A 57,671-nucleotide genomic window follows, 5' to 3' on the forward strand; every position below is an offset into this window, starting at 1 on the left:
TCCGACATTCCCCTTTTTACTCGGACCTCTGGTTTGGTCACTCGGTATATTATTCTTCTCCAGCCATTGGAATAGCTCGCCCCAACCTTCCACTCGGGTGTAATGGTTTTTGTTGGTCGTTACGTGATCCAAAACTGTCGCTTGCTTCATCCAGCTGACTTGTCGATCAAACTCCGCTTCGTCCCAGAAACCATTATCCTTCTCCAACGAATTATAATGGAAGGCAAGTTCATGATCGGCTTTCTTCACTTCATCATAGATATGAGCACTGTAACCAGGTTCAATCATGCACCAGGTTGTCTGAATTTGGCATTCCTCTAGGAGCTTAAGCGTCGCCACTGCGTGCTCATCCTGATTGGAATCACTGTCATGTGAAATCATCGCAATGTGCTTGATACCAGCTGGCCAATAGCCTGTGAATGGCAATGTCATGTCCTTATCAAGTGCACATTGCAGCACATGTCTGATCAGCGCTTCTCTCCAATAATCCGCATATGGCCATGGAAAATATGGAATGCCTGTTTCCGTTAGCACACGGTCGTAATCCCAATCCAGCGCAATGCGATCATCTGCTTTCAAAATATCCTCATTGACGTTCGCACTGCCATCCACAGCCGGAACACCATCATCTAGAACAGGTCCCGTGCCTTGTTGCATGTGAACAATTGACAATGGTATGTTGACTGTCCAACGATGAATGCTTCCTTGCCCAACATTAAATGTTTGAAGTGCTGCGCCTTTATCAGGACCATTAGGACTCCCCTGCTTAATCGTCCCTGAAGTTCGACAAGGTGCTTGCGTAACACCTTCCGGTGTCGCCTCACCCGCTCCTATCCAAGGGTTAGCGGATAAAAACCGCAATTGGCTCGGTTGTCCAGACTGAGTCGGCTCTATTTCTGCATAGCCAACGCCAAGCTCACCCGACTGGACATAGCCAAGGTAGAGAGCCAATGCATTAATACCGGCATATGAAATAAGCGTGCCGCCTTGTTCCACATACGACCACAACAGGGAAGCCTTTACCCCATTCTCTTGGGAAGAAGCAACGATGAGGATGTCGAATGGTTGCAAGCTCGCAGCGTCTAGCTTGGTTATTGCTGTAAACGAAATGCCAACATGCTGTAAAATTTCTTCTACATATTTTTCAAACACGTTCAAACCATACTTCCATTTGCGTGCAGCTGCCTCATGCTCAACGAGCACGCCGACTTTGGCCATCTTCATTTCATTTCCTCCATCCGCTGTCGGCTACACGACTTCCAAGCCCGACTCCCTATAATGAGCAGCCACCTTGCGAATGCCTGCAATGATCTCATTGATATCTTGTTCACTGAAGAATTCGTTGACGGGTACTCGAATCGCATGCTTCAGAATATGTTCAGCTGTGGGGCAAAGCCCTTCGCCATACGTAATATCAGATAGTTCAAATGGGTAATGACTGCCTGTATACGCTTCCCTATTTAGAAATAGGGGCTGCATATACACCGGTTGAGGGATATAGCCCGCCGAACAGTCAATTCCCTCCGCTTGCAGCGCCTCGGAAAATTCATCTCGCGTACAAGTGAGTGTGGTAGGATCAACCGTAAACATGTAAAACCAATATGTGCATCTTCCGTCAATCGTCACTTTATGCGGAATGATGCCGGGTAAGTCCGTAATGCCCGTCGTTATGGCGTCACCGTACTGGCTGCGCTTGTCACATATGGATGTTAATTTCGATAACTGTGCAATACCAACCGCACCTTGAAGCTCCGTCATCCGGTAATTTGGCGCAAGCAGCCGCATCTCTCGCTGCACCTGATTGCCAAATCGGCTATAATTTTTGTCTGCAAAAGCATGTGTCCGTTGATAATCTCCCTCGGATTGTGAGTTGACGACAACGATGCCCCCATCTCCCGTTGAAATGTGTTTGTAATCATTCGTACTAAAACAACCATAATCCCCCATTGTCCCAACAAGACGGCCTTTATAGTAGGTCATATAGCTTTGGGCACAATCCTCAATCACGATTAACCCTTGTTCACGCGCTAGCTCAAGAATCGGATCCATGTCCGCTGGATTGCCTGCTAAATGCACGACGATAATCGCTTTCGTCTTCGGCGTTATTCGTGCTTTAATCGTTTCTGCCGTCATGTTGTACGTATGTGGATCCAAATCAGCAAATACCGGTATTGCATTCTGATACAAAATGCCAATAATGGAGCCCGCATCCGTGATTGGGCTTGTGATGACCTCGTCTCCGGCGCTTATTCCTGCTGCACAGATAGCAACATGCAGTGCAGCTGTGCCTGATGAGGTGGCGACACTGTAAGTAAGACCATAAAGTGCATTAAATCGTTCTAAAAATTGCTTTACTTTACGTCCAGAATGATAAAACAACGTATTTTGTTCGAGTGCTTCAACGAGCTCTTTGACTTCTTCCTCACCAAATCGCTTACCAGTGCCATAAGGAGTCGTTTTGATCTTGGATCCACCGAGAATGGCTAACTGTTCTTTCATCATGCCAAACCTTCTCTCGTGTTGAAATAGGAGAAATAAATATATTTCAATAGGATTAATCAGATTTAGATTTACAGCACGCCCCCCGTGCTTCGCCTGGATAACACGGGAGTCGTGTGCGAACAGCAGAAAATATGACGGTTTCTTGTTATTACGGATTCTCAGACTTAAAGACAACAGGTGTTTTAAACACTTGCGATATGGTCTTCGCATAATTATCGAAAATCTCTTTACCATGATACGTGGTCATCAGTTCTTTCCGATATTTCGGCCAGTTGCTTGCATCCTTCTCTTCGAAGAGTATCTTCACCATATACGCACGCATTTGTGTACGGAATGCGCCGATATCAAAGCCTGGAGGAGGAGCGACGTTCGTGCCGAGTACAGGATATTTATAGGTTTTCAGCTTGTCGATGATAGCTCGGTCATGATCGGTTTCGCGTGGATCGATAATGGTCAGACCAATTGGGCTCGGATCTTGAACACCATAAGCGAAGATAGAGCTATACACATCGAAGAAATTGCCGTTAGCTGTGTTATCTTTCGTTATCGCATCAGGAATTAAGGTTATGGTGTTGCCATTTTTGGTGTAATTGGTGCCCTCTTTTCCAAAATGCGACAGCAAGTAACCTTCAGGACTTGCCAACCAATCCATGATTTCAATGCTTTTCTTGATTTTTTCTGGAGGCGTCTTCGCGCCAAACAAGAATGGAACACCCGGTAACGCCGCATAGTTAACAGCATTCGGCATAATGTGGAACGGAACGAAGTCCGCCGTTTTAACGCCGCTGATATCAATTGTCTTTTTCTTCACGCTTGTAGCTACGTTATCAAATGCAGCTGTACGCAGCAGGCTTTGGAAAATCCCTGCTTTCCCTGCTTCTACTTTCTCCAGCTCTTGCCCTGGTTTAGCTAGGAACCAGTCAGGATCCACTATTTTTTGTGCTATTGTTGCGCGAATATCATCGAGCACTTTCCCCGCCCGAATATCAGATTGCGGATCAACATATTCACCATTCGCTTGATCATACCAGAGATCAATTCCAAGTCCATTTTTGTACCATTCTGGAAATTGTTTCGAAACGCCGATCCCATTTCCAAATGTGGTGAAACCGTACGTATCATTTTTACCATTGCCATCAGGGTCGTTGAAAGTGAAAGCTTTCATGACATTGATCATTTCATCATAATTGGTCGGCACCTTCAATCCTAACTTATCCAGCCAGTCTTTGCGCACATAATACGATTGGTAAAGCTGTTTTTCATAAGGGACAGGAGCACGCATAAAGACTTCTTGGACTTGGTAGCGTTGTATGATTTCAGGGGTTACCCACTTGTAGTAGTTGGGCATCGTTTGCGGGTTCACGTAGGGGGTCAGATCGGCGACAGCTTTATCAATAATAAATTGATTCGTCTGCGCGCCGTCGGCTTGGAACATATCAGGGGTTGCACCAGATGAAATTTTCAAATTAATTTTGGTCTTATGATCTTCACCTGGGACGCCGTATTCCATATTTAGTTTGACGTTGAACTTCTGCTCAATGGCTTGGCGAATGTAGTCCTTATCAGGCGAAGGCAATGATACATCGTTGGTTGGAACGAAAGTTAACCAGTTCAAAGTCATTGGCGGTGCTTTCGTAGCTGCCGCTGTTTCAGGTGCGGCTGAAGTGCTTGTAGATGCAGATGGTGTAGCCGTTGAGTCGTCTTTTGAACAACCGCTTAACACAACTAAGCTGGCGATTACGCCGAATGCTACCTGTTTACGCAATTTCATGCAAACGACCTCCCATTTGTACTCGAATTCATTCACAAGTCTGCTCTGGTTGCGTGTGTGACTGAAACGAAGCAAAACAAGGCATCACTCCCTTCAAGCTCATAAGTTAGCGTTGCTTAACGGTTACCCTTTGATGGAACCGACAAGCATACCCTTTATGAAATATTTCTGAATAAACGGATAGATGGCCAGTAGAGGCAATGTTGTCACGACAACCGTTGCCATTCGGATTGTGTCCGGCGGCAGTGTTTGAATCACCGAAGGATTCGTGTTCAACTCTTGGCTCACGCTAGATGTAACAATCATATTGCGTAGAATGACCTGAATCGGATACAAAGATCGATCTGACAGATACAAGATAGCATTAAAGTAAGAATTCCATTGAATCACGCCATAGAATAAACCAATCGTGACAATAATCGGCATAGATAAGGGGATAACGAGCTGGAATAACGTTCGAACATCCCCACAGCCATCTACTTTCGCCGACTCTTCTATCTCCGTAGGGAAATTGATAAAGTAGGTGCGCATGATAAACATGTAGAACGGTGAGACGAGTGTAGGGATAATGAGTGCCCAAATTGAATTAATCAACCCCATGCCCTTCACGACGAGATAGGTTGGTACAATGCCACCGCTAAAGAGCATCGTGAACACGATCGCTAGTAGAAAAAATCTACCTCCCGGCACATCCTTCTTCGAAAGTGGATAGGCTAGACAAATCGTGACTAGAAGACTTAAGAATGTGCCAATAACCGTAATCACAACGGATATCTTAAGCGCATCCGGCACAAGCTTGCTGCCGAAGATTGCTCGATACGCCTGCAGCGTCACTTGCTCCGGGAATAAGACGAATCCTCCATTTCGAATCAGTTCTTTATAGGGAGTAATCGACTCAATGAAAACAAAGTACAGTGGGAACACCGCAGTTAAACAACAGAGCGTAAGAAAGATGTAAATAATTACATCGATTACGCGATCAGATTTGGTCTTATGTACCGCATATGACACAGGTTCCACCACCTATCAATAGATTCCCGAACCACCAAATTTCTTCGCGATTCGGTTAGCGGCAATCACGAGCACGAACCCAATGACTGATTTAAATACCCCCATTGCTGCAGGAACGCTAAAATCGCTCTGCTCAATGATTCGGCGGAATATCCACGTATCTAGAATATCTCCAACATTCGTTACACGCGCATTGAGGAATACATAAATTTGATCGAAGCCTGCATCAAGAATCGAGCCAAGCCGCAGGATCAGCAATAAGATGAACACCTCGCGGACACCAGGCAGTGTAATATGCCAAATTTGCTTCCATCGACCTGCTCCATCCACGACAGCAGCTTCATAGAGCTCAGGATTAATTGTCGCAAGTGCTGCGAGGAAGAAAATAGCGCCAAATCCGGTATTTCTCCATACATCGGTAAGAATGATGAGAGGCCGGAACAAGTCAGAATTTGCGAGTACGTTCAGCTCCCCCCACCCCATATTCTGATAGAACGTCGTGACGAGTCCTGTGCCGGGTGAAAAAAACGAATACACCAAACCATATACGATGACCCATGATAAAAAGTAAGGTCCGTAAGTGATCGTTTGCACGATCTTTTTAAACCAAGTAACACGGATTTCATTGAGAAGCAAGGCGAGAATTAAATCAGGAAGTAGATTAAAGACGAGTCGGTAAACGCTGATGAGGAGAGTGTTGGTCATGAGTCGGAGAAAATCAGGTGAATCAAAGATCGTTTTGAAGTTGCGCCAACCAACCCAGGGACTTTCCCAAATACCTTTGGTGACGCTATAATCCTTGAACGCAACGAGCAAGCCAGCCATGGGGACGTAACGGAAGATGAGAAAGTACAACAGGCCTGGAGCCATTAACAGATAGAACCATCGGTATCGATACACTTTTCGAAAAATACGATTTGACTTTGTACTGGCGATGGAAGCCATGTGGTCACCCCCTGTTTACAATCCCATTATAATTTATATACACAAAAAAATACAAGTGCTATACATGTTTAATTCATGTCTTTAAATTGACTAAAACCCTTGATACGTCTCATTTTTTTCTGTTGTATATTTTCCAAATATTGTTTAGAATACATACAACTGCGCAAATAGGTGGCGATTCTGATTATGAGAAAAAAAGACCAATATTGCTATTCTTCTTTGACCGATATCCTCCGGGAGCAAATTCTTTCTGGCTTTATCAAGAAGGATGAGTTCCTCATGTCCGAGAACGAACTAAGCAAATATTACGAACTCAGTCGCAGCTCCGTTCGTAAATCGCTTGATCTCCTGTTGAAGGAAGGCCTTGTTGTGAAAAAGGCCGGACTCGGAACCTTCGTTTCCCCTGACGTCACTGTGCGGAAATCGAAGCGGAAAGTACTGCGCATTTTGACGATTACGCCCTCCTACTTTGTCGATCACTGCTTACCGTTCATTTGCGAAACGTTCGAACAACAGCACCTCGACGTTGACATTAAATTGCTCAGCTTTCCTATTTCGCAATTCTGGGAATCACTTCATAAGTGCATCGAAATGGGCATTCAACCTGATATATGCATCATTACAGACACACTCTTCCAAGAACATAAAGCGATGGACGAATTCGTAAGTTTAGATCGGATTATGGACGATGATCTGAGTCAGATGTATCCTAAGCTATTGGATGGGTTTCGCAAGGATGGCAACATCAAAGCTATACCTGTCACATTTTCGGGTATTTGCCTCGCCTATAATCCCCGAATGTTCGACAAATACAATATCGAGGCACCACGTCATGGATGGAACAAGGAAGATTTTATTGAGACAACTGGTCGTTTGACATTTGATACGAATCAAGATGGCATCATCGATAATTATGGTTTTTCACTGCCATCGACGCTTAACCGCTGGAATGTGATCGCCATGCAGAATGGCTTCGACTTTAATAAGCCAAACAAAAAAGCGCTTCTAGACACATTGACGTTTATGCACGATATGATCTATCGGAAACGAAGCGCGTTGGTTTCCCATATGCAACTGCATCGTGTTGCTTTCCAAAGTGAGCAAGTCGCCATGATGCTGACGACGACAATTGAGCTTGCCGGGTTTGGCGACAAACTGCCCTTCGAACCCAAATTCGCACCGATGCCGTTCGGTGATTCACCGAAGACACTGCTCATTGCGAATGCGCTAATGGTTCATTCCGCAAGTACCGAGCGTGAGCTGGCGATCCAATTTCTTCAGACAGCCTGTCATCCCGATGTGCAAGCCAAATTTGGCAAATCGCGCTTTCTCTCTGTACTTCACAACATTAATCAACAATATTGGGATCAGCTTGATCTGGAGTCCCTTCATATTTCCGATGGACAATTACATGACGCCTTCTATCAACATGAAACCATCTCCGACACCCAATTGATGCAAGAAGTTAACAATGAGATGATGCTTTATTGGGAAGGCATGGAGTCGGCAGAACAATGTGCGAAGCGGCTACAAAAGATACTTGCCCCTCGCAAGAAAGCGGCCAGCAGATAAAACATCAAAAAACGTAAGCCTATGCTAACTTAGGCTTGCGTTTTTTGTCATGCTATTGCACTTCAAACATAACCGCATCTGCGCGAAGGTATTTGCCCCCTGACAATTCTCTATAAAAATGTGTGCCTTCCTCATTTCATCGAAGCTGGATGCTACATATGCTAGTAATAGTTGGACAACCTGATTGCGGGAGGCGATACACGTGTTAAGCCCAGAAGATGCTAATACAATTATTGAGACCTTTTTGAGTCCGATGTGGTATTTCGTCACCTCACAAGAGGACAAGGATGAAATTCACCGACTTGCCAATGAATTACGATTAGCTTCAGGCCAGTCTCAGAATTAACAAACTTCAGATATTGGTGTAAAGGGGGACGTTGTGGGTGCTGCATGTGAATGATGCTGTCAAAATAATAGAATCATTTCTTCAACCGCGATTGAAGCTCCTCAAATCCCAAATAGAAAAAGATGAAATTCACCGTCTAGCTGACGAACTTAGAAAAGCTGTTGGTAATTCCCCTCTGCTAAGTTTTTCTGTTGTCAGTGATATTCACATCCAATACTGGGATACGCAAGCTCAGAGTAAATTAGGTGCTGCTTTAGACGATCTAAATCAATTGATCCCGAGTCTAGAGGCTTTAGTAATTAACGGAGACCTAGGCGATGGACGTTCCAATGACTATGCGATGTTGACTTCCATTTTGCAGAAGCATCCGCTTCCGAAACAAATCTGCTATACAATCGGCAATCACGATTATTACAAAGCTTATTACAACGCTTCTGGGAATTGGTCCCCAAGCACATTTCCCAATGGAGAATCGGACAGTGCCTCGATGGGACGTTTTCTATCCTTTACAAAAATGCCTCGCGTTTATTACGATCGTTGGATTCATGGCTATCATTTTATTTTTTTAGGTTCCGAACAATATCGGCAATCTAATCCAACCAATAATGAAGATGCCTGGTTATCACCAGCGCAATTAAGCTGGTTGCAAAGCAAGCTTCAAGAAAACTATATCCAACACAAGCCGTTGTTCGTGTTTCTGCATCAGCCTCTGCAAGGGACTGTTTCTGGCAGTCTACCACGAGGTATTGTACAACAGAATGAATTGAAACAGTTGTTATCCCAATATCCGGAAGTCATATTTTTCACAGGACATACGCACTGGGAATTGCGATTGACTTCTACGCTAATTAGGGATGTATTCACCATGGTCAATAGCTCTTCCGTGAGTTACCCCTATGACAGTAATGACCAATTAATTCAAGGAAATCGTTCGGAAGGCTTGATTATTGATGTGTACGAGGATCGAATTCATATTCGGGGGCGAGATTTTTATAATCAAGCATGGATCCCAGAGGCAGATTTTATCGTAAAGCTATAAGAAAATCGAACGAAAATAGACCGGCCACGTTCATGTGACAGGTCCTTTTCAATTTATATGGCTTCGATTATAATTGTAACCGCTTTAGACCAATCAAGATCAGGGACTAATTTCACTTCAACTTGCCCACGGCCAACTAGTTTAAACGCTTCTTTGTATGCTTCTAAATACTCAATAATCGTGGAGTGATCATGCATTCCATCTATAAATCCTAGCTCCTTAACGTCATTGGAGTCGGTTCTGACCAATTGCACGATGGTTCCTACTGGAGCTGTAAATTGGTTCTTCTTCATTTTCATACGACCATCTGGAAGAATGGCATATTCAATTCGAAGTGCTCCAGGTATCTTAGGAATCGTATAAGGAATCAAAGAAAATTGTTTCCTTTTTTGCACCCATTCCCTATATTGGCTTGAAGTTTTCTCAAATAGCCTGCCATTTTCCAAGAAAATGTCTCCTCTATAAACATCCTCTTTGTTAACCAATTCAACAATCTTACCATTCTTCAAACCTAGTACGGTATACGTTAAATAGCCTCCACTTCCCCTCCAGCAGCTAAGAAGGACGACATGTTGTTTTGCAGCCTTGAAATAACCAGAAGTAATTCGGTAATCGATTGGTCCGATTTTCGATTTGGTGTACTCGGTTATCCATTTACCTGTTTGCTCATCCTTGCGTTGGACGATCAAGTCTTTTTCAGTTTGTACGACTCGTTCCTCCCTATTGTCTCCACCCAAATGAATCTTCGTTATTTTCTCATCGGGCCGAGCGCTGCTTAAAGATGCAGGTATAACTATACGAATCGTTCGTTTATTGTTTGATGGATTCTTACTATCCAAATCAACTCCTCCTTCAAGCATCCACGAAATAGTGACCTTACATCCTATTCGAGGCTGGCTTAATTGGAGTCTATAGCTGTGTGTTAATTATCTATCCATGATATCTTTAAATAATTGATCTCTTTCATCAGCGTTGTCCTTATACACATCAAGGTAATCAAATATCTCAAAAGAGAAATCTACAAACGCGCGACCACCTGCCGTTATGACATGACCATCTCTAAACAATCTTCCCCATGAATGGCACCTCAAAGTGTAAAATTAGAAAAAGCCTGCCATAAAGCAAGCCTTTTCACTATAATTTATCATATGAGTATACTACCATATATTTGTAAAACGAGTGATATCTTCTTGTGATAGCTCATTCCCCAACAAGACTTCCATGAATTCAAGATTAGTAACTGCCTTGATGCCATGCTTGATGCCCGCGGGAATTTGCATAACATCGCCTGCTAATAGTCTATACAGTTTGTCCCCCATAAGAATTTCCGCGATGCCTGATAGTATCGTTAAACTTTCATGCCGATCCCCATGCAGGTGATAACTAGTCTGTTTCCCCTGGGAAATTTTCACAATTTTAATCATACCTTCTTTCCCTTGTTCGTCATCCCTCCATAATCTCAAAATTTGATAAGTGCCCCATCTTTTCTCACCCTGCATTGGAATCTGGGGAACTGGTGTGAGCCTTTCCTTGATTAGATGGGCTTTCTCCTTGTTCGCAATTAAGATACCATCTGAATTCGCCGCGACAATGAGATCCGATACACCTATGACTTCAATAGGATAAGGAAGTTCGTTTATGAGATGTGTGTTTACGGAATCATCCGAGATTCTCCCTGGTCCAATGACGCTATCCTCACAATGAGGAGTTAGCGCTTTCCATGTGCCCACATCATGCCATAAACCATCATACCTAACAACCACAGCGTGTTGATTGCACTCAACGACTTCACGATCAAAGCTTATATTAGCAAGTTGTTCGTAATTAGACAGCCATGTCTCAACTAGACTTGGCTCCGCTTTGTCCTGCAAATAGTTCAGCATGAACCCTAAGGGAAATGCGAATATACCGCAGTTCCATAAAGCATGCTGCTCAATTAATAGAGCAGCAGCTTCCTCATTAGGCTTTTCGATGAAGTGACGAATATAAGCAAACTCATCGTTTTCTTTTGGCAGTACTGGCATAATATAGCCGAATTGATCGGAGGGCATCGTTGGATTCGTACCGAGAAGAGCCAGATCAGCCTTTGATCGTGAAATGACTTCAGGAAATCGATGAAGTAACTGGAAAAACGCGGAATCTGCATAACTGTCCACTGGGAGAATACATATTGTTTCGTCATAATCAACTTGCATTTTTTCATGCAAATATGTGACAGCTAAGGCGATGGCTGCATAAGTTCCTCTTTTAAAAGGTTCACTGATGATCGGGATGTGTTCGCCAACATAAGTACGCGTTATCTCCACTTGACTGTGATGTGTGACAATACAGGTGGATTGCAGTAAGCCTACCTCATCCAATTGTCTGCATATTCGCCCAATCATCGATTCATTAATCCCATTATTGGATTTCAAAAGCTTAAGAAACACCTTGGAGCGAATCTCGTTGGATAAAGGCCACAGCCTTTTTCCTGATCCCCCGCACAAAAGTACAATACGCAAGCCAAATACTCCTTTCCTGGGGAACAACATGCTTCACCCTTATTTCTTCGATTGAATTACTTTTTCAACCGCGTGTTTCATCAGCGTTCCCGCACGTCCCCAGGTTAAAGGAAGGACATCTAATCTTCCCTGTCTTCCTTTTCGCTTACATAACTCCGGGTTCTCGTAAGCTTTCCTCATGTTCATTCGCAAACTAGACAGATCCGGTTCCGCCCAAAGTTGCCCTTTCTCTGCAAACAAGTAACTGAATGACCTTGAAATTGCATGTGGAAACTTCATACTAACGGTTGGGTTCTTCAACTGATATGGAATAAGAAAAGAGTTATTGTGCGTTAGGAAATCCATCTGCCCTCCCCATGCAGTTGTGATGACAGGAATGCCGCTGGCCAAGGCTTCTAGAAACGGGAGTCCAACCCCCTCGCCTCGTGTCGGAAGGACGAAAGCATCACCAAGCGTATATAAACCTTTCAGCTGTCTTTCACTAAGTCGTCTGCCTATAATGACAACAGGGGCCGTATCCTTGTATATACCCAACCTCTTTTTATATTGCCATATCTGTCGTTGAATCCATTTTTCATTCTCATAGGGCTCATAGCCGTTCGTTTTGATCACAAGAATAACGTTATCTTTGGAGGAAAACTCTTCCCAATACGCACGCAGCAAGCCTTCTGGATTTTTACGGTGCTGAAAGCCAAATACAGATACGAAAGTAAACTTGCCTGCCGCACGAGGCAAAACAAATTTCTTGTTATTTGGATGAAACAACTTCGTATCTACACCATGTGGAACAATGTAAATGGGAATAGTAACCCCGCTATTCTGCAGCGCCCGCTTATTATGTTGCGTGGGTACACATATTGCATCAAATTTGTTCATATGAGAAAGCCATTCATTTGGCGTTTTACTTGTTTCCCAAACGGTATTTAGAATGATCGGATCATATAAGCTTCGCACACTACTCCACTGAATATGGCTCGGAACATCGTGATAGATAAGCACTCTTTTGCCTAGAGAAGGTCTTTTACCAACTCTCAAATGACCAAGCCTTACATCAACGCCTTTCCGTCTAAGTGAAGCAGCATATGTTCGGCTTGCATGACCCAAACCACTCGCTTTGTGTACAGGTCCCTTCCAGACTACAACATAGCGACTCATTGAAACATCATCTTGAGTGATTTTACATATCCCTTTCGTTTGTGAAGAGATATTGACCTATATCTTTTGGCGAAGGATGACATCCTTGAAGGTGTAATTTGGGAATTGCTCAGATGTAAGCTCTTATTCAGCGCAGGCTTCAAAATCATCTTGTTCGCCGATGACGAATACAGGAAATTGCCATATGTTTCGAATTCTGAAAAAGCAAACTGCTTGGATTTATTCATACTTTTCATAATTGCTGAATACCAAGAACTCTTATGTTTGGACTCAATGACTTGTTTCAACTGCTTGACTTTTGATTTCTCGAACAGCATGTAATGGGTAACGAAGGACAATCGAGCTGATCGATTTCTACCCATCAATTTCCGATACGTATTAAAATATTCGCCCTGGCTCCAGTTCCGACAATAAAATACCGTCTTGTCGCCAACTTTGAAGACATGCGGTCTTATGAGCACAGTATCCGCATCAATGACCATATAATACTTGGATGTGCACAAGGTATCTCCGTTCAATTTAAGTAACTGTTGATACAGCCATCCAGTCCGATCCCATGTTTTGGATTGATAGTGGATGTCCTTTTTTGTAATAGGGAGAACGGTATCTTCATGAACGAATCGACATCCTTTTCTCTCACATAGATCGAGAATACTTTGTTTCGATGGAGCTACAATGATGATTTCACCTATCGGATGCTTGACATATTTTCTTACCGCGTCAATGACAAGGGGGAGAGTCCCCAGATCTTTCTCAATCGCTGGGATTAGCACATCAATTTGGGGTGTCTTGCTAACCTGTTCTCTAATTTGCATGAACATTAACTCATCTCCAATATTTAAACGTTTGGATTATCATATGTCAGGAGATTGAAATGGCATGGGTTATGAGGCAGGATGACTCCATAAAAAAAGCTGCCAAGGATTAGATCCCTGACAGCTTGTCCAATTTTTTTCGTTATTCCAAAAGTCCGCCTAGCTCGGACGCTTTTAGTTCTGCATTCGTTTTATTGCCAGGCGTCAAGCCAAGTCGTTGCGTCATTTGCTGGCTAATGTTGCCAAGACGTTGGGTGTGTTCGGTTGCCGATTGAATGATTGTCCGATTCGACTGCTCGAAGAGATCCAATGCAGCGAATAGATCGGTCATTCCTCTTTCAATCGAGTCCATTTGCAAGCCTGGTTTACCAAGCAGCTCATTCGTCCTTTGCGTCGTTTCTTTCAACAAACGCGAATTATCTTCAAACATTTTATTCAGTGTCGAGTTCGCCGAATTTACTGCTTCAATCGTTTGAACTTGATCCTCAATCGCCATGGAGATCATAGCGGACACTGTAAGTAGATTCTGTGTTTTATCAATTGTCGCATCCACTGCATCAATGAGCTTGTCGTTATTGTCGTTGATGATATCTGTACCTGCTATCGCTTGTTGATACAGAATGACCATCTCTTGAAAGGACTGAATGCGCGTCACAACCTTACGAAGCCCTCTCTCCAAATGTGTTTTACGATGTTCATTCTCAGGCTTAGCAATTTCAACCTCGAAAAGCTGCTTTAAATTCTCCCCCATCGCAATACGCATTTGCAAATTGTAGACAGATTCAATTGAATTTTTCTTCAAGGTCTTCATATACGCCATGTTCTCTTCCAGCGTTTCTTTCCCATTACGAAGGGATTGAACAATGGCATTTACGTTTGTTTTCACGGACTGATACTTGTAAATATAGTTCTTAAGTGGCGTCTTCTTCATCATTTTCTCAAAAAAGCCAAGCTGCTTGCTCTTACTCAAGGAATCAATTTCGCCGCGCAGCTTTAGGATATTGTTTTGGACCTCTGAGCGTTTGCCTGACATCAATTCATTCACCGGGCGTTCTAGCATCGCCAGTGATTGGCCAGCCTGCTCCATCGTTTTGGAACCCATACGTCCGATTGAATCCATTAATGTTTCTAATTCCATCGTATCTGTCGAAGAAACTTTCTCAAGCAGTTGTTTGGCTTCTTGCTCAACTTTCTGCAAATCTGTCGACTTTAATTGCACCAATTGGGTTGTCAAGGTCAATTCCTCCTTTAGTCTGTTGAACGATAGCGCTGTTGGATTAATTCCATGCGGGTCTGCAATTCAATTAAGTCTTTTTGTTCGATCGTTTCTACATAATCAGTGAGCTTAGAGTTAATATCCTTGATTCCAGTAAGAAGAAGTCGACGATTTAGGCGTTTCGCTTCCCCTCCCAGCTTCAGAAATGGATTAATCGCTCCATTTAAATCCTTAAAGATCAATCTTTGTATATTATGATTCATATTTGCATCGTTAAGCTCTTTCAACTGTGGAATTAATCGGCCTACCCTAGAGAGTAAGCTAAGCGTCTTCTCCACGATTTCATCATCTAGCGTATTCTTCTGCCCCTCAGAAATCATCGTCTCTTCGATCACATGAATATACTCGGCAATAGGGCCCCAGAAGGGATCATTCTCCGCTTGGATTTCATTTTCCGTTGTTGGATTGGAACTACGCGCAGGAGGCGTATTAAGGATAGGCTCGCTAACTGGTGCAGGAACCGTTGTCCCATTTAAGGCTTTGGAAGATCGATTTAGTACAAGAATACTTCCTATCGATAATGCAGTTGGCACTAATAAATTAATGGATTCCGGCAAGAACCCAGCTGTTATAAGACTGACGACATATCCTGCAATTGAGATGCCTGCAGCGACTTTGAATTGTTTTTGCATGTACTTTCACACCCCTGTTCCATCTTGTTACCCATTAAAATCATATATGCACTAGCGATTGATGTCAATTTATAGCAGAACATTGGCACACTGGAAAGAGACGTCGGATGGTGTCCATGGTTAAATACGATCCCATCCGACAGCTACCTCAATCAAGTTGTCTCCACCTATCGCAACTGTTTTCTCGCCAAGTAATTGGCCCCCTACGGATTTGTAAAATGCAAGAGAGGGATTGTCTTGGAGAACCCATAACATCATGGAGGAGTATGAACTTTTTAAGAATGACGTTTTAACTGCATGGAAGAGCGAAGTACCTAACCCTAATCGCTGAAAATCCTGAAGTAAATAAATAGCATAAAGTTCGCCATCATGATGAAATTCCTGATTCCGATTTCTCCCGCCATTTGCAAAACCGACGATCTCCCCTGCATCGTTTTCTGCCACGAATATGTATTCATGTTCATTAAGATTATCAAAGTTCCAAATCCAATTCTTCGTTCGCTTCTCAACGGTAAGATTGGATAAGTAGGCTTCGGAAATAAGTCCTTTATACGTTGATTTCCAACTATTCACATGTACAAATGCAATTTTTTCTGCGTCATCCTTACTAGCCTCTCTAATTTTCATTGGGTTCCCTCTTCGCTCCTAATTTTACGTTCATATAAGTTAGCGCTCCAGCCGCGGCCATCGTATCTACCACGATGAATGAAACCAAGGCTGCGATAATAGTCATTCAGTGTTGGGTTATCTGCCATGCAGTCTAAACGAAGCCAGCTTTTCCCCTTATTCTTTATGTATGCTTCTGCCCAAGTAAGTAACCTGCTGCCGAAACCTTCTCCTTTGTATTTTCGCGTGACGACTAAACGGTGAACATAACCAGCATCATCATGGAACAAGTCTCCCCAAATCTCTTCGTACTGCCACTGGATCGAAAAACAGCCAATCATCTCACCGTTCTGACACGCGACAAATACTTCTTGATCATGAATAAAAGATGTTAAATAGGCATTGGTAAATGTATCTTCTCGCCACTGTGTGAACCCCTTCGACATTCGGATCCATTGTGCTGCTTCTATAAATAATTTCTGAATGTCATCTAAATCTGCTAACTGAGCTTTCCTTATGATAAATAAATCGTTTTGGTGCTGCTTTGCAGTAAACTCATCTTTGTGCCAATGATACTCAATCTTTGAAGCGGTAGCGAGGGCCCTCTCTTCGCCAAAAAGCCTTGCAACGACATAAAGCGCAGCATCGAATCCCGCGGTAACCCCAGCGGACATCACAATTTTTCCGTTATCGACATACCTTACATCCTCAACGATCGTTGCACTAGGCGGCGCAATTTCCCGTAATAATTCAAAAGCGTTGCGATTGGTCGTTACTCGTAAGCCATCCAGTAAGTTAGCTTTGGCCAACAAAAGTGCACCTGTGCAGACTGATAATACGAGTTCTGACTCAAGTGCAGTCGTTCTAATCCAAGTGATAACGGAGGTATTGTGTATTTCGGTTCGTGAGCCTAAACCACCAGGTACAATCAAAATATCGGCTTTTGGACAATTGATGAAGCTGTATTTGGGAGTAAGAGTAAGTCCACTGACTGTATGGACAGGTTTTTGTTCTTCTCCTACCGTGTACACTTTGAAATCTTGACCCCAATTACTCGATACGCCAAACACATCGAACGGACCTGCAATATCCAGTAGATCTACTCTTTCATAAATGAGGACTGCCACATTTCTAGCTCGTTCCATTGCATTCTCCTCCTCGAAATAAAAAAGTATTTGATCCATTGATCAAATACTTTGCCCAGGCGAACGGCTGTTATGGAATATGTGCTCCCCCGTAGTGATCTACGTTTCGCCAGTTACACATACCAAATATTCCCTTTATTATATTCGGACATAACGTTGAAAATCAAGAGAAATTCTTCAGCTATCTGTAATTTGGTTTAGATTAATTGTGTTAGTAAATACACCGCTGTTCCCCACATAATGAAGGCAGAAGCTTTATTGAGATAAGTGATAAATGTGCGAGATTTATCTAATTTCCCAACCTGTCTCCCCATTAGAGCAAGCCCGATAAACCAAATCCATGACACTACGATACATGCAATCGCAAATACTAGCTTTTCTGTCCCCGCATAGTGGATAGAGCTTGTCCCGATGACACCAATTGTGTCCAAGATCGCATGAGGATTCAATAAGGAAACGGATGCAGCAAAGGCAATTTGTCTCTTCGGGGAAAGTGCTGTTTCCTCAGTAGTGCTGGACGTCGGTTTACTTTTCCAAGTAAGGAACCCCATATACATAAGGAACATAATACCTAGTAAGAAAAGGATAGTCTTAATAGCTGGAACCGTTACGATAATAACCGATACGCCTAAAATGGCTAATGAAATGAGAACCGTATCGCAAAGTGCAGCTGTAATGACAACTGGTAGAGCCCGTATAAAGTTCGGTTGTGTCACGCCTTGATTAAATACGAATACATTTTGAACGCCTAATGGCAAAATCAGACCTGCTGATAAAAGAATTCCTTGGATTATGGCTGTAAGCATGATGTTTTTTTCTCCTATCTATAAATCAGAAATAGAGCGAGTATGCTCTAGGAAATGTCCGGCCCACGGAATAATGCTGCTCGAGATTGTACAATCCCTAACGATCCATGACGACGACCTTCGTCACTAATTTCTCCGTGCCAAACTCATATCCTGCAAACCATATTTCAATTTGGTTCCCAACCTTCACTTCAGTAACATCAACTTTTTCTCCATTTTTCCACACTTGAGCAAATGGAAGAAGTCTATGTTTCACCCCATCGACTTCAAGAATGCGCTCTACGTTCACGCCCTCGCCTGTTGTGACTACTCCTGTGACCTTACCCCTTGCGTCACCGATACCATTGTCCACCGCGATGACTTCGAGGCGAAGCCCCGCGGTTTGACCAGGGTAACTCGTCAGCATCATGCCTTCCGCCCACACTTTGACGATAGAGCCAATCTGAACCTCATTCGGCTGTAACTTCTTCCCTTCAAACTCAATACGTGCATCGTCTGACATGCTATACCACGCCGCATCAGGCATTTTCTTGTCTTGGCCAATGAATTTATCGGATGAAACGACCAGTAAACTTCCCTTTTCATTGATAGCCGTTATTTTCCCACTCATTCCAGCTTGCTCATCAATCGTATAGACCGAGATGTTCAGTGGAAACTCGGCACCGACGGCTTCATAAATGGATAGTCTGAGCTTTGCCTTCTCTGTGTCCGACAGCGTTTTGGCATGTTCGCCTACGCGGCGCACTTCCAGAAAAGCTTCTTGATCATTGCTATAAGAGGATTGCGGTTTAACTTGGTGTTTTTCAAATACTGCCTGTAAAGTGGCGAGTTGATTCGCATATTCTTGTAAGTCTTCTTTAGAAACTGACTTCATCTTTTTAGGTGTTTCTTGAAGCTGAGCTGCTCCTTCGTTGCGATCCCCTACATATCGATCACCGCACCCCGCTAACAGGACACCAACAAGAATCGTACATTGAACTATCGAAAACCAATATGCCTTATTCCACATGAAATAACACCAGCTTTCTACCACGTAATCATAGTCAATCCCAGTCGTGTGTATTAGACGATCATTCCCTTATAAAGGTTTCTATTTCCAACACTTCTTTGATAAAATGAACATGACAAACCATCAAAGGGGAAAATCGATAAGGAGTGTTTCTATGGCATACGAAGCAAAAATGAAAGAAACAGATAGCAGCGTCCTCGAGTTTATTGAAAATGTGGAAAGTGCTAAAAAACGTGAAGACGCTTATCGATTATTAGATATTTTTACGGAAGTGACAGGCTATGAAGCCAAAATGTGGGGACCCAGCATTATTGGTTTTGGCACTTATCATTACAAATATGCGTCCGGTCATGAGGGCGATGCCCCTCTAGCTGGTTTTTCACCACGAAAAGCCAAAATCAGCTTGTATTTTGCGACAGGAGATACGGTGCGAGAGGAATTATTAAATGAGCTTGGCAAACATGAAGCTGCAAAAGCTTGTGTATATATTAATAAAGTAGCAGATATCAACGTTGATATATTAAAGGCATTAATACAGCAGTCGGTGTCATTTTTGAAAGAACGCTACCCGAACCATGCATAAGTAAAAAAAGGTGCCGTCTCCGTGTAGATCCATCTACGCGGGGACGGCACCTGCTTTCATGGTTATGGTAATGCCAAGCTTAGGGATTCGGGCGCCAGAAGATCCGAAACAGGCGTTATAGCATTGGCTCGCTGCCGTTTTGGGGGCTTCTGGCGCTTTAACGCCCATAAAGGGCCTTAATGTCCGGGCTCACTAGCTTTTCGGGAGGCTTTCAGCTATTTAAGGCCCAAAAAGGCCTTAAATCCTAAGCTCGCTACCCTTTTCGGAAGCTTTCAGCTATTTAAGTCCCTAAATGGGCCTTAAATCCTAGGCTCGCTACCGTTTTCGGAGGCTTTCACCTATTTAACGCCTTAAAAAGGCCTTAAATCCCAGGCTCGCTACCGTTTTCAGAAGCTTTCAGCTATTTAAGTCCCTAAAAGAGCCTTAAACCTCTCGCTTCAGACAGTAGTTTAAGCCTTTCTTACTTCGCTTGAATGTAACCTTCTGCTTTAAGCAATTCAGCGATTAAAACCGCACCGCCAGCTGCTCCGCGCAATGTGTTATGCGATAATCCAACAAATTTGTAATCAAACATGGAATCCTCGCGCAAACGCCCTACCGAAACGCCCATACCGCGTTCAATCTCACGATCAAGCTTCGTTTGAGGTCTATTTTCTTCCTCAAAGTAGGTGATGAACTGTTTAGGCGCGCTTGGGAGATTTAGCTCCTGCGGACGTCCTTTGTAGTTCAACCAGCGAGATAGAATTTCTTCTTTCGAAGGTTTGTTCTCGAAGGAAGCAAATACAGTCGCTAGATGTCCATCCGTTACTGGAACACGAATACATTGCGTAGTAATGAGAGGTGAACTCGCTTTAATGATTTCATTATTTGCGATACTGCCCCAAATGCGCAGCGGCTCCTGCTCACTTTTCTCTTCTTCCCCACCAATATAAGGAATAACATTATCCAACATCTCCGGCCAATCCGTGAAGTTTTTACCTGCACCAGAAATCGCTTGATACGTCGAAGCAACTACGTTAGTTGGTTTAAAATCCAACAATGCGTGAAGAGCTGGTACATAGCTTTGGATGGAACAATTCGGTTTAACTGCGATAAATCCAGTCGAGGTTCCAAGACGTTTTCTTTGTGCTGCAATGATTTCAATATGACCAGGATTAACTTCTGGGATAACCATCGGAATGTCCGGCGTCCAGCGGTGAGCTGAATTATTAGAAATAACAGGTGTGCCCGTTTTCGCGTAGGCTTCCTCCAACGCTTTGATTTCATCTTTTTTCATATCTACAGCACAAAAAATAAAATCAACGCCAGTGGCAACCTCCTCCACTTTGGATGCATCTTGAACAATGATCTGTTTTACATTTTCCGGGATCGGCGTAGACAATTTCCATCTGTTCTGTACAGATTCTTCATATGTTTTACCTGCTGAGCTGCTGCTTGCTGCAATCGCAGTAACCTCAAACCATGGATGCTGATCCAACAATTCAACGAATCTCTGGCCAACCATGCCAGTTCCTCCGACAATACCTACTTTTAATTTTCTAGACATGCTATGTTCAAATCCTTTCACTTTCGAATAGTGTAATGAGACATCTCAATAGTTAATTCAGATTGCCTGTTTCTGTGTGCCAATTCTTTCATTAAGTTCGCCATGTTTCGAATGCTATAACAAAAAAATCCCACCCCCAAGACTATTGCCAGTCTTAGGGACGAGATTAATATCCTCGTGGTACCACCCAGTTTCACCAATATGTCGCCATATCAGCCTCTTCAAGTACGACATGCTGCTAACATGCGTATACTTTAGCTCTATAACAGGAGCTCCTGTCACACCATCCCCGAAATATCGGTTCCGATGTGCTGCTCTGAGGCTTTTTTCAATAAAGTTCTCTTTACTCCTTTTCAGCTAACGGAGCTCTCTGTGAAAGATTTCATTTATTTACTCATCTCTTCAACGCATTTGTTATTGCGATTATATTATCAAATAACCAGAGGTACGTAAACAATAATTTTTGGAAATTAACTTATTTCTCAATGATTGCTCCCTTTGGGTTCGTGATCCATTTGGGTCCTAGCCATGTATCAATCAGATAACTATCACTAAATTTACTGCGTAAAAGGCTAATTACATGAACCTTTTGAGGCGAAAGAGCAAGTGTTAGTGCGCTATCAGGGTGAGGCGTATTCTGGAGAGTCGTTGTATCTTGAAGAAGCAGATAGGTATCTGTTTGTTCGATATTGCCTAATTGCTGCATCTCCAGTTGTATCCATTGATCTCCTAGCCAAGTGGCAACTTGAAACCACTTCCTATCTGTTATTTGTTTAAAACTTAGCAATTCCTTTTCCATCGCAACGATCCGAACATCTTGTGGTGAAATCATACCGATTGGACCCTGTGTTAGATCTGGAGAGTTATAAATAGGTGTATTCTCAAAAAGCGTAACGACGGATGGCATCCCCGGTTTAGTAGGCGGCTTAAGCTCGGATGCCACCTGTTCATATTTCTTCATTACTTTTGCCATGATTGAAATGGCTTCCGCATTCGTTAGATTGTCTTTCGGCCGAAATTGCGTTTGCGTCGCATTGTCCAAAAGGCCATCCCTGTAAGCAATTTGAACAAGACCTTTTTGCATGTCACTGATGTCATTGTAGTCAACAAATACTTTACTCGCATCCGCTTGTGAGTTGTTCCAGCTACCTTGCACAATGCTTAAGGTCAACAGTTTGATTAATCCACCGACGGCTGTCTCGCGGTCCAAGTGTTGCGCATACATCGGAGTTAGATTATACACATAACTCTTGATCATCTCGTCTTCCTTGCCTTTCGCCAGCTGAACGCCCATCTTGATCATCGTCACCCAGTTGCCGATATCGATCGGCTCATCGTACCGATCCGGGCTCAGTACATAGAAGTAGAAGGAGTTCCACTCCTCTCTCGTGACCGGCCCCACCATAGAGCTGCCATCCTTATAGGGTACAATCTGCTGTTTATAAGCCTTTAACTCAGGCTCAACCCAATGGACATTTGCCGCGAAAGCTGCGAACGGAATCGTTAACATCATGAGCACCATCAGGATTGTCACCTTGTTGATGAATGGACCTAAACCAGATTTACTCAAATGTCATCACTCCAAACATTAAATTGTATTGAATTAGACGAAGTAATCTGCAAAAAGTTTCCATTTCACCTTCAACCAAGGTGTATCATTGTGTATTCTTTGAATACACGTAAAACCCACTTCTCTTTTCCCAACCAGTCGAGGTCCAAAAGTGATTTCCAACCACATTATCTTCAATAACAAAAATATGGCATTTATGAATCCCTTCTTGGCTTAATTTGTCCAGACTTGCTTGTACCAAAATGTTGCCAATTTTCTGTTTTCGGAAGGCAGGGCTTACAGCAACATGATAGATAAAACCTCTTCTACCATCATGTCCACACAGAATGGTTCCAACAATCTCATTATCTTGCTCGAAAATATAACTCAACCCTTTATTTCTAACTAGATACATGTTGATATTTTCTTTAGAATCAGCGTCACTTAAGGCTAATCCATCAATACTTTCCCACAATTCAATCATTTGTTCGTAATCATTAATCGTCATTTCTCTGATGGTTCGCATACTTATTCTCCTTGTCAGTAGGGTTAATTAATGGCTATAGACTTATGTTAAGGGACATTCTATGATTTGTATAACGCATAATTTATGTTGTGATAATCAATAATTCAAATGATCGTGAGGCGCGAAGAATGGATTCATCTCAGTTAGAAGCATTTTTGGCGGTTTGTAAAATACGAAATTTCACAAAAGCTTCGGAACATTTACATATTTCTCAATCTGCTGTTACTGCAAGAATAAAAGCTTTGGAAAGCTCTGTCGGCAAAATTTTATTCCACCGCGATAATAGACATGTAAACTTAACTCAGGCTGGTATTACCTTTCTTCCATACGCAGAGAGAATGCTGCGATTATTTGAAGAAAGTAAAGATCAGCTTTCCGAAGAATATGAACATTATCTCGTACTAAGTGGACCAGGGTCAGTATGGAACTATCGTTACTTACAGGACATTCTTACTTTTAAAAGAAAACACCCTCACGTGGCTATGAGATTCCTGAGCAATATTGACCCAAGTTACATGGTACGTGATCTTGTGTTAGATGGGGTTGTTCATGTTGCCGTTCGTTTTGATTCACCAGATCATCCTAAAGTGTCAAAAGAATTGCTATTTGAGGATGAAATTATTCTCGTATCTGCACATAATAAAGACTCCGCTATGCGTAAAACGGATTTCAGTTCTCATGAGTATTGTCATATTGCATGGGGAGATCCCTTCCCTGAATGGTTCACAAGTATCGTCGGTGCCGGATTTGTCCCGTCATTACAAACCGATCATTCCTTCATTCTGCTAAATATGCTTTTACAAGGAGCCGGATTTGGTTTTATACCTAGGTCGATTGCACAACCTTTTCTAGATACACAACAATTATTTAAGCTTGAATGTGAATTCGATACGCCAACAATCCGTGCAAATGCCGTCTACCTCACCGAGAATCGTGAACATGCTAGCGTGAAATTAGGGCTTGAATTGTTAGGTGTTTCCCCTTACAAATAAAAAATCCGCCTCTCGGCGGATCATACATCGTAAATTACCTATATGTCTTTGTTCAACATCATTTCGAGGACGAGCTTGTCCATGTCAGAAGTTGCTTCATTCCCGATCCGACAGAAGTTGTCGATCGTTTTCTCTGCATCATTTTCGATAAAGCCATTCGTCGAGGAAATGGTCATGCCCTTGGAGGCAAGCAGCGCAGATTGGACCGCTGCACTCGTACAAGTGGCTACTTTCATCGCGCAGCCACCTTTGGCGCCATCACACATCATCCCCGTTACATTGCCGAGCATGTTTTGGATTGCAGCTTTAACCTCGTTCTTCCCACCGCCGAGTAGATAGGTTATCCCGCAGCTAGCACCAGTGCCAGAAACAGTGACGCCACATAAGGCGGACAAGCGACCAAATTTGGATTTGATATGAATCGTGACCAAGTGACTGAGTGTAACAGCACGAATAAGCTTCTCCTCCGAAGCGCCAAGCTTCTCTGCTGCCGCGATAACTGGGTTCGTTGCCGCAATACCTTGGTTTCCACTGCCCGAATTTGCCATAACAGGCATGCTGGAGCCCGCCATACGAGCATCTGATCCAGCCGCGGCAAGCGCCATCGCATGAGAGATTAAGTCATCTGACAAAATACCCTTTTGCACATTCTCTTTAATGGTTTTCCCTACTTCGAGACCATATGAATTCGTTAATCCATCTAATCCGGCTTTACGGTTCAATTCAATGCTTTGTTTGACCAATTGAAGCTCGGTAAGATCAACGGTATTCACGAACTCAACGATACCATCGATTGTAAGCTCCCCACGCTCCTCTTTAGAGCTCTTGAAACTCGCATTGGCACAGCCACCTGATTCGATGACCTTCCCATCTACCTCAACTAACGTGATGTTCGTATGGTTATCCGTGATGACAACCTTTGCATAACTTTGTACGGTGTTAACGACGACCTCAATATATAATTTTCTGGTCGTATCTGCTAAATGAACCATCGATTTACCGCGTTCAACCATGTCCTGTGCTGCTGAAACATCCTTCGGTTGAATATCAGCAAGCACTTCTAATTGCTTCTCGGCATTGCCTGCAATCGCACCTAAAGCAGCTACAAAGTCAATCCCTGTCAGATTCGTACCTGGAATCCCGACAGCCAATGCATTCTTGATGATGCCTGCGCTGGCATGAACAGTTACTTTCTCGATGGGGCCGCTCAAATAGCTGCGTGCTTTCGCGGCAGCCAGAGCTATCGCAACCGGCTCTGTGCAGCCAAGCGCGACGACGAGTTCATTTTTTAATATGTGAATGTAAGTATTCGTAAGCAAAGCAGTACCTCCTTATCACCCAAGTTATCCATCAACCTCGAATGATATTTTAGAATATTCTATAGCTTGTGAGCTAAGTTCAACTACTACTATATCTTAAATGTATGAGGAGAGTATGTTGAAAATATTAGATAAAATTTTCTGTTGAGTGAATATACGACTAATTTAACCCTCCGCTACATCGGCTCCCAAGTCACTTGCAACCTCTAGCATCTTAGGAATGACGGCCTCATTCGTGCCCGACACATAAATGTCCCCCTGATAATGTCGGAAGGGAATCTTAATTTCGCCATAGCTCCACATGAAAAAATCCCCCTCAATGGACATACTGGTGGCACCAGTCACTGTAAATACCGATGAATAAGTGAAATCTGGTTGAGTAGAAAAGTATTGTTTACACTCTTCCAATGAAATGGATGGTACGCCTTGTTCATTTTGTTGAAAAGCTCTCGTAATGCGATAGCGTTGACTCATTGTACGCCCTCCGTGATTATAATTTCATTTCATAAATATACGGCTTGAAGAACTCCATTGCTCGTTCTGGACACAAAGCATTGTATAACCTACGAATATTCTTATGATAGGACAAATCTAGAAGAATGCCAACTAGACACAATGGAGCGTGGTAACAAGTGGGTAAATGGAAATCAGGAACAGTTGGATTCGTATGTGGGGCCTTGTTTTTCTCAGGTCTTTCCTACGCAGCAACTGATCCAATCGGTATAGACGTTTATTTTCGTAAGCTGCAGTATTATTTCGATGGAGAGATCAAGCAACCCCCACCAGATCTCCAAGGCTTCATTTACAAAAATACGACCTATGTACCTCTTCGATTTCTGACGGAATCATTGGGGAAACCCGTGAGTTGGGATGATTCTACAAGCTCGATATTTGTAGGGAACAAGCCTCAACAGACTCCACTTCCAACCAACGGGAATGGGAACACATCGACAGGATCAACAGCATTGCAAGTATTTCCAAAGAATAATCCATGGAATATGGACATCTCTGCCTTCCCTATTCACCAGAAATCAAAGCAATATATCGAGGCTATCGGCTTTAATACGAGTGTACATGCTGATTTTGGTACCGAATGGCAAGGGGCCCCCATTGGGATTCCCTATACGATCGTAAACGGCGATCAACCGAAAGTAAACGTAACGTTTACGGATTATGGTGATGAAAGTGACCCTGGCCCCTACCCAATTCCAGCTAATGCGCCAATTGAAGGCGGACCAAACAGCGATGGCGACCGTCATGTCATTGTTGTCGATAAAGACAATGATATGCTCTACGAATTGTTCAATGCACACACCACATCCGATGGATGGCAGGCTTCGAACGGCGCTAAGTGGGATTTGAACTCGAATGCGCTTCGTCCGAAATATTGGACATCCGCTGACGCGGCCGGCTTGCCAATCTTCCCTGGTCTTGTTCGATATGAAGAAGCAAGCACTGGAGAAATCAACCATGCGCTCCGTTTCACGGTACGGAAGTCACAACGTGGATTCATCGCTCCTGCTACCCATTTCGCTTCGAACAGCACCGATCCTAATCTTCCGCCAATGGGACTTCGAATCAGGCTGCGTGACAATTTTGATATTTCCGGCTACTCGGCAACCAATCAAGCGATCTTGCGAGCTATGAAAAAGTACGGGATGATCGTTGCTGACAACGGCAGTGATCTCTATGTGAGTGGAGCGCCTGACCCGAAATGGGACGATGATGACTTGCATAAACTAGGTAAGCTCAAAGGCAGCGATTTCGAGGTTGTGGATACAGGTCCAATTGAAAAATAGTTGAGCTATGTTAGAAAACTTTTAAGCTCCTCGATGCCGTTATTCGCTCTAAGATTGAGTGATTTTTTGTCCCTCAAATTGTAGGACTTAAGGTCATGTCCAGGATCTAGAACCAACTGATTTAACCGAATATCATCGAGAATCAGCTTTGTCGTTTGCAGGGTTTCATATAATAATTCTTTCGTAATGACATCCTTCACGAAAGCAAGTATGCGTATGATTGATTCTGCATATAGGAGCTTGATGATGCTATCCGCACTCTTAATATGCCTTGAAGCGAAGCTTCCTACATTTTTAAGAATGCTTACTTGTTTAAAGTCTCGGGCTATGGATTCTAGACTATCCAACACTCCCGCATCCCGTATCGAAAGCTCCCTCGAGTACTGATCGATCATTTCTTGCACCCATTTCATTTCTGTCTCTTTTGAAACGGCAAATGACATATATTCATCGCGAGCACCTGCTCGATGCATCTGTAAGGTACTGCCTCGATAATGGGTAAAAAGTTCTTTAGCTCTTACTTGTTCATCTTCCATACGTGAACCGCCCCAACATTTCATTGCAAATTTTGATATTTCTCACATCATAGTACCATAATCAAGATCAGATCACCCATTCGCCTCATATTGCATACAAATAGGCTGTCCTCAAGTAGACAACTTTGCTTGAAGATCAGCCTATTCTCGTATTTCATCACCTTAGGTTATGTTGCCTTCTTTCGAAAACGGCATGTGTTGAATTTCGAACATACGTAGCATACTTGCTTTGAATTTAATGGACAGCTTGAAAACAGAATACCCAAGTATACCGCCAAACCCATTTAGAATGAGATCATCCACATCAAAACTCCCCATTGAAAGAACAACTTGCAAACCTTCTAAACATAAACTTATCCCCACAGAACGTACGAGAGCTCCAAACAGTGAAATTCTCTTATGCCGCGACATTAGGACTAGAAACATGCCATACGGCATGAATACCACGATATTCCCAAAGAAATTTACAAGATCATGCTGGGATAAGCTATGAATATTTTCCATTATCGTAACGAAAGGCTTAAAGTTCGCAAATTTCAATCGATTTTGGATATGCTCAGGATTCTCAATATTCCGCTGAAGCTGATGCCATAGAAAAGGTAGATCAATGGAACTGAATTTAAATAGAATGATCTTGAACAGGACATACATATAAAAGGCGAATAACGCCGACAGCAGCATCTCATTCCATACTTTCATTTGTTTCATTACGTAAACTCACTCTCCTTAAATGATTTAATGCAACTCATCCTCATGGAAGCACGGTGACGATGATGCCATCCATATTGTTGCCCGATAGGTGATAGGAACGATTGTTAGGCACTTGGACGGTGCTATTCTGGGAGATCGGATAATATGAAATCTCATAAATCTTGCCTTTTACCTTCGTTGTGATGTTCTTTTGTTGTTTCAAATACTCCAAATATTCTTCCAACGTTACATTCATCTGCTGCATAATCACACTGTGTGGTAAACCCACATAGCGAAAATGCCAGGGTTCATACTGGATGCCCGTGATCGCTGTTTTGTCCTTCGGATACCGTAAAATAAATCCATATTCCGCGGCATTCCGGACCAGCCATTCTCCCTCAGGCGCTTGATTCATTTCACCTTGTGTAGAACCAATATCAAGAGCTAAACCTAAGTTATGTTCACTATGTCCTGCCGGTAAAGCATAATTAGCCCCCATATCTTTGTATAACTGACTTTGTTCTTTATTGTCTCGGTAGCCACTGTTTATCATAAAATGACGAACCCCGTCTTTTTCAGCAGCGCTGATCATCGTCGTAAAAGCTTGGACAACGCTTTGGGATAACCGAATCGTGTTATCTAATAGCCCAAATCCTTTAACAAGCTCTTTATGCTGAAAAAGGTTAAGGACATCCGTCTGCATGCCTATTTGATGTACCGGATAATCTTGATTAATTAAAACTAGATTTCCTTGATATATCTGATCTTTCGTCACTTTTATCGTCGCAAGATCCTTCCCTGGGGAAGTCACCACATAAGCGCTATCCTCTACATGCGATCGGTCAACTCTATTACCAACTGCGTAATGCTGTTGTATCGCCTCATAACCTAGCAGTACGACTATGACAAACCAAAAAACCCACTTCTTCATAACTCGTTTCCCTCCTAAACCTTGCTTGCATTTAGAATAAGGAAAACTGTTTAAATTAGAAGTGGGACAAATATAAAATTTTTCTTAAATCCACTCAAGACAGTGGCAATCTTACTTCAAAAAGTGTACGAATCACATTACTTTGGACCGTAAGCGTCCCCTTATGCTGCTCTACAATATTCTTCGCAATGAACAAGCCCAGTCCCGTACTCCCCCCCTGATGGGTTCGAGCTTGGTCACCTGTATAAAACATTTCAAAGAGATGAGGAAGTTCATCAGGGGGTATACAATTGCCATAATTGATGACTTGAACAACCGCTTCTTCCCCATCTCGATGACCGTTGATATCAACAAATTGACCATCTTTCCCATACCGATTGGCATTCGTCAGAAGATTTTCAAATACACGAGCAAGCAGCTCGCCATCTGCCGATATTTCCAAATGCGGAGAAACATCCACCCTGCTTATCAATTTGCTCTTTTCAAAAACGGGGTACAATTCCTCATTGAGTTGAATGAGCAGCTCACTTAAATCAATTTGCTTCTTTTCAATGCTCAACATACCATATTTCATCCGCGTAATTTCAAAAAGTTCATCAATCAGCTTCTCTAATCGTTGCGATTTGTTAAAAGCAATGGTCGTATAATGTATCATTTGCTCTCTTGATAACTGCTCGTCCTGGAGAATAAAATCCAAATAACCTATCACAGAGGTTAGCGGCGTACGTAAATCGTGAGCTAAGTTCAACACGAGCTGATCCTTACTGCTTTCCGCAAAATCCCCGCGTTCAACCGCTTGCTGTAATTTCTCACTCGCCATATTAATATCATCCGCGATATCCTGGAACTCGTCATTGGAATCAATATGAATACGACTATGAAAGTCACCGCCAGCAAGTCGATGAATTCCCGTTGAGATCTCGTTAAAATATGTGGCATAGCGCTTAGTTAGGAAGAAAAAACACAAAATAGAAAGCGGTACAAACACCATCAAGAAAAAGTTCAAATCCCCAATCGTGTTAACAAATTGACGTAATTTAGCTACAGGATCTTCCCTTCGAACGCCTGAGTAATAAAGCTTCAATACTCTATAAAGTATAAAGGTAAAAGTACCGGACAACAGCAAGCTGAGTCCTAATAAACCGATCATTTTGGATCGAAAGCTGCGTAATAGATTAGCCATTGAATGTATAACCCACACCCCATACGGTTTTGATTAATTTATTTTTGTTCATATCTTCACCAAGTTTTCTGCGCAGAGTACGAATATGGACCATGACCGTGTTACCACTCTCATAATAGGCTTCCCCCCATACATGTGCAAAAATATGCTCCGCACTAAACACTTTCTTCGGGTGACTCGCTAAAAGAAACAGAATATCAAATTCCTTCGGTGTAAGCTCGATTTTCTCTCCATAAAGGAGAACAGACCTTTGATCAGCGTCAATGGTCACGCCCCCCGCTTCCAACACGGGGCTGCTAGCCGCTGTCGGTTGATTCAATTGCATGGACCGCCGCAGCTGTGCATTCACACGAGCAACTAATTCCATAGGGTTGAATGGTTTCGTCATATAATCAACAGCACCCATGACCAATCCTGTTATCTTATCCAAGTCAGAGGATTTGGCGCTCAAAAATATAATCGGAAAGGAATAACGCTCACGAATTTGCCGTGTCACTTCATAGCCATCCATCTTGGGCATCATGATATCTAGAATCGCCAGATCAATGGCGTGAGATTCTATCGCTTGAATGGCCTCTTTCCCGTCGGATACTTTAATGAGATGGTAGCCTTCTTTTTCTAAATGTAACGCAACCAAATCAGCGATCTCCGCCTCATCATCTGCGATTAAAATCGTAGTTCGCTTCATCCTTATCCCGCTCCTATATGAAAATAACTTGTCCTACGTTTGTTTACAATTCATTCCTATTATAACCGATTCGGACAAAAACAGCTCTGCCTGTACGAAGTAAAAAAAGCTGCACGCGGCAGCTTTTTGGAAAGTACTTAAACCTGACAGAGACTTGCATGATTTGCGGCTACGTTGTTATTAATTAGGAGTATACGATAGACTGGCGCTAAACGAGAGTTGGGTAATATCAGCTGCTGAGGGATTCGACGCTACATTCGTCCTTATACGAATACCAATACGATCACCCGCTACAACAGTTAATGATCCGAGAAGATTTATATTGGTAGCTGCATAGAAAGTACCTGCAGAAACCATATTAGTAGGCCCTCCAAAAGTAAGCGAGCTATTCAGCGGAGTTGTCAAGTATTGTGAAGCAATATGACTAATCCCACTATTAGGAGATGAAGCTGCTCTGAAAACTGTAAACTCATATACAAGAGGTGTCACATTAATAGAAGCCACTGAAGCAACCAATAAATCTGCACTTATTTGTAGATTTCGAACGATTCCATTAAAGGGAATTGGGAATGCAAAACCACCTGCTTCTGGTGGGCTAGTTGATTGTCCAGAAATGTCAATAACTTCAACCGTGCGATTACCAAAACCCATTAAAATTGGAGCAGCTGATACGACTGTAGCTCCACTAATGATGATACCCGTTGAAAATGGGATTAATCCACCAGGACCAGCTGGTCCTGTTGCTCCGGTTGGGCCTGCTATACCCGCTGTACCCGGTGCTCCGGTTGGCCCTGTCACACCTGCTGTTCCCGGTGCTCCGGTTGGGCCCGTTGCACCCGCTGTTCCCGGTGCTCCGGTTGGGCCCGTTGCACCCGCTGTACCCGGTGCTCCGGTTGGGCCTGCTACACCCGCTGTACCCGGTGCTCCGGTTGGGCCTGTCACACCAGCTGTACCCGGTGCTCCGGTTGGGCCCGTTGCACCCGCTGTACCCGGTGCTCCGGTTGAGCCTGTCACACCAGCTGTACCCGGTGCTCCGGTTGGGCCAGTTGCTCCCGCTGGGCCTGTTGGGCCGGTTGGTCCTTCTGGTCCCGGTGGACCACCCGCTGGGCCTGTTGGGCCGGTTGGTCCTTCTGGTCCCGGTGGACCACCAGCCGGTCCAGCCGGTCCTGTCGCTCCCGTTGCTCCGGTTACTCCCGTTGCTCCTGCACCTGTAGCTCCTGTAGCCCCTGTTACACCTGTAGCTCCTGTAACCCCTGTTACTCCTGTAGCTCCTGTTACTCCTGTAGCTCCTGTAGCCCCTGTTACTCCTGTAGCCCCTGTTACACCTGTAGCTCCTGTAACCCCTGTTACTCCTGTAGCTCCTGTTACTCCTGTAGCTCCTGTAGCCCCTGTTACTCCTGTAGCTCCTGTTACACCTGTTACTCCTGTAGCTCCTGTTGCACCCACTGTGCCCGTCGCTCCCGTTGCTCCCGTTGCTCCTGCACCTGTAGCTCCTGTAGCTCCTGTTGCACCCACTGTGCCCGCTGTTCCCGTTGGTCCCGCAGGTCCCATAGGCCCCATAGGTCCCATTGATCCCACTGTTCCCGCTGTTCCCGTTGGTCCCGCAGGTCCCATAGGCCCCATAGGTCCCATTGCACCCGCTGTTCCCGCTGTTCCTGTTGGACCCGCAGGTCCCATAGGCCCCATAGGTCCCATTGCACCCGCTGTTCCCGCTGTTCCTGTTGGACCCGCAGGTCCTTCTGTTCCTTGGTCACCTCGTGGTCCTGTTGGTCCCTCTGGCCCTTTGTGACCTCGCGGTCCTTCATCACCTTTGTGACCTCGCGGTCCTTCTGGCCCTTGATCACCTTTATGACCTCGAGGCCCTTCTGGTCCTTCTTGCCCTTTGTGACCTCTTGGCCCTTCTGGCCCCGTAGCTCCTTTTGCTCCCGTTGCTCCCGTTGCTCCTGCTAGTCCTATTGGTCCTGTTGCTCCCGTAGGACCTGCTGCCCCTGGTGTCCCCGCAGCTCCTTGGGGACCTCGTGGTCCTTCTGGCCCTGGAGGTCCTGGCGGGCAATTACATTTCCCCATACTATTTTCATCTCCCTATTTTCAAACGTATTTCATCATATTAAAAGCCTAAATAGATAGACACAGTAAATGCCTATCAAATTATTAGAAGTGGTAAAAAAAGCCATATATTTAACAAAAATCAGCTCTTTTATGTCATTGTCCCATACCAAAATGACTGCGCTAGCATTAGTTACTAAAGATGGTTCAATGGCTAGGGAGTGATAAGATTGGACAAGCGCCCATTCATAGGTATTATGGTAACTAAACGGTATAGTAGAAAAAGAATTTTGGCTCTTTGCCAACATTATCAAAATCAAAACCTGAGATTTTACGCTTTCACTCCAGCAGATATACGTTGGAAAAAGCAACGTATCATTGGACTTAGCCTGAAAAATGGCAAATGGGTACAAAGTATGTTCCCTTTTCCACGTGTCGTCTATAACCGTTGTTTCAACAAAGTCTCGATGACCATTCAACGCCTGGAAAAAACAATAGGTAAGAATAAATGTTTCAATACGATCAATCATTTCAATAAATGGGACCTCTACAACCAGCTACAACAATCGAGCCTTTCGCAATATGTACCCGACACATTTCAATATAATAAAGTGAAGATATCAGACCAATTAGAGATAAACAATCTTCTCTTTATAAAACCGATTTATGGATCTAGAGGCGCATCTGTCTATCGAATTGAACGTCTGGATAATGAAGATATTCACATTTCCTTACACAGTGTAGCTCCAAGAGTTATTTGCAGGAAAAATGAAAGCATACAGGAAAAGTTAGATGAACTTCTCGGACGAAAGAAATACTTGGTCCAGCAAGGGATTCAAATGAGTCAACTCGATCATCAATATTTTGATATCCGCGTCCTTGTTCAAAAGGGGAATATTGGTCAATGGTTGATTTCCAACATCACTTGTAGAGTGGCATACGATCGTTACTTTAACACTAGTATGTGTGAACGCGTTTATGATGTAACAGAAATTCTCCCGCGACTATTTTCACCTGAAAAAGCAAATGAAATCATACAATCTCTGAATGAAGTAAGTGTTATGGCTGCTCAAGAAGCAGAGTCTCTTATGGGATTATTGGGAGAATTGAGTGTGGATTTTGTATTGGACAAAGAAAGTAAATTATGGATTATTGAACTTAATGGAAAGCCTCAAAAAACCATATACGAGGATCTTAAGGGTTTTAAACAGAAGGATCTGTATCGTAGACCAATGGAATTTGCTTATCATCTTACTCAATCATGAAAAAACCGAACTTATCGCTGCAAGAGATCGATGAGTTCGGTTTAACCATTTTATACATATTCTGATACTAACGAGCTTACCTGTACCGCACATACCTTAAATCCAGGCATTTTGCAGGTCGGATCAAGTGCGTCATTTGTTAATTTATTGACGTTTTGCGTATCTCCCCAATGCATGGGTACGAAGACCGTGTCTTCGCGGATTGCGTCGCTGAAACGGCTACGCACATAAATTTCGCCGCGTTTGGAAGTCAGCCTCACAAGTGTGGCATCTTCGATGTGGTACTTCATCGCAGTCTTTGGATGGATCTCTATGAAGGATTCTACATCTCGCGCGGCTAAGGACGGGCTTTTGCGAGTTTGCACACCTGTTAGATAATGCATGAGTACACGTCCAGTGGTTAAATACAGCGGGAAATCCTCGCTGACCTGTTCCTTTGGCAGATGATTCTCCACAGTCGTGAGAAGTGCTTTGCCCGCTGGCTGTGGAAACGAGGATTCGAATAAGCGCTTAGCACCTGGGTGCGCCTCATCCGGACAAGGCCAATACACGCCTTCTTCTTGTCTCAAACGATCATAGGTAATGCCGAAGTAATCTGCTTTCCCCCCACGACTTGCTAGTCGGAGCTCGTTAAAGACAGCTTCAACATCCCCAAACGGGAAGAATTGACCTCTCCCGAGCTTCTCAGCTAGTTCACATAGTACATGCCAATCGTGCTTTGTTTCACCAGGCGCAGGTCGACCAGCCTCTCTCAAAAGCACGCGTCCTTCGAGATTTGTTAACGTCCCTGCGTTCTCTAAATAGGCCGTTACTGGTAAAAGCAGATCAGCTAGCTGTGCGGTTTCAGAGATAAGGAAGTCAGCAACGACGAGGAAATCGAGCTTCTTCAGTCCTTTTTCAACGAAGTTCGCGTTCGGGTTCGAAACGAGCGGATTAGAGCCCATGACGAATAACGCTCGGATCTCCTGTTCATGGACCTTCTCCATCATTTCGTAAGCAGAGACACCTTTACCTGGCAGCTCACTCGGATCGATGCCCCAAACATCCGCGACATAAGCGCGATCCTCTGGATTCTCGATCAGTCGGTAGCCTGGGAGCTGATCCGCTTTTTGACCATGCTCCCTTCCACCTTGTCCGTTGCCTTGCCCTGTTACTGCGCCATAGCCGCATCCAGGTTTGCCAATTTTACCGGTCAGTAGAACGAGATTCAGGAAATTTCGAACGGCCATATGCCCATCCGTTTGTTGCTCTACACCCCTTGCAGTAAATACCATTCCCGTCTTCGCTTTGCCATAACTAAGGGCTGCTTTACGAATCAACTCAGCAGGCACGCCCGTTAATTGGGCAATCTCAGCCATATCAATCGAATCTAAATGTGCCTTCAATTCAGCAAATCCTGTTGTCCTTAAACCGACGAATTGTTCATCGACTAGGCCTTCCTCAAGCAGGACCTTGATCAACCCATTGGCCAAAGTCGCATCCATCCCAGGCCTCACACGCAAATGGATATTCGCGATACGTGTCGTACCCGTTTCTCGCGGGTCGATGGCAATGACGATGGCCCCCTTCTCTTTCGCTCTTGTAAAATAAGGCATAAGCGTCGGTTGACACTCCGCAATATTCGTACCTGCAAGTAGAATACAATTCGCCAATTCAATATCGGATAATGGGTTCGTTAACCCTCGGTCAATCCCAAAAACTTGGACTCCAGCTGAAGCAGCCGCCGACATACAAAATCGGCCGTTATAATCAATATACTTCGTTTGCAGCGCTACGCGAGCGAATTTGCCTAGCAAATAGGCAGATTCATTCGTTAGCGAACCGCCTCCATACAAGCCAACCGCATTATTGCCGTATTCCTTGCGAAGTGTAGTGAACTTACTCGCGATAAGTTCATAGGCTTCCGCCCATGAGATCCGTTCGAACTGACCATTTCTTTTCACCATGGGATGAAGAAGCCGTTCACCCGTAAGTACGTGTTCGTGGGCATATACGCCTTTAATACAAAGTCGCCCTTCTGATGCCATATTTGCTTTAGGTGCAACAGAGAATACGGGAAGACCATCCGATGGGCTTCTCCTTTCACTCACTTGCATTTTGCACTGCACGCTGCAAAAAGGGCACTGTGTTTCCATCACTTTCATCTAATCACCTTATCCAAAGCAGCCTGTCCTGCGGATTTACTATCGTGTAATAATACCTGACATTTATGTTTGTTACTAATGTACGCCAATAAGTCGTTATAATCAATTATCTAGAACAATGATCACTCTTAACCTTATTATTCTACGATTCTTGGAGTGAGCGAGCTTCTTGCCGCAATCCTTTCAGTGCGATTGGCGGGTATCCCATAATTTGCTTAAATTGTTTGGAAAACGAATAAGGATCGGGATACCCTAATGATTGCGCGACTTTATGGACTTTTTCCCCACTCTCAATCAATAGCTTCCTGGCATGTGTCATGCGAACTGTGATCTGGTACGCCATGGGCGTCTGACCGACCTGCTTTTTAAACAACTCCCGAAAATACTTCTCCGAAAGTCCTGCCATATCGGCTAATTGACTCGGCAAATAGCGTTGCTGCGGATTATGTTCTACGAAACGTTGTACTCGCTCAATCCTTTCATCTAGGGATAATGTCGTAACTTCCTCCGTAAGTTCCATTTGCATTTTCAACAAAATTTCACTCATTACTGTGCCGCATAAGGCTTCACCCGATGGCTTAGTAACTAGCTTAGAATACGTGTATAGCTTCTCAAATAACAATTGAAATCCAAGCGTGTCCTGTGAGATGAAAGAAAAGCTGAAGGGCTGAAAGTCAAGACGCGCTATCTCCATCGTACGATTGTCATAAAAGCCGAATCGTACGGGTATGATCGAAGGTGGATTGCTTATATCTTGTACCGCCGTGTGAAGCATACCCGGGCTGACTAGGATTATCTTACCTTTCTCAAATGGAATCGAGGAACCCATGATGTCATACCGACCTTCGCCGCCTTTGATGTATACAATGTGAAAATCAGTATTGATACGGTCCTGAAACTTCCAATGCCGAGGAACTATCCGGTTGTAGCAGCTGTGGAGTTTGATATGACACTCATATGGAATTGTCGTCACCACTTGTTGGAACATACTGCGTGATCGTACGAATTCATCCTCCAAATTTGACATCCTAATCGCCTCCCATTCTATGTAAAAACGGCTCACGTAAGCCTATACTTTAGAGGAATACATTCAAATAACTTTCATTGAGGGATGACTATGACACAAAAGCCGAATATTTTGTTCTTATTTACTGACGATCAACGCTTCGATACCATTCATGCTTTGGGAAATGCTGAAATCATTACACCCCATATGGATAAGCTAATTGCGAGTGGAACCGCCTTCACGCATGCCCATATCCCTAGCGGTACATCACCAGCCATTTGTATGCCTAGCCGAGCGATGCTGCATACTGGACGCACTCTTTTTCACATTGAGAAAAATGGACAGAACATTCCACCGGAGCACAAGACCCTCGGTGAAACGCTGCGCGGAGCCGGCTATCGGACCTTCGCTACGGGAAAATGGCATAATGGTCCTGCCTCTTTCGGCAGAAGCTTCTCAGACGGAAACTCGGTCTTTTTTGGTGGCATGTGGGACCATTGGAATGTGCCACTCTGTCACTTCGATCCGACGGGAAAATATGAGAATCTCATCCCTTTCACGCAGAATTTTCTACGTGAGAGTAAGACCACTGACGTACATTGCGATTATTTCTCCACGGGTAAGCATTCTACTGATGTTTTTAGTGAGGAAGCTGTGCAGTTTCTAGATAATTACGAATCTGACGAGCCTTTTTTCATGTATGTCTCTTATTTGGCTCCACACGATCCGAGAACGATGCCTCCTCGATTTAGAGAGATGTATGATGTGGATCAGCTAAGTCTGCCGCCGAATTTCATGGCTGAGCATCCCTTTAACTATGGCGCTAAACAAATACGGGACGAAGAACTGGCTTCATATCCGCGTACGGAGTCCGAGATTAAAAGGCATCTACTAGAGTACTATGCGATGATCACCCATCTGGATGAGGAAATTGGCAGGATACTTGCTGCTTTAGAAAAGTCTGGTCACGCAGAGAATACAATTATCCTGCTTGCTGGCGATAACGGGCTTGCCGTAGGACAGCACGGCCTCATGGGAAAACAAAGCCATTATGAGCACAGCGTACGAGTCCCTCTCATCTTAGCTGGACCTGGCGTTCCGAAGGGACTGCGGCTTGATAACTATGCGTATTTACTTGATATTTACCCGACACTCTGCGAGCTAATCGACATAGAAACACCAGCAACCGTCGAAGGGCTAAGCTTGCTCCCGATGATGCAAAATCCAGCTGTGCATTTGCGAGATTCGCTTTATTTTGCATATAGTGATCTGATTCGCAGTGTGAAGAATGACCGTTATAAGCTCATCGAATATGTCGGGCATGTGCGGGAAACACAATTATTTGATCTACTCCATGATCCATATGAAACGACTAATTTGTTTGCAGAAGAAGCATACGAATCGATTGTAGGCGAGCTGCGTGAATTGCTGTTTCGTTACCGAGATGAATGGGATGATCGCCAACATCCTTTAGGGAAAGCCTATTGGGAGGCTTATCTGCAACAAGGATAATATTGAAGCTCCCGTGAATAGCACGGGAGCTTTCTTTTAGTTTCTCCTCTCAACTATATAATATATTATTCCTATATGCATAGTAGAGATTATAATATTATCTTTAATTCCCATTGGTATACTTATGAGCTGCATCGATCAGAAAGCTTGCTATGAAGCGTAAAATAAAAAAAAGAACCCCGAAGGATTCTCTAATTGCTGTTATTTGTCCCGCTATCACTGCTGCCACCGCCGCCGCTGTCAAATCCGCCACTACTGCCATTATCGGAACTCCAGCTACTGCCGCTGTCCGTACTCCCAACACTACTATTGTCGCAATTATCGCTGTTGTTGTCTGAAGATGTGCCATTCGAATTATCCAATGGAAAGGGATTGATGTTAGGCGTATGGTGGTTGAAATTCGATTGAGAGCCGCGGTGCTCACCACTCGATCTCGCACCTTGTGTAACAAGTGAAGCAATGATGCCAATGATGGCCACCAAGAAAAATATCCCTAGTATCATCGTGAACGTCCTTCCTCATCTTACAGCATATTTTACAATTATTGTATTCGCTGTAAATAAGATAAGTCCTTTGCAAGCCATAAAATAAAGGGATGCCGTACGCTCATCGCGTATAGTATCCCTTTATTTTTACTTACGGTGCAAGCGGTCCTACATTTGCTGTTGTCAGCGATACATTCACTACCGAACTTGTTGCATATTCATCGGCACCAACATCGTTCGTACCTGAGCGGCTTTGGCCGTCCATATCTGTCGTTACAAATGTATACGAACCCGTCGATGCGTTAATTGCTGGGCTTGAACTAGATAGCTTTTGTAACCCGCCTGATGTCGTTAACAGTGGATTCACGTTGTTGATTTCAGCACTAGTTCTAGCCACATTGCTTAACGTGGAACCGTAGCCAATGTTTCCTTGGAACGTTGTATTACTTGTTTTCACCTGATTATACAGCGTACCTGTCGAGTTTTTCACGATATTGTTCGCAATGATACTGTCCACAGGCGCTTGCGTGTAATTCCCTCCGATCACGATACCGGTCGTACTATTTACGATGGTATTATTTACAATTTGTGCGTGATACACTCTCCAGTGCTTGCTTAAATCGGAGCTAGTGTACGTAGTACCATTCGTACCTCCATCGAAATCCCCGCCATCCACATTAATTGCATCTGAATAACCACTGCCAGTTAGATTTTCAAAATAATTATTGAATACTTTGTGGTCATTCGCATACAAACGGATACCGCCGATGCCTGTTTTCACCCCATCACCTAAGAAGAAGTTGCCATAGAAGCTCTGTGCATGTCCATGTCTAGACGAGAGCACGCCTTGGGAGTTACGGAACGTGTTATACCGCACAGTGTTGTTACCACTTTTCACAGAAATATATTCAGGGTCTCCGTCGCAATTTTCAAAGAGATTATACTGAATGGTTGCATAAGCATTCGACATCGAAAGTGTACTCACACCTAATCGTATCGCTTCCATTTCATTCGTTGCGCGAGGTCCGATGTCGTGGAAGTAGTTATATTCGATGGTGTCGTATTGTGAAATTTGAGTAGAAGAACCATCAACCGTAATAAAGTTACCCAAATCATGCTTAGGCCCGAATTCATTATGATCAATGCGATTATGATGGCTATTGGCGCCTCCAATATACAGCCATTTGAGCGAATTCCCATTTTCAGTAAGGGCGAATGTATTACGGGTTACTCGAACATTGTTGCTTTGATCTAACTTCACGGCTGTATTACCTGTGTTCGTAAACCTGAGGCCTTCAATCGTTACGTACGAAGAGTTGGATACTACAAAATAAGCGCCACCCGAAATAATAGCTTGCCCCGTATTCGCAGCTTTAATTGTAATTGGATTGGAAGCCGTACCTGTTTTGCCGCTGATGCTGAAGCTGCTGCCGTTCGTATAGGTCCCATTTGCAAGTACAATCGTTGTACCCGCGGTAGCACTGCTAATTGCAGACGTCAGTTGTGCTGAGGTTGACACATTGACAACCGTACCTCCTCCGCCCGCTTGCGTTGTTGCAGAAGCTGAACTGCTTACGGCAGACGTATTATTGGCTGCATCTTTTGCTTTTACCGTGTAGCTGTAAGAAGTAGATGCACTCAAACCTGAGTCACTGTAAGATGTCGTAGCGGATGAACCCACGAGTGACCCGTCACGGTAAATATCGTAGCCTGAAACACCCACGTTATCTGTTGATGCTGTCCAGCTTAAGTTAATTTGGCTGCTGGATGCTGCCGATGCCGATAACCCTGTTGGGACAGTTGGCGCTTGTGTATCACTAACCGCACTGTCGGTTACCGAAACATCATCATATTCCGCGACGCCATTGGCATAAAACCCTGGTACACCATTTGTTAAGCTGCTATCGGTGCCTTGAACCAATAATGCCCCATTCACATAGCCTTTGACTGAAGTCCCATTCACTTCTAGCTGCAAATTATAAAAGGTAGATGTGTTAGCAGTGAACGGAACCTGCTGAATTGTTGTTGTGGAACCGCTTACTTTTTTATTCAGAACGATATTCCCATTATATAAAACCAGGAAATAGTAGTTATTACTATTCGTATACCGAGCTACAATCCCATTACGAACACTCGTAGATCCCACTTTTACTTTGGCTGAATACGTATAATTCGTCCACGATGAGGTCCCATTGGTCATAATATATGTATTTGATGTGGAAGATGTTTGAGTAGCAACTTTACTTCCATCCGTCGCAATACTCCATGATCCGTTACCGGAAGCATTCGTCCATGCCCCGGATGGGAAGCTGCTGTAAGATTCAAAATTATCACTTAACAATGTTGCAGCGAACGCTGGTGTGGCAAGCGGCAGTAAGGAGAATGAAAGCATACAACTGAGTGCAAAAGGAATGATCTTTTTCGACTTGTCGATTTTCATGTACGTTTGCTCCTTAAGTTTTAATGTTCGTGACTAAAAAAAATATTAATATGAGCCTCCTCTTATGAATGCGCTTTCTTGTTGTCAAAGCAAATTGCCTTGCTGTGTAATTGGTCTATACTTTCCTGCTCAACTCCTTTAATCAATCTAGATATTGCCTTTCTCTAAATCCAACAATTGCCAATCAAGTTAACAACTTCATTATAAAATCAATCCAAAAAAGATAGACTGGGATAATTCTAGGTAGAGTTGTGTTTTATATAGGAGTTGTTCACGAATTTGAAATATCTGCCTTTATAAATTTATTGTCAAAAGGTGTAGAATAATGTAATACGTTTTTTTCTAAGCAAAGGAGGATTTGTCATATGTCACAGACATCATCAGTTCAAGAAGTAGCAGCAACACTTGCTGCTGAACCCAAAACATTAGACGTACTTGACCAATTACTGAAGCCTGAGGTGCAACAATCACTTTCACTTCTGGTCGATAATCTCCCCAAATTAGCTGAAATGGTTACTATGCTAACTAAGGCTTACGACTTCGCGCAAAATGTGGCGACTGACAAAGTACTCATTAACGATTTTGCCCAAGGTATTGGCGAATTCGTAAAACCGGTACAAAAAAAAGCAAAAAACATCGCATCGGCAGCCATTGAAGCTGGTGAACGATCACAAGCTGACGTAGGAACAACCATCGGTCTTTTCGGTATGTTGAAGATGCTGAAAGACCCCGAAGTGCAGAAGACACTTCGTTTTGCACAAGCATTCTTGAACGTACTCGCTGAACGAAAAAATTAATCCGGACAAGGGATGGTAACGATGGCTAAACAAATACTAATTCTTGGCGGCGGTTACGGCGGTCTATTGACTGCGTTAACGGCACGTAAACATTTGACAGCTTCAGAAGCTAACATTACGATCATCAATAAATTTTCAACTCACCAAATCATTACGGAATTACATAGATTGGCTGGCGGCACGATTAAAGAGCAAGCCGTTGCTTTACCTCTTCAAAAGCTGTTAGGCGACAAACACGTGAATATCGTTGTTGATACCATTAAAGAGATTAAGCCGAATGAGAAACAAGTCCTTACCTCCAGTGGCACCGTTCATACGTACGATGCGTTAGTAGTTGCGCTTGGCAGTGAAACGAACTATTTTGGTATCCCTGGGTTGGAAGCGAACAGCTTCATTCTGAAATCAGCTGCTGACGCTAACCGTATCCGGGAGCATGTTGAAGCTCGTCTAGATGCTTACAAAGCATCTGGCAACAAAGCTGATGCGACAATTGTTGTAGGCGGCGGTGGTTTAACTGGTGTTGAGCTTGTCGGTGAATTCGCGGATAAACTTCCTGAAGTTTGCCGCGCGAAAGGCATCGACTTCAATGATATTTCCATCTACTGTGTTGAAGCAGGTCCTGCTATTCTGCCTGTGTTCCCACAAGTGCTCATTGAGCGCGCAGTAACAAGCCTCGAGAAACGCGGCGTGACTTTCTTGACAGGTGTTGCCATCACGGAAGCAACGAAAAATACGGTTGCGCTAAAAAGTGGACAAACGATCGAGTCGAACACGATTATTTGGACAGGCGGCGTCAAAGGCAATCAAGTTGTTGGCAGTTGTGGCATCGCGGAAGATCGCGGCCGCGCTACGGTAACGTCGACCTTGCAATCCACTTCGCATGCAGATATCTTCTTAGCAGGTGATTGCGCAGTTGTCTTCCCTGAGGGAAGTGAAAGACCTTACCCTCCTACAGCTCAGCTTGCATGGCAAATGGGCGAAACCGTTGGATACAACTTGTCCGTTCAATTAAAAGGCGGCGTGATGGAGAAATTCGTACCTGTATTCTCCGGTACACTAGGCAGCCTTGGCCGTAAAGACGGCATCGGCACCATTGGCGGAAAGAATACGCAACTCAAAGGCTTGCCAGCTTCACTCATGAAAGAAGCGAGCAACGTTCGCTATTTATCACATATTCATGGTCTCTTCGCTTTAGCTTATTAATTTCTCAAAGATGCCCCACTGCCAATTGGCTTGTGGGGCATCTTTTTTTTACGATTTATTTTCCTATAAAATCATTTATACTAGTAGTTATCTGGGAAATGGAGGCGTCCATTGTATGACTGAGTTCATGTCCTTTTCTGCCAAAGAAAATCTGATGACCGTCCCTGGAAAGCTGATATCAGGCCATTATCGACAGTCATATGGCTACCAAGTTAAACGGTCCAACGGTACGAAAGATTATTATCTCACCTTGACTTTAAATGGAACTGGACTCTTCAACAACGGTAAAGAAACTTATGAGTGCCTTCAGGATGAGGTTACTTTAATCACACCAGGTACACCCCATTACTATGGAACGCCAGAGAATACCCTGTGGGAATTTTATTGGTGTCATTTTGTGCCTAAGGAAGAATGGTTACCACTGCTCCAGCTGCCAGAGGCGATTAAAGGAATCCGATTAGCTCGTTTTGATTGCGAAAAAGAGTTGCTTCGTTTAACGAGTGCTTTTAATCATTTAATACAATATAACGAAGAAGCCAATCCCTTTGCAGAAAGATTAGCTTTCAACGCGTTGGAGAAAATTCTCCTTCTGATGTCCAAAAGTGCCATGCAAACAGAATACCCGCTGGATTCTCGTGTAAAGTGTACGTTAGAGCTGATTACACAGCATTATAATCGACCTTATACAGTTGCTGAATTGGCTGCTACGGTAAACTTATCTGCTTCAAGGTTCGCCCATCTCTTTAAAAGGCAGACCGGTGAATCCGTCATGGACATGCTAAATAAAATACGACTTCGACAAGCTAGAAAGCTCATAGAAACGACTTCATTAACGATGGCCGAAATTGCTGAGGACGTAGGGTTTAACCATCCCTTCTATTTTTCTCGTCAGTTTTCAGCTTTCTATGGGGTATCACCTGCTGTGTTTAGAAAGCGCATTCAACAAATGCGAATGGAATGAGAAAAACTTCTATCGAAGTCATTCGAGGATGAGCGACCGCGTTTTAAATGTGGTTTTTTTCGCCAATAAGAATTTGTTTTTCCGAGAACCGGAAACTTATAGATTCATATGTGGAAAAAAGAAGCGCCGGAGTTACCCGAACGCTTCTCATTATCTTTCAACCGTTGTTATGGCGTGGTATAAATATTCGGTTGTGTTGGCGTTGCCATACCTGTTCCGAGATAGTAGCTCGTGTGTGGAGGTTGGTTGTAAGCCACATTCTGCCATGCGATGTCTAGACGATATAGTGGATCATGCATTAATGTCCAAAGACGCGTACTTGTTACATACGGCGTTGCGTAGATGCGTAACGCTGTACTGTCCGACTTCCGCCAAATGACCTCTTCACGCCAATCGCCTAACAGATCGGCTTGCAAGCTTGGATTCCCCTTCGTATAGTTATTCGAATTGGTTCCTGTTGCAGTTAATAAAGTCGTTGTATTAAGACTTGTGTAGTTCCATTTATCAATGCGTCCAACCCCATTCGTGCCATCCCAATTATGATCAAGAAGCTCACGAGAAACATCGCCGTCCCACCAGATACCGAAGTTAATGGAGGAAGGGATTGTGGAGCTGATTTTGGTACCATTGATTTGATAAAGCCCGACCCCGTTGCTTGCCCACACTTCTTCGCCGGCATACCGCGGATCAATATCAGCGGCCATGCCTCTTCCCGTATCAGCACCGGTATTCACACCCCATTTGATGGCTCCTGTTCCGGCATTCCACACGGCAGCGCCATAGGCAGCACTAGTGCTTTCCATGACTTTGAATACTTCAAGCCCCGCACTGTTCGGATCCAAATCACCAACATGAAGAGCATCGCCATGACCTAAAGCCGTGTTGTATTTCTTAGCTCCGTTATCATCGATGGTCATCGCACCATACACGATTTCATCCTTGCCATCGCCATCAACGTCAGCCGCTGTTAAGTTGTGGTTCCCTTGCCCAGCATAAGCTGAGTTACCTGAGGTGTTGCTGTCAAATGTCCATAATTTGGATAGTGTTCCACTCCGCCAATTGTACGCTACCAAAACAGTTCTTGTGTAATAACCACGTGCCATGACGATACTCGGCTTTTGCCCATCCAGATAGGCGACCGTAGCTAAGAAACGATCTACCCGATTGCCGTATGTATCGCCCCAATCGCCGACTGTGCCACGTGGTGGATCGTAGCTCGTTGAGGTCAATGCTTTTCCTGTCGACCCTTCAAATATGGTTAAAAATTCAGGTCCACTCAGAACTCTTCCCACACTGTTTCGATAATCTGCCGTTGAGCTGCCGATGACTACCCCAGTGCCATCCTTCGTTCCATCTGCGGTTTTCATGGCGATTTCTGCTTTGCCATCCCCATCTAAATCGTAGACCATGAATTGCGTATAATGCGCACCAGCGCGAATATTTTTACCCATACTAATCCGCCATAACCGCGTCCCGTTAAGCTTATAAGCATCGACAAATACTTCACCTGTATAACCATCTTGTGAATTGTCTTTGGAATTCGTAGGATCCCATTTCAAAATGATTTCATATTGACCGTCACCATCCACATCACCAACACTTGCATCATTGGCGTTGTAGGTATAGCTGACACCGTCTGGTGTAGTTCCGCCTGCAGGTTTTTGTAATGGTACATCCAAATAGTTGTTCGCCCATGGGGTAGCTGCAGCCGATGCTGACTGCTCTACGCCACCTACTACGGCTTTGACCGTGTAGCTGGAGCTCGTTGTTCCAGCGTTATCTTGATAATTCGTGCTTGTCGTGATCGGTGAAGCATTGAGCTTAACACCATTTCGATAGACGTTGAAAGACGTACTCGCTGCCTCTGTACCCAGCAGTCTCCAGCTGACGAGGACGCCTGTGCTTACCTTTACCGCGACTAGACCGCGATCTAACTTTTCCATCTGCCTGGCTACTGCTGCATGCGCGGAAGGTGCTTGGATCCCGAATGAAGTTATGAGGAGCGAGCCCAACGTAAGAATGCATACGGATTTTATAAGATGCTTCACGTTTTTTAACATTTCTACAACCTCCGTGTCGTCAAAAGTAGATTCAATTGCACTTAGCTTCGGGACGTTAACAAACGCCCGTTTCACCTCCCCAATTGAAGTGTCACCATCACGATGATTGCGCTTACATTTCATCTTGTACCTCATTATAACGTTAAATTATCTCAGATTTAATGCAGACAATGGCTAACTTCCTGCACAATACTGCTACTTATTGGCATTTAGATGTCACTAGCAAAATGAAATAACAACAGCCCTGCTCAATTAGCAAGCTGCTGTTGTTTTAAGAACTTACTTTCTATATGATTCAAGTAAAAAAATGGTCTTCTCTTGTTCCTTCTGCAAAATTGCTTTGATTTGATTCACAGACATTTGGTTGAATTTGTCCAAAATCAAGTTCCGGCACAGATTATGTGGAAAAGCCAAATCCAGATACATCAACTTCATCTCATGCGTGTTGAGTCTATTCTGTTTGAGATATGCACGCATGACCCTATCAAAAGCTTGTTCATTCCAAGATGCGAACTTTTTTATCATCGCGTATAATACCCGATTCAAATCTCTAGAAGGAAAGTCTATTCTTACAAACTCCCAATCGATGATATACACACCGAAGGACGCTGTCTGTAAAATATTTTGTGTATGAAAATCATTGTGACTGAGAACAAAATTCGGCTTTTTGTCCTTCCAGGAGAGGAAACAAGCGTTATTCCTAAGTTCTTCTTTCAGATAATGGCCTGTTGTAATATAAAAATCTATATAAGCCATCACCGCTGAACGCCAGGCTTCCTCTCTTAATGAACTGTCTTTTTTCCATCTCTCCAAGTATCGAAGAGCTTCCTCGTACTCCCGCTCCCATCTGACACCGCCAATACATACAGAACTAATGAATGATGGATACTCTCTTGAAATAGCATGCATGTTGCCCAGTATTTCAGCTAACCTAACGGTTTGAGCTAAGCTTGTTAGTGGATAAGAAACACCATAAATCCATTGCTGTAAGACATACCTATCTCCTTTATAGATCAAATATTTCGTATTCGTACTAGTAGAATATACGGTTGGAATCTGAATACCTCGGTTTCTTAGAAAGTCTTCTGCTTCCAGCATAAATTGCAAACGATGCTCATCGGTACATATTCTTTTCAAAATATATAGGCCTTGATCTGCAATTACTTTTACAACAAAAGTTCGAGATGTGTCTCGAATAACTTCAACCTGTTGGATCGTCAACGTGTAATTTCTCTCAACGGCTGCTAGAAGTCCATTAAACATCTGCATCACTTCCCGTAAGCCATACTCTTAATAACGTTGTTCTTGTTCTTGATAGTTTATGTCCCTTGTCCACAATGGTTTGGATGAAAGCGGATATAACTATGCCCGATCGAGAGATGCTAGAAAGCAAAAAAAGCAGAACGCCGCGGCGCCTGCTTCAACCTTCTATGTATTAGTGAGTGAAAAATACAATTTGTATAAAAAACAACACCGCAAATAGATAGAAAATAGGATGTACATCCTTCCTTTTCCCCCGTATGACCTTGAGAATCGGATATACAATGAAGCCTATGCCAATCCCTGTCGCGATACTATAAGTCAGTGGCATTAGAACAACGATCAGGAAAGCTGGAAAAGCCTCTTCCAAGTCCTGCCATTCAATTTTACGCAGCACATTCATCATCAGAAAGCCGACAATAATTAAGGTTGGTGCCGTGATTGCCGGGATACTTGCTAGAACCGCTATAATCGGTGAAAACAATAAGGTCAGGGCCAATAAAAGGCAAACCATAACAGCAGTAAGTCCTGTTCTCCCCCCGACTGCAACTCCTGAACTGGATTCGATATACGCTGAGGTCGGACTAGTCCCAAGTAGTGCCCCAGTTGTAGTACCAACCGCATCGGCCAAGAGCGCTCCTCGTGAGCGGGGAAATTTATTGTCCTTGAGGAGACCTGCTTGCTCGGCTACCCCCAGCATCGTACCGGTAGTATCGAATAGCGTGATCAATAAGAAAGTAAAAATAACTGCGTATAAGCCTCCGGAAAAAACACCCTTTATATCGAGTTGGAACGCTGTCGCAACTAATCCTGTAGGGGCTGCAACAAAGGTATCTGGTAAAGCTAAGAGCCCGTACATCCAAGCCAGAACAGCAGTGATCAACATGCCGAAGAATAAATATCCGCGGACTTGATACGCCAACAGGACCAGCGAAATGATGAGTCCAATTAATGTAAGTGCTGTCATGGGCTCTTTCAAATTGCCTAATGTAAGTAAGGTAGCTGGTGAACCGACGATGATTTTCGCATTTTGTAAACCGATGAAAGTGATAAATAGTCCAATTCCAGCGGTGATTGCGTGTTTAAGACTTGCGGGAATCGCGTCAAGCAAGACATAACGGAATGAAGTGAGCGACAGCACGATGAACAGAATTCCAGCAATAAACACAGCGCCTAAGGCTACTTGCCATGGCACACCATTGCCTCCCACCACGGTAAAGGCAAAATAAGCATTCAACCCCATACCTGGCGCAATCACGATCGGATAATTCGCAAAGAGCCCCATAATAAGAGTTGCTACAATACTCGCAAGTACAGTCGCCATGAATACACCATGGAAATCCATCCCTGTTGTACTTAATATCCCAGGATTCACAATAACAATATAGACCATCGTAAGAAAAGTCGTAACACCTGCCATCAGCTCCGTGGATACGGAAGTCCCTCGCTCTTTCATTTTGAACAATTGATCCATGGTTGTCCTCCTGAGAATGAGTTGCATTAAGTGATTTAACGTGTAGATTCCTTCAGTACTTCTGTGTCATTTGGCGTTACTTTATTGGTTTTATCTAAGATATAGAACAAAACTAGCAACATCAGGGGAATTACAATGCAAAAACTAAGGTCGAACCAAAAATAGTAGGTCTCAAGAATCTCATTATAAACCGTAATATTAGGCGTGCCTGAAATGGTTCCTACCAAAAGCAGCATGCCAATAGGGATTGTCAGCATATGACTCTTCTTCAGCTGAAACAACTCAGCAAGACCAGAGGTGAGTGAGAAAAAGATGAGTAATGTTTTATAAAACACCGATATGAACCATAGAAACGCCATAACCGCCTCTAACCGCTCCAAAAAATGTCCAATTGTTATTTTCTGTGCGAGCACAAAGGTTGGATAGTATTTCGTTTCCATTAAATTAGGGCCTAACACAAGCACACATAGAATCACAATGACAAATAAAATCGTACCACCGATTGCAAAGCCAATCAGAATTGGTTTGGTCAGTGACACCGTACCGATTACATTGGGAACGAGCATAAGTAAAACAACCATTTCTGCAAATGCTGTTGCAAAAGCCATTAGAGCCCCTTTCCAAATCGCGACAATGCCTGCAAATCCAATAGGTCGCAAATTGGCAAGATCCACCTGTGGCATTAATAAAACGAAGAGAATGAATAATAGCAGCATAAACACTGGAAAAAGCAGCTCTCCCATTCGCGCAAATGCTTCAATACCATACTTGTAAGCGATAATAATAACCAAAGTGAAAAGAGCAATGATCGCATTAACCGGCGTTTCTGGCATTAATTGCGTCGTCATAAATTGGCTCATCTCACTCAACAGCGTTAGCAAGCACATGTAAAATTCGAACAAAAATAGAACGATGAACAAACTTCCAATCCAAACTCCCAGCTTTAGTCGGATCACATTAAATAATCTCCGTCTACGAAGTTTGTTCGCAATGCCAGCGAATATACTTGCTGCTACGAATCCGAGGAATATCGCTAACAAACTGGACAACCAAGCATCTTGTTTAGATGAAGCCGCAAGGATGGTCGGCATAATAAGAATCGAATCCCCAATAACCCCAAGAATGATCAAGATCGTAAACTGGCGTACAGATATGCTGGCATTGTCAAATATGTTCATACGAACCTCCTTGTCTTTGCATCCAGCCTCATTTATACAATCCACCCGAACATAAATTTAATAATCCTAAATGGATTCGGAAGAACAACTTCTAAGGTTAACAGTACATACAATCCACTCGATATCAGAAGGAGTATACTGAAAATGACGAACTCGCGTTTATGATTTTGGCGTAATAGCGCAGGTACTTCTAGCCAGAATGTACCTGCTGCTAACGCCAGTACGGCAAGTACAGATGCCATTCCCGACCACGCCCTCTCTGCCTTCCTATTGCATTGTCGAATTTCCTATCGTGCCGGTTTTCCGAATAAATACTTCGATGTTATAGTGCACATTCGTTTGAAGAAACATCTCATCATTCCATGTTTCCTTAACTTCCTTCCAATACGCGGGTTGATCCTTTCCCAGCTGACTTCCAAATCCGATGATATCCGATTTCATGTCCTTCGCCCGTGCAACGACCGCCTCAACATGCGATTGTAAAATTTGTTTCGTTTCTTCCTCAAGACGTTTAATCGTTTGTGAATCCGTCAAATCGATATCTCTGCAATTCCGGTCCACAATATTGGCTTCTGCTCGAATGGATACATTGATTTCAGGTATTCCGCTCAGCACACTTGCTTTCAATTTAGCTTTAGAAGAAGTAATTTCAATTCCTATATAATTTTGCTCAGCACAGGCAATTTCGACGGATGTACTGTCCAATTTATCTGTAATGTCTGTATAGCCTTTACTTTCCTTCTCGTCCAACCATCCTATTAATTTGTCGCCCTTAAAAGCAGCAATACCCGTGTAACGGAAACGGCTAGGCGGTTGAAAATGTTCCACGTTTTTTTTCGAATCTCCCATGGAGGGATCCCCGATTATTTTAATACCTGTTAGCGCGAGCTCAAAGCCTTTCCCTGACAGTTTGTTTAACGTTTCATCCATCGTCATGGCGACAGTCGGAGCCCATGACTTTTGTGAGGTTTGCAAGGATTGCTGCATACTATAGCTAGGCAGCTTCTCGACAGGTGTGTATAATTTCAAAATATTTTCTGCCATTGTGCCTCTTGCAATAACAATATTGAAATCCATACGTAACTCGTTGTCACGAATAGAAGAATCGAGGAAATCTTTAAGACCTCTTTTGGCCAACTCTTCCCCAATTACATATAATTGCAGATGTCCCAAATATACTTTCCGCGGTGCCTCTGCTGTTAATGACCTTGCTGCCTCGAATATCGTTTTACCTCTTCCCTGATAAAGGGTACTTGGTGGTCGATCTCCCCCTCTTCTCTGGACAGATATTTCACTAGGATTAACGACTTGGAACGACACCAAATACTCGCCATCCTTCCAATCAACACCGATGCCAAGTACAATAAGGAGTTCATTCAATTCGCGTCTGCTCCAGCAGCCCGTAAGCATAATCAAGCAGAGCACGATAATCGCTATTTTACATTTCATCCTGAAGCGCCTCCTTACTAACGCCTACGAAACCTATTGCTTCCATCTTTCTGTGATGTCTCAGGACGTTTAAACATTAACCATCTTGGCAAGCGTACAAGCGTATCCTCCAAATCTGCTTTTCTGTAAGGAGAAAACGGAGACATAAAAGGCTCTCCGAAAGAACGAAGAGCACATAAATGAAGCAATAACACAAACATCCCCATGGCAATTCCAAATAATCCAAAGCTGGCTGCTGCACCCATAAACACAAAACGTAGGATACGAATAGGAATAGACATGCTGTATGCTGGTAAGGTAAATGTTGATATCGCTGTTACTGAAACGACAATAACCATCGCAGCCGACACAATCCCCGCTTCCACAGCGGCTTGTCCAATAACAAGTGTGCCAACAACGGATACAGCTTGCCCAATCGCTCGCGGCATGCGAAGACCGGCTTCTCGTAAAATTTCAAAGGTAATTTCCATTACTAGAGCCTCTACAAATGCGGGTAACGGAACACCTTCTCGCTGTGCTGCTAAACCGATTAGCAGCGAAGCTGGCAGCATATCACGATGAAAGGTCGTTATTGCGATATAAATGGATGGAAGCAGCAACGAGATGAAAACCGTGCTAAATCGTAGTAGACGAAGCAGTGTTGCATAGAAGGCACGTTGATAATAATCCTCAGCTGATTGAAAAAAGGTAACGAGTTGTGTAGGAACGAGTAGAATGTTTGGTGTGCCATCTACGAGAATCGCAACTTTCCCCTCAAGTAGCTGAGCTGCCGTGGTATCTGGTAATTCCGAGTTGTAGATTGTTGGAAAAAGTGAAAATTTATTTTCCTCAATCAATTCCTCAATATACCCGCTATCTAAAATACTATCGATGTCGATAGCTTTGAGTCTTGAGCGAACCAGTTCAATAACGGATGGCTTGGCCATTCCATTGATGTACATAATCGTTACGTCCGTTTTTGTTATACGTCCAATGGACATGGTCTCCATCCATAGACTTGGATCCTTGATTTTACGTCTAATTAATGCTGTATTGGTCCGAAGTGTCTCGGTAAAACTTTCCCTTGGTCCACGTACCGCCGTTTGATTCGTTGACTCGCTAACATCTCGTCCCTTCCATTGACGAATGTCAGCACGATAAGCGTGATGTTGGTGATTAAATAATATAATAGCTTCGCCAGAGAGCAAATTTTCGTACAAAGCTGCCATATCCGTCACTGTTTGAATCGAGCCTAATCCAGTGAGGAGCTCTTTGGCAAGTGTTTCTGTAGGCAAACTGTCTCCGTGTGTTTCCTGAGGGATAGCCCTTAACATATGTTTTAACACATCAAAAATATAAGTATTAATTGCCACCGTGTCTGAGAGCCCATCGATATATACGACCGCAGCAGCTACGATCAGAGTACCTTCATCCTGTATCTCGCGAATGACAACATCATCACTACCGCCTAAATCGATCATGATGCGTTCAAGGTTAATTTCAACATTTGGGTCAATAGGAATCGTTGCATCATCAGGCATGATGTTGGTCCCTCCTTATACTCATCCCCTTCCCCATTATGACCATTTGAATTGTGAGATAAACCGTGGTGAGTCAATTCTTGATATGGATAGAAATAAGCCGTTACCAAGCGGTACGGATTAGAATTAGATAAGAATAGGAGTACAACTCATGTTTAGTTCGCATGTCAGTCATAAATGCGAATATACTCAATTAACAACCGAACGATTTGAAGTCCAAGTGACGTTTCAGAAAGAGAGGCGATAATCATGTTGCTGACTTTGACATCTGATGGAGATTTATTTACTGCCGCGCTATCTCAAACGACGGTATCTGTATGGCAGACAGACGCGAATGGTGTTTACTGTGAAGTTGATCGTGGCATCATTGAAGAATTCACACGAATTTCGATAAGAATGAGTACGATTTCCGATGAAATTGCCTTTTACTTCCGTGATGATGGGACTTTGTTTCGCGCTGAAACATAGTTCCCTGCTATAGGTCATGTTATCTACCGGAAACCACTAGCTGTGCATAAAAAAGACTGTCAACCCGGAAATGCGAATTCGCAATTCTGGTGACAGTCCCCTATGAAACCAAAAATTTATTTATAACTGATTCTTTTTCCTGATCTGGAAGATTCATAAATATCCATAACCAGATTGAACGTCTTAAATCCCTCGGGTCCATTCAAATAGTAGCTGCGATCATTTCGAATATGGTCATAGAAATCTGCTATCTGCGTCCCATGACTTATTCCCCAATAGGATTTGGCTCCTAAATTCGTAGCTTCTGGTGAAGTCAGTATCGTCTGCTCGCCATCCAACACGCGATACAACGTATCACCTGTGAGTACTAGTCTTCCTTTTTCGAAGACAAGCTCGATTTCAGGAGGGGAGTTGACCCCATAAGCATTTGTTGCATAAAAGACAGCCGTGGCCCCGCTTCGATACGTCAAATGAGCATGAACCGTATCTTCTACTTCAATAATTCCCTCCAGTGAATCCGTCGACATCGTCCCTTTGATGCTTGACACCTCGCCACCAATCCATTGCAGGAGATCTAAGGTATGAATGGACTGGTTAATGAGGACACCTCCACCTTCCGTAGCCCACTTCCCTTTCCATTCGGTTTCATAATAGGAAGCATCTCTGCACCACGTTACAATTCCTTTCAGACAAAGCAACTTTCCGAGTTCACCAGAATCTACGGCTTTTTTCATAAGCTGAGATGCGGGGTTATATCTATTTTGGAAAATAACACCTAGTTGTACATTCGGATTCGCTTCTGCTGCACGTAACATCGTTTGAGCAGCTTCTTTCGTTTCAGCCATAGGCTTCTCCGTAAGAACATGCTTCCCAGCGTGAAGTGAGTCAACAGCCATTGGCGCATGCAAATAATGAGCTGTACATATATGAACGACGTCAATGTCTGGATTCTTCAACATCTCGAGATAATCCGTGTAATAACTGCATTGATACGTTTCTGCTGTTTGTGCTGCCAATTCGGCGTTCGTGTCTACTACTGCCACTAATTTAGCCGTCGGTATCTGTGAAATGGCTTTCAAATGTACGCTGGAAATCGCTCCACATCCGATGAGTGCAATGCCAATCTGATTCATGGGAAACCTCTTTTCTGCTTAAATAGGATAGAACTGCTTGATGGGTCAAATGTATATATTAGAGCTTCGCTCATCATGCACTAATTCCTTTAAGGTTGTGCATGCGGAAATTGACTACTTATTGCTTTATCATGACAATTTCAAATCGATGATGACTTGTAACATTCAAGCAATAGTTCAGTTGTCAGCGTGGGGTCAACGCGATTTCCCATAGCATCTTCTTGTTGGTATATCTGTCCATTTCATATTCTGCTACATACACATACGTCCACTTGTCCTGATCAAAAAATCGCTCAATCTCTTCTCGATCAAAGAACCTTCTGTAGAGTCCGTCGTCTCCCATAATATTTCCAATTTCATGGGTCGAATTCAATCTGACTAACAGTAGTCCGTCTTGCTTAAGCACGTTATGGAGATCTCGAATGATTTCATGGGTTGTGACCTCATCGAAATAATGAATACTTAAATCAGCGATCAGCACTTGTACGGTCCCTTTCTCGAAAGGAAGTCCAGTGGTCATATCCAAACAGAGCGTTTGAATGTCAGGCAGAAATGCTTTCAATTTCTTAATAGCCTCTTCAGAAATATCACAGGCAATCGGAGACAAGCCGTGATCGAATAAGTATTGGGTATTATTACCGACACCACAGCCTAGATCAACAATAAGCGCATTGCTGCTATATTTTGATAGGTACTCCTCCCAATATTTGTCCAACCAGTTATCGTATGTAGGTTTAACGTCAAGTCTTTGATACGTTTCATTCCAATATTGTTCTAATGATTTCATCTCGTTGCTCCATCCGCAATTCATTTTCAAGGATATGTCCTATCCTAACAAAAAAAGGCATGCAAGAAGCATACCTTTTGATAACCACCAAATCCATTACTTATCCGTCTTTTTATCCTTCGTATCCTCATCTTCTAGCAAGCCCTTCGTTCCTTGTCTAAATTCCTTGATCGTTGTGCCGAAAGCACGACCTAATTGCGGAAGCTTCGTTGGACCGAATAAGAGTAATGCAACACCTACGATCACAATAAGACCCGGTACGCCAATACCTGATAACATACGAATCACCTGCCTTTCATCTTATATAGATTTTTTTAAAATTTCACCATTAATGCTGTCACATACATGATCAATATCCCTGCTGTAAGTCCACTGAAGTTTAACCATGATACAGGAGATAGACCCTTCTTCTCAGATTCTCTAAGAATCATTTTCGAAATGACATAAATGACCTGTAGAATCGCACCTGCGCCAATTCCGAAGAAGAGTGCTGCTAAGGTATCGTTAAATATGAATCCTCCAGCCCAAGTACCAATAATCGCAGGACCACCAGCGATCAATGCTAATTTGACAAATGTCTGCCAAGTTGGACGATCCTTCAGTAAAGGTGATGCAATCCCTACACCTTCTGTAATGTTGTGAAGGGTGAAACCAATGATAAGGAAGGTACCTAGCGCTGACTCCCCTACTGCAAAGGCAGAGCCTATAGCAAGACCTTCACCAAAATTGTGAAGCCCAATACCAGTCGCAATTTTGTTCGCTACTCGTTTACCTGCATAAGATTCATGGCTAAGTTTACGCTCGTTCGACTGATCTACCGCAATTAAGAAGAGACAGCTCAGCAGCGCTCCAAACCAGACTAACCCTGATCCTTGAAAAACGCCAGGCGCTTCAGCAGCCATCTCAAAGCCTTCGCCGAAGGTATCAATGACTAAGAAGAACAATAACCCTATGGTTAAGGCAAGAATGGCATGCATGCCTCTTACTGAGAATCTGCGAAGAAATGGATA

Annotated in this window: 53 protein-coding genes, 1 riboswitch and 1 other annotated feature (2 of these 55 cut by a window edge); of the genes, 12 read left to right on the top strand and 41 right to left on the bottom strand. The window is 43.5% G+C overall.

Annotated elements, in window-relative coordinates:
- The 5 genes from AC58QG_RS05925 to AC58QG_RS05945 form a co-directional block, all read right to left on the bottom strand.
- Positions 1 to 1,224: the 5' portion of a polysaccharide deacetylase family protein gene (locus AC58QG_RS05925; RefSeq protein ID WP_497361172.1), read on the bottom strand. 513 nt of this gene lie to the left of the window's left edge; 1,224 of the gene's 1,737 nt are visible here — the first part of the coding sequence; it begins with the start codon at positions 1,222 to 1,224; its stop codon lies off the left edge, out of view.
- Positions 1,225 to 1,248: 24 nt separating this feature from the next.
- On the bottom strand, positions 1,249 to 2,502 hold the full coding sequence (locus AC58QG_RS05930) for a DegT/DnrJ/EryC1/StrS family aminotransferase (protein ID WP_497361173.1): 1,254 nt from the start codon (positions 2,500 to 2,502) through the stop codon (positions 1,249 to 1,251).
- Positions 2,503 to 2,650: 148 nt separating this feature from the next.
- Complete coding sequence (locus tag AC58QG_RS05935; RefSeq protein ID WP_497361174.1) at positions 2,651 to 4,273, bottom strand: type 2 periplasmic-binding domain-containing protein; 1,623 nt, start codon at positions 4,271 to 4,273, stop codon at positions 2,651 to 2,653.
- Positions 4,274 to 4,396: 123 nt separating this feature from the next.
- On the bottom strand, positions 4,397 to 5,284 hold the full coding sequence (locus tag AC58QG_RS05940) for a carbohydrate ABC transporter permease (protein WP_497361175.1): 888 nt from the start codon (positions 5,282 to 5,284) through the stop codon (positions 4,397 to 4,399).
- Positions 5,285 to 5,299: 15 nt separating this feature from the next.
- On the bottom strand, positions 5,300 to 6,229 hold the full coding sequence (locus AC58QG_RS05945) for an ABC transporter permease (protein WP_497361176.1): 930 nt from the start codon (positions 6,227 to 6,229) through the stop codon (positions 5,300 to 5,302).
- Positions 6,230 to 6,415: 186 nt separating this feature from the next.
- Between AC58QG_RS05945 and AC58QG_RS05950 the strand changes: the two genes are divergently transcribed.
- The 3 genes from AC58QG_RS05950 to AC58QG_RS05960 all read left to right on the top strand — a co-directional run bounded on the left by AC58QG_RS05950 (position 6,416) and on the right by AC58QG_RS05960 (position 9,186).
- Positions 6,416 to 7,801 (top strand): extracellular solute-binding protein, encoded by a 1,386-nt coding sequence (locus tag AC58QG_RS05950; protein ID WP_497361177.1) that lies wholly within the window; start codon positions 6,416 to 6,418, stop codon positions 7,799 to 7,801.
- A 202-nt stretch (positions 7,802 to 8,003) separates the two neighbouring features.
- Positions 8,004 to 8,147: a hypothetical protein gene (locus tag AC58QG_RS05955; protein WP_497361178.1), complete on the top strand. Its 144-nt coding sequence runs from the start codon at positions 8,004 to 8,006 to the stop codon at positions 8,145 to 8,147.
- A gap of 37 nt (positions 8,148 to 8,184) precedes the next feature.
- Positions 8,185 to 9,186, top strand: coding sequence for a metallophosphoesterase family protein (locus AC58QG_RS05960; RefSeq protein ID WP_497361179.1), 1,002 nt, complete (start codon positions 8,185 to 8,187; stop codon positions 9,184 to 9,186).
- A gap of 53 nt (positions 9,187 to 9,239) precedes the next feature.
- On the opposite strand, the gene AC58QG_RS05965 is transcribed toward AC58QG_RS05960, so the two are convergent.
- From AC58QG_RS05965 to AC58QG_RS06010, 10 genes are all read right to left on the bottom strand, one after another.
- Positions 9,240 to 10,025 carry a hypothetical protein gene (locus tag AC58QG_RS05965; protein ID WP_497361180.1) on the bottom strand — a complete coding sequence of 262 codons (786 nt, stop codon included), beginning with the start codon at positions 10,023 to 10,025 and terminating at the stop codon, positions 9,240 to 9,242.
- Positions 10,026 to 10,343: 318 nt separating this feature from the next.
- Positions 10,344 to 11,687 (bottom strand): sugar phosphate nucleotidyltransferase, encoded by a 1,344-nt coding sequence (locus tag AC58QG_RS05970; protein WP_497361181.1) that lies wholly within the window; start codon positions 11,685 to 11,687, stop codon positions 10,344 to 10,346.
- 39 nt (positions 11,688 to 11,726) lie between these two features.
- On the bottom strand, positions 11,727 to 12,842 hold the full coding sequence (locus tag AC58QG_RS05975; protein WP_497361182.1) for a glycosyltransferase family 4 protein: 1,116 nt from the start codon (positions 12,840 to 12,842) through the stop codon (positions 11,727 to 11,729).
- Positions 12,839 to 13,663, bottom strand: a complete 825-nt coding sequence (locus tag AC58QG_RS05980; RefSeq protein ID WP_497361183.1) for a DUF6492 family protein — start codon at positions 13,661 to 13,663, stop codon at positions 12,839 to 12,841. The genes AC58QG_RS05975 and AC58QG_RS05980 overlap by 4 nt, the downstream gene beginning before the upstream one ends.
- Before the next feature lie 136 nt (positions 13,664 to 13,799).
- Positions 13,800 to 14,891, bottom strand: coding sequence for a toxic anion resistance protein (locus tag AC58QG_RS05985; protein ID WP_497361184.1), 1,092 nt, complete (start codon positions 14,889 to 14,891; stop codon positions 13,800 to 13,802).
- A 14-nt stretch (positions 14,892 to 14,905) separates the two neighbouring features.
- Positions 14,906 to 15,565, bottom strand: coding sequence for a hypothetical protein (locus tag AC58QG_RS05990; RefSeq protein WP_497361185.1), 660 nt, complete (start codon positions 15,563 to 15,565; stop codon positions 14,906 to 14,908).
- A gap of 120 nt (positions 15,566 to 15,685) precedes the next feature.
- Positions 15,686 to 16,192, bottom strand: a complete 507-nt coding sequence (locus tag AC58QG_RS05995; protein ID WP_497361186.1) for a GNAT family N-acetyltransferase — start codon at positions 16,190 to 16,192, stop codon at positions 15,686 to 15,688.
- Positions 16,189 to 17,316 carry a GNAT family N-acetyltransferase gene (locus tag AC58QG_RS06000; RefSeq protein ID WP_497361187.1) on the bottom strand — a complete coding sequence of 376 codons (1,128 nt, stop codon included), beginning with the start codon at positions 17,314 to 17,316 and terminating at the stop codon, positions 16,189 to 16,191. Before AC58QG_RS06000 ends, AC58QG_RS05995 begins: the two co-directional genes overlap by 4 nt.
- A 46-nt stretch (positions 17,317 to 17,362) precedes the next feature.
- Positions 17,363 to 17,443, bottom strand: a riboswitch (ZMP/ZTP riboswitch).
- A gap of 70 nt (positions 17,444 to 17,513) precedes the next feature.
- Positions 17,514 to 18,122, bottom strand: coding sequence for a LysE/ArgO family amino acid transporter (locus AC58QG_RS06005; protein WP_497361188.1), 609 nt, complete (start codon positions 18,120 to 18,122; stop codon positions 17,514 to 17,516).
- A gap of 97 nt (positions 18,123 to 18,219) precedes the next feature.
- Entirely contained in the window at positions 18,220 to 19,131 is a 912-nt protein-coding gene (locus tag AC58QG_RS06010; protein ID WP_497361189.1) for a DUF3221 domain-containing protein, read from the bottom strand.
- A 154-nt stretch (positions 19,132 to 19,285) separates the two neighbouring features.
- Between AC58QG_RS06010 and AC58QG_RS06015 the strand changes: the two genes are divergently transcribed.
- Positions 19,286 to 19,714, top strand: coding sequence for a DUF1801 domain-containing protein (locus AC58QG_RS06015; RefSeq protein WP_497361190.1), 429 nt, complete (start codon positions 19,286 to 19,288; stop codon positions 19,712 to 19,714).
- Positions 19,715 to 20,174: 460 nt separating this feature from the next.
- Here the strand turns inward: AC58QG_RS06015 and asd are convergent, their stop codons facing one another.
- The 3 genes from asd to AC58QG_RS06030 all read right to left on the bottom strand — a co-directional run bounded on the left by asd (position 20,175) and on the right by AC58QG_RS06030 (position 23,335).
- Positions 20,175 to 21,260 carry an aspartate-semialdehyde dehydrogenase gene (gene asd / locus AC58QG_RS06020; RefSeq protein WP_497361191.1) on the bottom strand — a complete coding sequence of 362 codons (1,086 nt, stop codon included), beginning with the start codon at positions 21,258 to 21,260 and terminating at the stop codon, positions 20,175 to 20,177.
- A 153-nt stretch (positions 21,261 to 21,413) separates the two neighbouring features.
- Positions 21,414 to 21,675 (bottom strand) — a binding site (T-box leader).
- Between the two features lie 60 nt (positions 21,676 to 21,735).
- Positions 21,736 to 22,830 (bottom strand): hypothetical protein, encoded by a 1,095-nt coding sequence (locus AC58QG_RS06025; protein WP_497361192.1) that lies wholly within the window; start codon positions 22,828 to 22,830, stop codon positions 21,736 to 21,738.
- Positions 22,831 to 22,915: 85 nt separating this feature from the next.
- Positions 22,916 to 23,335, bottom strand: a complete 420-nt coding sequence (locus AC58QG_RS06030; protein ID WP_497361193.1) for a GNAT family N-acetyltransferase — start codon at positions 23,333 to 23,335, stop codon at positions 22,916 to 22,918.
- Between the two features lie 128 nt (positions 23,336 to 23,463).
- On the opposite strand from AC58QG_RS06030, the gene AC58QG_RS06035 reads away from it, so the two are divergent.
- Positions 23,464 to 24,327: a LysR family transcriptional regulator gene (locus AC58QG_RS06035; RefSeq protein WP_497361194.1), complete on the top strand. Its 864-nt coding sequence runs from the start codon at positions 23,464 to 23,466 to the stop codon at positions 24,325 to 24,327.
- 38 nt (positions 24,328 to 24,365) lie between these two features.
- Here AC58QG_RS06035 and AC58QG_RS06040 read toward each other — a convergent pair whose 3' ends face one another.
- Positions 24,366 to 25,646 (bottom strand): L-cysteine desulfidase family protein, encoded by a 1,281-nt coding sequence (locus tag AC58QG_RS06040; RefSeq protein WP_497361195.1) that lies wholly within the window; start codon positions 25,644 to 25,646, stop codon positions 24,366 to 24,368.
- 165 nt (positions 25,647 to 25,811) lie between these two features.
- On the bottom strand, positions 25,812 to 26,120 hold the full coding sequence (locus AC58QG_RS06045; protein ID WP_497361196.1) for a hypothetical protein: 309 nt from the start codon (positions 26,118 to 26,120) through the stop codon (positions 25,812 to 25,814).
- 158 nt (positions 26,121 to 26,278) lie between these two features.
- Here AC58QG_RS06045 and AC58QG_RS06050 point away from each other — a divergent pair, with 158 nt between their 5' ends.
- Positions 26,279 to 27,445: a stalk domain-containing protein gene (locus tag AC58QG_RS06050; protein ID WP_497361197.1), complete on the top strand. Its 1,167-nt coding sequence runs from the start codon at positions 26,279 to 26,281 to the stop codon at positions 27,443 to 27,445.
- Positions 27,446 to 27,450: 5 nt separating this feature from the next.
- Here the strand turns inward: AC58QG_RS06050 and AC58QG_RS06055 are convergent, their stop codons facing one another.
- The 6 genes from AC58QG_RS06055 to AC58QG_RS06080 all read right to left on the bottom strand — a co-directional run bounded on the left by AC58QG_RS06055 (position 27,451) and on the right by AC58QG_RS06080 (position 33,540).
- Entirely contained in the window at positions 27,451 to 27,981 is a 531-nt protein-coding gene (locus AC58QG_RS06055) for a hypothetical protein (protein WP_497361198.1), read from the bottom strand.
- A gap of 162 nt (positions 27,982 to 28,143) precedes the next feature.
- Positions 28,144 to 28,689, bottom strand: a complete 546-nt coding sequence (locus tag AC58QG_RS06060; protein WP_497361199.1) for a VanZ family protein — start codon at positions 28,687 to 28,689, stop codon at positions 28,144 to 28,146.
- Between the two features lie 43 nt (positions 28,690 to 28,732).
- Complete coding sequence (locus AC58QG_RS06065; RefSeq protein ID WP_497361200.1) at positions 28,733 to 29,602, bottom strand: M15 family metallopeptidase; 870 nt, start codon at positions 29,600 to 29,602, stop codon at positions 28,733 to 28,735.
- A 94-nt stretch (positions 29,603 to 29,696) separates the two neighbouring features.
- Positions 29,697 to 30,785, bottom strand: coding sequence for a sensor histidine kinase (locus AC58QG_RS06070; RefSeq protein ID WP_497361201.1), 1,089 nt, complete (start codon positions 30,783 to 30,785; stop codon positions 29,697 to 29,699).
- Entirely contained in the window at positions 30,778 to 31,473 is a 696-nt protein-coding gene (locus tag AC58QG_RS06075; protein WP_497361202.1) for a response regulator transcription factor, read from the bottom strand. Before AC58QG_RS06075 ends, AC58QG_RS06070 begins: the two co-directional genes overlap by 8 nt.
- A gap of 180 nt (positions 31,474 to 31,653) precedes the next feature.
- Entirely contained in the window at positions 31,654 to 33,540 is a 1,887-nt protein-coding gene (locus tag AC58QG_RS06080) for a collagen-like triple helix repeat-containing protein (protein WP_497361203.1), read from the bottom strand.
- 209 nt (positions 33,541 to 33,749) lie between these two features.
- Between AC58QG_RS06080 and AC58QG_RS06085 the strand changes: the two genes are divergently transcribed.
- Complete coding sequence (locus AC58QG_RS06085; protein WP_497361204.1) at positions 33,750 to 34,784, top strand: YheC/YheD family endospore coat-associated protein; 1,035 nt, start codon at positions 33,750 to 33,752, stop codon at positions 34,782 to 34,784.
- 50 nt (positions 34,785 to 34,834) lie between these two features.
- Here the strand turns inward: AC58QG_RS06085 and nasC are convergent, their stop codons facing one another.
- Together nasC and AC58QG_RS06095 are read right to left on the bottom strand one after the other, a co-directional pair.
- Complete coding sequence (gene nasC / locus AC58QG_RS06090; RefSeq protein ID WP_497361205.1) at positions 34,835 to 36,928, bottom strand: assimilatory nitrate reductase catalytic subunit NasC; 2,094 nt, start codon at positions 36,926 to 36,928, stop codon at positions 34,835 to 34,837.
- A 142-nt stretch (positions 36,929 to 37,070) separates the two neighbouring features.
- Positions 37,071 to 37,955 carry a helix-turn-helix transcriptional regulator gene (locus tag AC58QG_RS06095; RefSeq protein ID WP_497361206.1) on the bottom strand — a complete coding sequence of 295 codons (885 nt, stop codon included), beginning with the start codon at positions 37,953 to 37,955 and terminating at the stop codon, positions 37,071 to 37,073.
- 84 nt (positions 37,956 to 38,039) lie between these two features.
- On the opposite strand from AC58QG_RS06095, the gene AC58QG_RS06100 reads away from it, so the two are divergent.
- Positions 38,040 to 39,446 (top strand): sulfatase family protein, encoded by a 1,407-nt coding sequence (locus AC58QG_RS06100; protein WP_497361207.1) that lies wholly within the window; start codon positions 38,040 to 38,042, stop codon positions 39,444 to 39,446.
- Between the two features lie 191 nt (positions 39,447 to 39,637).
- On the opposite strand, the gene AC58QG_RS06105 is transcribed toward AC58QG_RS06100, so the two are convergent.
- Positions 39,638 to 39,949: a hypothetical protein gene (locus tag AC58QG_RS06105; protein ID WP_497361208.1), complete on the bottom strand. Its 312-nt coding sequence runs from the start codon at positions 39,947 to 39,949 to the stop codon at positions 39,638 to 39,640.
- 133 nt (positions 39,950 to 40,082) lie between these two features.
- Positions 40,083 to 42,371, bottom strand: a complete 2,289-nt coding sequence (locus AC58QG_RS06110) for a chondroitinase-B domain-containing protein (protein WP_497361209.1) — start codon at positions 42,369 to 42,371, stop codon at positions 40,083 to 40,085.
- A 365-nt stretch (positions 42,372 to 42,736) separates the two neighbouring features.
- Here AC58QG_RS06110 and AC58QG_RS06115 point away from each other — a divergent pair, with 365 nt between their 5' ends.
- The 3 genes from AC58QG_RS06115 to AC58QG_RS06125 all read left to right on the top strand — a co-directional run bounded on the left by AC58QG_RS06115 (position 42,737) and on the right by AC58QG_RS06125 (position 45,332).
- The gene (locus AC58QG_RS06115; RefSeq protein WP_497361210.1) at positions 42,737 to 43,168 is read left to right on the top strand and encodes a DUF1641 domain-containing protein; all 432 of its coding nucleotides are present in this window, start codon (positions 42,737 to 42,739) and stop codon (positions 43,166 to 43,168) included.
- 21 nt (positions 43,169 to 43,189) lie between these two features.
- The gene (locus tag AC58QG_RS06120; protein ID WP_497361211.1) at positions 43,190 to 44,371 is read left to right on the top strand and encodes an NAD(P)/FAD-dependent oxidoreductase; all 1,182 of its coding nucleotides are present in this window, start codon (positions 43,190 to 43,192) and stop codon (positions 44,369 to 44,371) included.
- A gap of 115 nt (positions 44,372 to 44,486) precedes the next feature.
- Entirely contained in the window at positions 44,487 to 45,332 is an 846-nt protein-coding gene (locus AC58QG_RS06125; RefSeq protein ID WP_497361212.1) for a helix-turn-helix domain-containing protein, read from the top strand.
- A gap of 167 nt (positions 45,333 to 45,499) precedes the next feature.
- Here the strand turns inward: AC58QG_RS06125 and AC58QG_RS06130 are convergent, their stop codons facing one another.
- The 7 genes from AC58QG_RS06130 to AC58QG_RS06160 all read right to left on the bottom strand — a co-directional run bounded on the left by AC58QG_RS06130 (position 45,500) and on the right by AC58QG_RS06160 (position 54,273).
- Complete coding sequence (locus AC58QG_RS06130) at positions 45,500 to 47,392, bottom strand: rhamnogalacturonan lyase (protein WP_497362792.1); 1,893 nt, start codon at positions 47,390 to 47,392, stop codon at positions 45,500 to 45,502.
- A 279-nt stretch (positions 47,393 to 47,671) separates the two neighbouring features.
- A complete protein-coding gene (locus tag AC58QG_RS06135; protein ID WP_497361213.1) occupies positions 47,672 to 48,655 on the bottom strand; it encodes a YutH/CotS family kinase-like spore coat protein in 984 nt (327 codons plus the stop codon).
- A gap of 172 nt (positions 48,656 to 48,827) precedes the next feature.
- Positions 48,828 to 50,126 (bottom strand): NCS2 family permease, encoded by a 1,299-nt coding sequence (locus AC58QG_RS06140; RefSeq protein ID WP_497361214.1) that lies wholly within the window; start codon positions 50,124 to 50,126, stop codon positions 48,828 to 48,830.
- Positions 50,127 to 50,161: 35 nt separating this feature from the next.
- On the bottom strand, positions 50,162 to 51,304 hold the full coding sequence (locus AC58QG_RS06145; protein ID WP_497361215.1) for a GerAB/ArcD/ProY family transporter: 1,143 nt from the start codon (positions 51,302 to 51,304) through the stop codon (positions 50,162 to 50,164).
- A 32-nt stretch (positions 51,305 to 51,336) separates the two neighbouring features.
- Positions 51,337 to 51,546 (bottom strand): hypothetical protein, encoded by a 210-nt coding sequence (locus AC58QG_RS06150; protein ID WP_497361216.1) that lies wholly within the window; start codon positions 51,544 to 51,546, stop codon positions 51,337 to 51,339.
- Between the two features lie 25 nt (positions 51,547 to 51,571).
- Entirely contained in the window at positions 51,572 to 52,753 is a 1,182-nt protein-coding gene (locus tag AC58QG_RS06155) for a Ger(x)C family spore germination protein (protein WP_497361217.1), read from the bottom strand.
- Positions 52,754 to 52,770: 17 nt separating this feature from the next.
- Positions 52,771 to 54,273 (bottom strand): spore germination protein, encoded by a 1,503-nt coding sequence (locus AC58QG_RS06160; RefSeq protein WP_497361218.1) that lies wholly within the window; start codon positions 54,271 to 54,273, stop codon positions 52,771 to 52,773.
- Positions 54,274 to 54,522: 249 nt separating this feature from the next.
- On the opposite strand from AC58QG_RS06160, the gene AC58QG_RS06165 reads away from it, so the two are divergent.
- A complete protein-coding gene (locus AC58QG_RS06165; protein ID WP_497361219.1) occupies positions 54,523 to 54,741 on the top strand; it encodes a hypothetical protein in 219 nt (72 codons plus the stop codon).
- A 116-nt stretch (positions 54,742 to 54,857) separates the two neighbouring features.
- Here AC58QG_RS06165 and AC58QG_RS06170 read toward each other — a convergent pair whose 3' ends face one another.
- The 4 genes from AC58QG_RS06170 to AC58QG_RS06185 all read right to left on the bottom strand — a co-directional run.
- Positions 54,858 to 55,874, bottom strand: coding sequence for a Gfo/Idh/MocA family protein (locus AC58QG_RS06170; protein ID WP_497361220.1), 1,017 nt, complete (start codon positions 55,872 to 55,874; stop codon positions 54,858 to 54,860).
- Positions 55,875 to 56,058: 184 nt separating this feature from the next.
- Entirely contained in the window at positions 56,059 to 56,661 is a 603-nt protein-coding gene (locus AC58QG_RS06175; RefSeq protein WP_497361221.1) for a class I SAM-dependent methyltransferase, read from the bottom strand.
- 96 nt (positions 56,662 to 56,757) lie between these two features.
- Positions 56,758 to 56,940, bottom strand: coding sequence for a twin-arginine translocase TatA/TatE family subunit (locus AC58QG_RS06180; RefSeq protein WP_497362793.1), 183 nt, complete (start codon positions 56,938 to 56,940; stop codon positions 56,758 to 56,760).
- A 35-nt stretch (positions 56,941 to 56,975) separates the two neighbouring features.
- Positions 56,976 to 57,671 carry the 3' portion of a ZIP family metal transporter gene (locus tag AC58QG_RS06185; protein ID WP_497361222.1) on the bottom strand. 513 nt of this gene lie beyond the right edge of the window, so 696 of the gene's 1,209 nt are visible here — the last part of the coding sequence; the start codon falls outside the window, past its right edge; its stop codon occupies positions 56,976 to 56,978.

This window comes from Paenibacillus sp. J22P169, assembly GCF_059691995.1.

Bases quoted from the DNA above. Each gene is read 5' to 3' on its own strand.
- AC58QG_RS05930 (WP_497361173.1), bottom strand. From the start codon at position 2,502: ATGATGAAAGAACAGTTAGCCATTCTCGGTGGATCCAAGATCAAAACG.
- AC58QG_RS05935 (WP_497361174.1), bottom strand. From the start codon at position 4,273: ATGAAATTGCGTAAACAGGTAGCATTCGGCGTAATCGCCAGCTTAGTT.
- AC58QG_RS05945 (WP_497361176.1), bottom strand. From the start codon at position 6,229: ATGGCTTCCATCGCCAGTACAAAGTCAAATCGTATTTTTCGAAAAGTG.
- AC58QG_RS05950 (WP_497361177.1), top strand. From the start codon at position 6,416: ATGAGAAAAAAAGACCAATATTGCTATTCTTCTTTGACCGATATCCTC.
- AC58QG_RS05975 (WP_497361182.1), bottom strand. From the start codon at position 12,842: ATGAGTCGCTATGTTGTAGTCTGGAAGGGACCTGTACACAAAGCGAGT.
- AC58QG_RS05980 (WP_497361183.1), bottom strand. From the start codon at position 13,663: ATGTTCATGCAAATTAGAGAACAGGTTAGCAAGACACCCCAAATTGAT.
- AC58QG_RS05990 (WP_497361185.1), bottom strand. From the start codon at position 15,565: ATGCAAAAACAATTCAAAGTCGCTGCAGGCATCTCAATTGCAGGATAT.
- AC58QG_RS05995 (WP_497361186.1), bottom strand. From the start codon at position 16,192: ATGAAAATTAGAGAGGCTAGTAAGGATGACGCAGAAAAAATTGCATTT.
- AC58QG_RS06000 (WP_497361187.1), bottom strand. From the start codon at position 17,316: ATGGAACGAGCTAGAAATGTGGCAGTCCTCATTTATGAAAGAGTAGAT.
- AC58QG_RS06005 (WP_497361188.1), bottom strand. From the start codon at position 18,122: ATGCTTACAGCCATAATCCAAGGAATTCTTTTATCAGCAGGTCTGATT.
- AC58QG_RS06010 (WP_497361189.1), bottom strand. From the start codon at position 19,131: ATGTGGAATAAGGCATATTGGTTTTCGATAGTTCAATGTACGATTCTT.
- AC58QG_RS06015 (WP_497361190.1), top strand. From the start codon at position 19,286: ATGGCATACGAAGCAAAAATGAAAGAAACAGATAGCAGCGTCCTCGAG.
- asd (WP_497361191.1), bottom strand. From the start codon at position 21,260: ATGTCTAGAAAATTAAAAGTAGGTATTGTCGGAGGAACTGGCATGGTT.
- AC58QG_RS06030 (WP_497361193.1), bottom strand. From the start codon at position 23,335: ATGCGAACCATCAGAGAAATGACGATTAATGATTACGAACAAATGATT.
- AC58QG_RS06035 (WP_497361194.1), top strand. From the start codon at position 23,464: ATGGATTCATCTCAGTTAGAAGCATTTTTGGCGGTTTGTAAAATACGA.
- AC58QG_RS06045 (WP_497361196.1), bottom strand. From the start codon at position 26,120: ATGAGTCAACGCTATCGCATTACGAGAGCTTTTCAACAAAATGAACAA.
- AC58QG_RS06055 (WP_497361198.1), bottom strand. From the start codon at position 27,981: ATGGAAGATGAACAAGTAAGAGCTAAAGAACTTTTTACCCATTATCGA.
- AC58QG_RS06060 (WP_497361199.1), bottom strand. From the start codon at position 28,689: ATGAAACAAATGAAAGTATGGAATGAGATGCTGCTGTCGGCGTTATTC.
- AC58QG_RS06065 (WP_497361200.1), bottom strand. From the start codon at position 29,602: ATGAAGAAGTGGGTTTTTTGGTTTGTCATAGTCGTACTGCTAGGTTAT.
- AC58QG_RS06070 (WP_497361201.1), bottom strand. From the start codon at position 30,785: ATGGCTAATCTATTACGCAGCTTTCGATCCAAAATGATCGGTTTATTA.
- AC58QG_RS06075 (WP_497361202.1), bottom strand. From the start codon at position 31,473: ATGAAGCGAACTACGATTTTAATCGCAGATGATGAGGCGGAGATCGCT.
- AC58QG_RS06080 (WP_497361203.1), bottom strand. From the start codon at position 33,540: ATGGGGAAATGTAATTGCCCGCCAGGACCTCCAGGGCCAGAAGGACCA.
- nasC (WP_497361205.1), bottom strand. From the start codon at position 36,928: ATGAAAGTGATGGAAACACAGTGCCCTTTTTGCAGCGTGCAGTGCAAA.
- AC58QG_RS06095 (WP_497361206.1), bottom strand. From the start codon at position 37,955: ATGTCAAATTTGGAGGATGAATTCGTACGATCACGCAGTATGTTCCAA.
- AC58QG_RS06100 (WP_497361207.1), top strand. From the start codon at position 38,040: ATGACTATGACACAAAAGCCGAATATTTTGTTCTTATTTACTGACGAT.
- AC58QG_RS06105 (WP_497361208.1), bottom strand. From the start codon at position 39,949: ATGATACTAGGGATATTTTTCTTGGTGGCCATCATTGGCATCATTGCT.
- AC58QG_RS06110 (WP_497361209.1), bottom strand. From the start codon at position 42,371: ATGAAAATCGACAAGTCGAAAAAGATCATTCCTTTTGCACTCAGTTGT.
- AC58QG_RS06115 (WP_497361210.1), top strand. From the start codon at position 42,737: ATGTCACAGACATCATCAGTTCAAGAAGTAGCAGCAACACTTGCTGCT.
- AC58QG_RS06120 (WP_497361211.1), top strand. From the start codon at position 43,190: ATGGCTAAACAAATACTAATTCTTGGCGGCGGTTACGGCGGTCTATTG.
- AC58QG_RS06125 (WP_497361212.1), top strand. From the start codon at position 44,487: ATGACTGAGTTCATGTCCTTTTCTGCCAAAGAAAATCTGATGACCGTC.
- AC58QG_RS06130 (WP_497362792.1), bottom strand. From the start codon at position 47,392: ATGTTAAAAAACGTGAAGCATCTTATAAAATCCGTATGCATTCTTACG.
- AC58QG_RS06135 (WP_497361213.1), bottom strand. From the start codon at position 48,655: ATGTTTAATGGACTTCTAGCAGCCGTTGAGAGAAATTACACGTTGACG.
- AC58QG_RS06140 (WP_497361214.1), bottom strand. From the start codon at position 50,126: ATGGATCAATTGTTCAAAATGAAAGAGCGAGGGACTTCCGTATCCACG.
- AC58QG_RS06145 (WP_497361215.1), bottom strand. From the start codon at position 51,304: ATGAACATATTTGACAATGCCAGCATATCTGTACGCCAGTTTACGATC.
- AC58QG_RS06150 (WP_497361216.1), bottom strand. From the start codon at position 51,546: ATGGCATCTGTACTTGCCGTACTGGCGTTAGCAGCAGGTACATTCTGG.
- AC58QG_RS06155 (WP_497361217.1), bottom strand. From the start codon at position 52,753: ATGAAATGTAAAATAGCGATTATCGTGCTCTGCTTGATTATGCTTACG.
- AC58QG_RS06160 (WP_497361218.1), bottom strand. From the start codon at position 54,273: ATGCCTGATGATGCAACGATTCCTATTGACCCAAATGTTGAAATTAAC.
- AC58QG_RS06165 (WP_497361219.1), top strand. From the start codon at position 54,523: ATGTTGCTGACTTTGACATCTGATGGAGATTTATTTACTGCCGCGCTA.
- AC58QG_RS06170 (WP_497361220.1), bottom strand. From the start codon at position 55,874: ATGAATCAGATTGGCATTGCACTCATCGGATGTGGAGCGATTTCCAGC.
- AC58QG_RS06175 (WP_497361221.1), bottom strand. From the start codon at position 56,661: ATGAAATCATTAGAACAATATTGGAATGAAACGTATCAAAGACTTGAC.
- AC58QG_RS06180 (WP_497362793.1), bottom strand. From the start codon at position 56,940: ATGTTATCAGGTATTGGCGTACCGGGTCTTATTGTGATCGTAGGTGTT.